The 57,671-nt window shown below is 65.8% G+C and carries 51 protein-coding genes and 2 pseudogenes (2 of these 53 running past the window's edge); 22 read left to right on the top strand and 31 right to left on the bottom strand.

Annotated elements, in window-relative coordinates; translation table 11 throughout:
• On the top strand, nt 1-611 hold the 3' portion of the coding sequence (locus H8R02_RS00520; protein ID WP_187079396.1) for an acetyl-CoA C-acyltransferase. It extends 571 nt beyond the left edge of the window; the window shows 611 of its 1,182 coding nt (coding positions 572-1,182); its start codon lies off the left edge, out of view; its stop codon occupies nt 609-611.
• A gap of 218 nt (nt 612-829) precedes the next feature.
• On the opposite strand, the gene H8R02_RS00515 is transcribed toward H8R02_RS00520, so the two are convergent.
• The gene (locus tag H8R02_RS00515) at nt 830-1,669 is read right to left on the bottom strand and encodes a Bug family tripartite tricarboxylate transporter substrate binding protein (RefSeq protein WP_187079395.1); all 840 of its coding nucleotides are present in this window, start codon (nt 1,667-1,669) and stop codon (nt 830-832) included.
• A gap of 401 nt (nt 1,670-2,070) precedes the next feature.
• Here H8R02_RS00515 and H8R02_RS00510 point away from each other — a divergent pair, with 401 nt between their 5' ends.
• Genes H8R02_RS00510 through H8R02_RS30730 form a run of 4 tightly spaced genes read left to right on the top strand, consistent with a single transcriptional unit; the run spans nt 2,071 to nt 7,328 of the window.
• On the top strand, nt 2,071-3,267 hold the full coding sequence (locus tag H8R02_RS00510) for an acyl-CoA dehydrogenase family protein (RefSeq protein ID WP_187079394.1): 1,197 nt from the start codon (nt 2,071-2,073) through the stop codon (nt 3,265-3,267).
• 10 nt (nt 3,268-3,277) lie between these two features.
• Nucleotides 3,278-4,402, top strand: a complete 1,125-nt coding sequence (locus H8R02_RS00505) for an acyl-CoA dehydrogenase family protein (protein WP_187079393.1) — start codon at nt 3,278-3,280, stop codon at nt 4,400-4,402.
• Nucleotides 4,399-6,507 (top strand): acetate--CoA ligase family protein, encoded by a 2,109-nt coding sequence (locus tag H8R02_RS00500; RefSeq protein WP_187079392.1) that lies wholly within the window; start codon nt 4,399-4,401, stop codon nt 6,505-6,507. The genes H8R02_RS00505 and H8R02_RS00500 overlap by 4 nt, the downstream gene beginning before the upstream one ends.
• Nucleotides 6,507-7,328 (top strand): TIGR03084 family metal-binding protein, encoded by an 822-nt coding sequence (locus H8R02_RS30730; protein WP_187079391.1) that lies wholly within the window; start codon nt 6,507-6,509, stop codon nt 7,326-7,328. Before H8R02_RS00500 ends, H8R02_RS30730 begins: the two co-directional genes overlap by 1 nt.
• Before the next feature lie 129 nt (nt 7,329-7,457).
• On the opposite strand, the gene H8R02_RS00490 is transcribed toward H8R02_RS30730, so the two are convergent.
• The 11 genes and pseudogenes from H8R02_RS00490 to H8R02_RS00440 form a co-directional block, all read right to left on the bottom strand.
• A complete protein-coding gene (locus H8R02_RS00490) occupies nt 7,458-8,807 on the bottom strand; it encodes an MmgE/PrpD family protein (RefSeq protein WP_187079390.1) in 1,350 nt (449 codons plus the stop codon).
• 10 nt (nt 8,808-8,817) lie between these two features.
• Complete coding sequence (locus H8R02_RS00485; RefSeq protein ID WP_187079389.1) at nt 8,818-9,957, bottom strand: acyl-CoA dehydrogenase family protein; 1,140 nt, start codon at nt 9,955-9,957, stop codon at nt 8,818-8,820.
• An 18-nt stretch (nt 9,958-9,975) separates the two neighbouring features.
• Complete coding sequence (locus tag H8R02_RS00480; protein ID WP_187079388.1) at nt 9,976-10,758, bottom strand: SDR family NAD(P)-dependent oxidoreductase; 783 nt, start codon at nt 10,756-10,758, stop codon at nt 9,976-9,978.
• Between the two features lie 13 nt (nt 10,759-10,771).
• Nucleotides 10,772-11,929 (bottom strand): acyl-CoA dehydrogenase family protein, encoded by a 1,158-nt coding sequence (locus tag H8R02_RS00475; RefSeq protein ID WP_187079387.1) that lies wholly within the window; start codon nt 11,927-11,929, stop codon nt 10,772-10,774.
• Between the two features lie 235 nt (nt 11,930-12,164).
• A pseudogene (locus H8R02_RS00470) lies at nt 12,165-13,078 on the bottom strand (acyl-CoA dehydrogenase family protein).
• A 72-nt stretch (nt 13,079-13,150) separates the two neighbouring features.
• Nucleotides 13,151-13,621, bottom strand: coding sequence for a MaoC family dehydratase (locus H8R02_RS00465; RefSeq protein WP_187079386.1), 471 nt, complete (start codon nt 13,619-13,621; stop codon nt 13,151-13,153).
• A 27-nt stretch (nt 13,622-13,648) separates the two neighbouring features.
• On the bottom strand, nt 13,649-14,446 hold the full coding sequence (locus tag H8R02_RS00460) for an NUDIX hydrolase (protein ID WP_187079385.1): 798 nt from the start codon (nt 14,444-14,446) through the stop codon (nt 13,649-13,651).
• Complete coding sequence (locus H8R02_RS00455; RefSeq protein ID WP_187079384.1) at nt 14,446-15,588, bottom strand: acyl-CoA dehydrogenase family protein; 1,143 nt, start codon at nt 15,586-15,588, stop codon at nt 14,446-14,448. The genes H8R02_RS00460 and H8R02_RS00455 overlap by 1 nt, the downstream gene beginning before the upstream one ends.
• A 4-nt stretch (nt 15,589-15,592) precedes the next feature.
• Nucleotides 15,593-17,014, bottom strand: coding sequence for an MmgE/PrpD family protein (locus H8R02_RS00450; protein WP_187079383.1), 1,422 nt, complete (start codon nt 17,012-17,014; stop codon nt 15,593-15,595).
• A 1-nt stretch (nt 17,015) separates the two neighbouring features.
• A complete protein-coding gene (locus H8R02_RS00445) occupies nt 17,016-17,777 on the bottom strand; it encodes an enoyl-CoA hydratase-related protein (protein WP_187079382.1) in 762 nt (253 codons plus the stop codon).
• Nucleotides 17,778-17,802: 25 nt separating this feature from the next.
• Nucleotides 17,803-18,618 (bottom strand): IclR family transcriptional regulator, encoded by an 816-nt coding sequence (locus H8R02_RS00440; RefSeq protein ID WP_187079381.1) that lies wholly within the window; start codon nt 18,616-18,618, stop codon nt 17,803-17,805.
• Nucleotides 18,619-18,761: 143 nt separating this feature from the next.
• Here H8R02_RS00440 and H8R02_RS00435 point away from each other — a divergent pair, with 143 nt between their 5' ends.
• The 4 genes from H8R02_RS00435 (at nt 18,762) to H8R02_RS00420 (ending at nt 24,622) form a co-directional block, all read left to right on the top strand.
• Nucleotides 18,762-19,739, top strand: a complete 978-nt coding sequence (locus tag H8R02_RS00435; RefSeq protein ID WP_255429107.1) for a tripartite tricarboxylate transporter substrate binding protein — start codon at nt 18,762-18,764, stop codon at nt 19,737-19,739.
• Between the two features lie 32 nt (nt 19,740-19,771).
• Nucleotides 19,772-20,554, top strand: coding sequence for an enoyl-CoA hydratase-related protein (locus tag H8R02_RS00430; protein ID WP_187079380.1), 783 nt, complete (start codon nt 19,772-19,774; stop codon nt 20,552-20,554).
• Nucleotides 20,555-20,673: 119 nt separating this feature from the next.
• Nucleotides 20,674-22,659 (top strand): acetoacetate--CoA ligase, encoded by a 1,986-nt coding sequence (locus tag H8R02_RS00425; protein WP_187079379.1) that lies wholly within the window; start codon nt 20,674-20,676, stop codon nt 22,657-22,659.
• Between the two features lie 13 nt (nt 22,660-22,672).
• Nucleotides 22,673-24,622, top strand: coding sequence for a flavin-containing monooxygenase (locus H8R02_RS00420; protein WP_222622293.1), 1,950 nt, complete (start codon nt 22,673-22,675; stop codon nt 24,620-24,622).
• Nucleotides 24,623-24,639: 17 nt separating this feature from the next.
• Here the strand turns inward: H8R02_RS00420 and H8R02_RS00415 are convergent, their stop codons facing one another.
• The 18 genes and pseudogenes from H8R02_RS00415 to panD form a co-directional block, all read right to left on the bottom strand.
• Nucleotides 24,640-25,116 carry a MaoC/PaaZ C-terminal domain-containing protein gene (locus tag H8R02_RS00415; protein ID WP_187079378.1) on the bottom strand — a complete coding sequence of 159 codons (477 nt, stop codon included), beginning with the start codon at nt 25,114-25,116 and terminating at the stop codon, nt 24,640-24,642.
• 4 nt (nt 25,117-25,120) lie between these two features.
• Nucleotides 25,121-26,647 carry a class I adenylate-forming enzyme family protein gene (locus H8R02_RS00410; RefSeq protein WP_187079377.1) on the bottom strand — a complete coding sequence of 509 codons (1,527 nt, stop codon included), beginning with the start codon at nt 26,645-26,647 and terminating at the stop codon, nt 25,121-25,123.
• Between the two features lie 10 nt (nt 26,648-26,657).
• Nucleotides 26,658-27,806 carry an acyl-CoA dehydrogenase family protein gene (locus tag H8R02_RS00405; protein WP_187079376.1) on the bottom strand — a complete coding sequence of 383 codons (1,149 nt, stop codon included), beginning with the start codon at nt 27,804-27,806 and terminating at the stop codon, nt 26,658-26,660.
• 11 nt (nt 27,807-27,817) lie between these two features.
• Nucleotides 27,818-28,570 carry a 3-oxoacyl-ACP reductase FabG gene (gene fabG / locus H8R02_RS00400; RefSeq protein WP_187079375.1) on the bottom strand — a complete coding sequence of 251 codons (753 nt, stop codon included), beginning with the start codon at nt 28,568-28,570 and terminating at the stop codon, nt 27,818-27,820.
• Nucleotides 28,571-28,589: 19 nt separating this feature from the next.
• Complete coding sequence (locus H8R02_RS00395; RefSeq protein WP_187079374.1) at nt 28,590-29,696, bottom strand: CaiB/BaiF CoA transferase family protein; 1,107 nt, start codon at nt 29,694-29,696, stop codon at nt 28,590-28,592.
• Between the two features lie 22 nt (nt 29,697-29,718).
• On the bottom strand, nt 29,719-30,522 hold the full coding sequence (locus H8R02_RS00390) for an ABC transporter ATP-binding protein (protein WP_187079373.1): 804 nt from the start codon (nt 30,520-30,522) through the stop codon (nt 29,719-29,721).
• Nucleotides 30,523-30,529: 7 nt separating this feature from the next.
• Nucleotides 30,530-31,756, bottom strand: a complete 1,227-nt coding sequence (locus H8R02_RS00385) for an ABC transporter substrate-binding protein (protein WP_187079372.1) — start codon at nt 31,754-31,756, stop codon at nt 30,530-30,532.
• A gap of 50 nt (nt 31,757-31,806) precedes the next feature.
• On the bottom strand, nt 31,807-32,859 hold the full coding sequence (locus H8R02_RS00380; RefSeq protein WP_187079371.1) for a branched-chain amino acid ABC transporter permease: 1,053 nt from the start codon (nt 32,857-32,859) through the stop codon (nt 31,807-31,809).
• Nucleotides 32,860-32,873: 14 nt separating this feature from the next.
• Nucleotides 32,874-33,761, bottom strand: a complete 888-nt coding sequence (locus tag H8R02_RS00375; protein WP_187079370.1) for a branched-chain amino acid ABC transporter permease — start codon at nt 33,759-33,761, stop codon at nt 32,874-32,876.
• Nucleotides 33,758-35,776: an AMP-dependent synthetase/ligase gene (locus H8R02_RS00370; RefSeq protein ID WP_255429105.1), complete on the bottom strand. Its 2,019-nt coding sequence runs from the start codon at nt 35,774-35,776 to the stop codon at nt 33,758-33,760. The genes H8R02_RS00375 and H8R02_RS00370 overlap by 4 nt, the downstream gene beginning before the upstream one ends.
• Complete coding sequence (locus H8R02_RS00365) at nt 35,773-36,573, bottom strand: ABC transporter ATP-binding protein (RefSeq protein ID WP_354004848.1); 801 nt, start codon at nt 36,571-36,573, stop codon at nt 35,773-35,775. Before H8R02_RS00365 ends, H8R02_RS00370 begins: the two co-directional genes overlap by 4 nt.
• Before the next feature lies 1 nt (nt 36,574).
• A complete protein-coding gene (locus tag H8R02_RS00360; protein ID WP_187079369.1) occupies nt 36,575-37,735 on the bottom strand; it encodes an acyl-CoA dehydrogenase family protein in 1,161 nt (386 codons plus the stop codon).
• A gap of 44 nt (nt 37,736-37,779) precedes the next feature.
• Nucleotides 37,780-39,021, bottom strand: a complete 1,242-nt coding sequence (locus tag H8R02_RS00355; protein ID WP_354004875.1) for a thiolase family protein — start codon at nt 39,019-39,021, stop codon at nt 37,780-37,782.
• 26 nt (nt 39,022-39,047) lie between these two features.
• Entirely contained in the window at nt 39,048-39,848 is an 801-nt protein-coding gene (locus H8R02_RS00350) for an enoyl-CoA hydratase/isomerase family protein (protein ID WP_435531257.1), read from the bottom strand.
• Between the two features lie 91 nt (nt 39,849-39,939).
• Entirely contained in the window at nt 39,940-40,764 is an 825-nt protein-coding gene (gene panC / locus H8R02_RS00345) for a pantoate--beta-alanine ligase (RefSeq protein ID WP_187079367.1), read from the bottom strand.
• Nucleotides 40,761-41,590, bottom strand: a pseudogene (panB, locus tag H8R02_RS00340) (3-methyl-2-oxobutanoate hydroxymethyltransferase). Before panB ends, panC begins: the two are co-directional and overlap by 4 nt.
• Nucleotides 41,572-42,594, bottom strand: coding sequence for a biotin synthase BioB (gene bioB / locus H8R02_RS00335; protein WP_187079366.1), 1,023 nt, complete (start codon nt 42,592-42,594; stop codon nt 41,572-41,574). Before bioB ends, panB begins: the two are co-directional and overlap by 19 nt.
• Nucleotides 42,591-42,968, bottom strand: coding sequence for an aspartate 1-decarboxylase (panD, locus tag H8R02_RS00330; protein ID WP_187079365.1), 378 nt, complete (start codon nt 42,966-42,968; stop codon nt 42,591-42,593). The genes bioB and panD overlap by 4 nt, the downstream gene beginning before the upstream one ends.
• 140 nt (nt 42,969-43,108) lie before the next feature.
• Between panD and H8R02_RS00325 the strand changes: the two genes are divergently transcribed.
• Genes H8R02_RS00325 through can form a run of 13 tightly spaced genes read left to right on the top strand, consistent with a single transcriptional unit; the run spans nt 43,109 to nt 56,743 of the window.
• Nucleotides 43,109-44,629, top strand: a complete 1,521-nt coding sequence (locus H8R02_RS00325; protein WP_187079364.1) for a class I adenylate-forming enzyme family protein — start codon at nt 43,109-43,111, stop codon at nt 44,627-44,629.
• A gap of 35 nt (nt 44,630-44,664) precedes the next feature.
• Nucleotides 44,665-45,849, top strand: coding sequence for a lipid-transfer protein (locus H8R02_RS00320; protein WP_187079363.1), 1,185 nt, complete (start codon nt 44,665-44,667; stop codon nt 45,847-45,849).
• Nucleotides 45,850-45,867: 18 nt separating this feature from the next.
• Complete coding sequence (locus H8R02_RS00315; RefSeq protein ID WP_187079362.1) at nt 45,868-46,311, top strand: MaoC family dehydratase N-terminal domain-containing protein; 444 nt, start codon at nt 45,868-45,870, stop codon at nt 46,309-46,311.
• A 19-nt stretch (nt 46,312-46,330) separates the two neighbouring features.
• A complete protein-coding gene (locus tag H8R02_RS00310; RefSeq protein WP_187079361.1) occupies nt 46,331-46,747 on the top strand; it encodes a MaoC/PaaZ C-terminal domain-containing protein in 417 nt (138 codons plus the stop codon).
• 33 nt (nt 46,748-46,780) lie between these two features.
• Nucleotides 46,781-47,608, top strand: coding sequence for an SDR family NAD(P)-dependent oxidoreductase (locus tag H8R02_RS00305; RefSeq protein WP_187079360.1), 828 nt, complete (start codon nt 46,781-46,783; stop codon nt 47,606-47,608).
• Nucleotides 47,609-47,618: 10 nt separating this feature from the next.
• Nucleotides 47,619-49,226 (top strand): acyl-CoA carboxylase subunit beta, encoded by a 1,608-nt coding sequence (locus tag H8R02_RS00300; protein ID WP_187079359.1) that lies wholly within the window; start codon nt 47,619-47,621, stop codon nt 49,224-49,226.
• Between the two features lie 5 nt (nt 49,227-49,231).
• The gene (locus H8R02_RS00295) at nt 49,232-50,425 is read left to right on the top strand and encodes a CaiB/BaiF CoA transferase family protein (RefSeq protein ID WP_187079358.1); all 1,194 of its coding nucleotides are present in this window, start codon (nt 49,232-49,234) and stop codon (nt 50,423-50,425) included.
• A gap of 29 nt (nt 50,426-50,454) precedes the next feature.
• Complete coding sequence (locus H8R02_RS00290; RefSeq protein ID WP_187079357.1) at nt 50,455-51,618, top strand: acyl-CoA dehydrogenase family protein; 1,164 nt, start codon at nt 50,455-50,457, stop codon at nt 51,616-51,618.
• A 10-nt stretch (nt 51,619-51,628) separates the two neighbouring features.
• On the top strand, nt 51,629-52,432 hold the full coding sequence (locus tag H8R02_RS00285; RefSeq protein ID WP_187079356.1) for an enoyl-CoA hydratase/isomerase family protein: 804 nt from the start codon (nt 51,629-51,631) through the stop codon (nt 52,430-52,432).
• Nucleotides 52,432-54,438: an acetyl/propionyl/methylcrotonyl-CoA carboxylase subunit alpha gene (locus tag H8R02_RS00280; RefSeq protein ID WP_187079355.1), complete on the top strand. Its 2,007-nt coding sequence runs from the start codon at nt 52,432-52,434 to the stop codon at nt 54,436-54,438. Before H8R02_RS00285 ends, H8R02_RS00280 begins: the two co-directional genes overlap by 1 nt.
• Before the next feature lie 28 nt (nt 54,439-54,466).
• The gene (locus H8R02_RS00275) at nt 54,467-55,261 is read left to right on the top strand and encodes an enoyl-CoA hydratase-related protein (protein ID WP_187079354.1); all 795 of its coding nucleotides are present in this window, start codon (nt 54,467-54,469) and stop codon (nt 55,259-55,261) included.
• A 31-nt stretch (nt 55,262-55,292) separates the two neighbouring features.
• Nucleotides 55,293-56,081: an enoyl-CoA hydratase/isomerase family protein gene (locus H8R02_RS00270; protein WP_187079353.1), complete on the top strand. Its 789-nt coding sequence runs from the start codon at nt 55,293-55,295 to the stop codon at nt 56,079-56,081.
• An 8-nt stretch (nt 56,082-56,089) separates the two neighbouring features.
• Nucleotides 56,090-56,743, top strand: a complete 654-nt coding sequence (gene can / locus H8R02_RS00265) for a carbonate dehydratase (RefSeq protein ID WP_435531256.1) — start codon at nt 56,090-56,092, stop codon at nt 56,741-56,743.
• Nucleotides 56,744-56,833: 90 nt separating this feature from the next.
• Here can and H8R02_RS00260 read toward each other — a convergent pair whose 3' ends face one another.
• Nucleotides 56,834-57,671, bottom strand: the 3' end of a protein-coding gene (locus tag H8R02_RS00260; RefSeq protein WP_187079351.1) for an AMP-binding protein. Its footprint extends 1,130 nt past the window's final position; the window shows 838 of its 1,968 coding nt (coding positions 1,131-1,968); its start codon lies beyond the right edge, outside the window; the stop codon is at nt 56,834-56,836.

Here is a 57,671-nt window from a genome sequence, read left to right as displayed (position 1 = left end):
AGATCGTTCCGCTGGCCAGCCGCAGGCGCATCGAAGGCAAGGACGGGACGCCCGACACCTTCACCGATATCACGCTGGCCGCCGATGAGGGTCTGCGCGCTTCGACCGCAGCCCAACTGGCCACACTCACGCCGGTAATCGATGGCGGCACCATTACCGCAGGCAACGCAAGCCAGCTGAGCGACGGCGCCTCGGCCTGCGTGGTGATGAGCGGCCGCCTCGCGCAGCAGCGTAACCTGGAGCCCTTGGGTGTCTTTCGCGGTTTCGCGGTGGCAGGTTGCGAGCCGGACGAAATGGGCATTGGCCCCGTATATGCCGTGCCACGCCTCCTGCGGCGCTGCGGGGTACGGATGGAGGACGTAGATTTGTGGGAGCTGAATGAGGCGTTCGCGGTCCAGGTTCTTTACTGCCGCGACCGGCTCGGCATTCCCGACGAGCGTCTCAACATCCATGGCGGCGCCATTGCCATGGGACATCCCTTCGGCATGTCAGGCGCGCGCATGGTGGGGCATGCACTGTTGGCCGGCAGGACGGCCGGCGCGCGCTACGTGGTGGTGACGATGTGCGTAGGCGGCGGCATGGGCGCCGCCGGTCTGTTCGAGGTGGCTTGACGCCACCTCGGGGGAGGGCCTGCTGGGGACGTTTGCTTGCCAGCTGCGGCCGGCAGTGACCCGTACCCTTCCGGCGCTCTAGAGCTGCGGCGAGTACGGTGGCAGAAAATGCAAATCTTGTTGATCAGAATGAGGCGCGACCAATTGCTTCACGGCCTTTCATCTGTGGACTGATGCCCGTCCACGACGAGGAAGCAACACGCGTCCCACACGCACAGCTACCGCTGCTGCGCCATTCCTGCATCACGGATGACCTTCCCAAATACCGCTGTGTCCCGGATCTGCAGTTCTGCCAAGTGCTGGGGACCTGCAGGCGCCGGCACATATCCTTTTTCAATGAGGAATTCCCGGCCTTCCTCATCCGCAAGAATTTCCGTCACGTGCTTGGCAATGACATCCGATACCGGCCGCGGTGTCGTGGCCGAGACGCTCCAGATCGCGCCCCACGAAGAAACGTCAAAATCCTGAAATCCAAGCTTGGACAAAGGCGGAACTTGTGGGAGCTTAGGACTCCTTACTTTGGTGGTGATTGCCAAGGCCACCGCCCGCTCAGATTTGATGACAGGCAAAGCAGTGGTGATGTCGCAGAAGTAGTAATCAAGGCGACCGCCAAGGAAGTCGCTCATGGCCTCGCCGCTCTGTTTGTACGGAATGTTCGTAGCTTTCAACGTCGCCACTTGCTTGAAAAGCTCCCCCGCGATCCGGCTGCCTACGCTGGTGCTCGCAAACGAAAGCGGCTCGGCTGCTGACCTAGCGGTCGCAATGAACTCACTAAAGGACCTGGCTTTGCTGCGATCCGGGTTGACGATCAGGACGAATGGGATGTATCCAAATGCCGACAGTGGAGCGAAGTCGGCCGCTGGATCGAATGGGAGCTTCGGGTAGATCGCGGCATTCGCCGCATGCGTCGACGAACCCGCAACGAAGAGGTTATACATGTCAGAAGCGGCGCGAACGGCAGCGACCGCACCGATGTTGCCATCCGCGCCAGGCGCATTCACCACCACAACAGATTGCCCAAGCCGGTTTCCGAGACGTTGGGCGATGTACCGGGTCACCGTATCCAGACCGGTCCCGGCCCCATAGCCCACCACAATCCTTATTGGTCTATCCAGTCTTGACTGAGCGCTCGCTGCGGACCATGTGACCGCGCTAGCTCCCGCAACTTTAAGCAGCAGGCGTCGAGTCGTAAGGATCATTACTTGCTCCTGAAATCTTCCGGATAACATCTCACGGGGTGGCACCGGGCCCAAGCCCGAGAGGACTCACCATTGTCGATCTTCTATGAAGACTTCACTTAAGATTTGCTTAAGCCGTCCTGAAGTTTTTCTTGCTTGTAGGGCGCGACGCTGGGGGCAATCATGGCCAACATGGTCGGACGACACGCCTTTTTTTGTTCCAGCCGCGGTTGGGGAATATGTGTGTCGCACCGTGCGAATAGCGTGATTCCGAACCCGACATGGACTTGACTCTTACCCCAGACGAACTAAGTTTTCGCCAATCGCTTCGGGAGTTCATTGCGGCGCACAGGCACTTGGCGCCACCCGAGTCGGATACCCGGCTCGGGACGGAGGAGCGTCGCCTGTGGCAACAGCTTTTGCTTACCAACGGGTTTCTGGGACGAACAGTTCCTTCGCGTTATGGCGGCTATGGGGCCAAGCCGAACCTGATGGAGCAGCGCGCGATCTCGGAGGAATTTGCTGCGGCTGGCATCACGGACCGGATGCTGGTGGCGAACCGGCAAGGTGTGTCGATGTTGGTGCCGACCCTGCTCGAATACGGTACGGAGGAGCAGAAACAGCGCTGGATCCCCCCCACGCTGCGGGGAGAGTTGATCTGGTGCCAAGGCTATTCGGAACCAGGGGCAGGTAGCGACCTGGCAGCCCTGTCCACGCGGGGACGAGTAGAGGAAGATCACTTCGTCATCACAGGGCAGAAAATCTGGACAAGCGAGGCACATCAGGCCGACATGATGTTCTGCTTGGTCCGGACCGAACCGGAGGCAGAAAAGCACGGTGGTATCAGCTTTATTCTCGTGCCGATGAGTGCAGCCGGCATCGACGTCAGGCCGCTGAAGACGATGACGGGCAGATCCTCTTTCAACGAGGTCTTTCTCACTGACGTATGTGTGCCGCTGGATCATCTCGTGGGTGCCCGTGGGCGTGGTTGGGAGGTCGCCAATGAGGCTCTCAAGCACGAGCGTGGCGCTCTCGGCAATCCAGAGGTCACGCAGACGCGTTTCCAGGAACTGGTCGAGCTGATGACCAGTGAAAAGGTCAACGGCTGCCGCCTCATCGATAACCCGGTCTACACCGACAGGCTGGTGAAGCTGCAGTCATGGCTCATGGCGCTCCGGCTGAACAGCGCCAGAATTCTCACGTGCCGCATGAAGGGTGAAGAGCCGGGCCTCTGTCAGCTCGTTGTGAAGCTTCAGGGTTGCGAGCTGAATTACCAACTGTCCGCTCTGGCAATCGATGTTCTCGGAGAAGTCGGGGTTCTGGACGGGGGTAGTGATTTCGTTCGCGCTGGTGGAGCCTGGCAAAACAACTACATGTTCGACCTGGGGCTGATCATTGGCGGCGGCACCGCTCAGATACAAAAAAACATCATCGCGGAGCGCGGGCTCGGAATGCCGCGCCGCGCTCACGCGGTTTAGAAGGCTGCCAATGGATTTCGGTCTTTCGGATGATCAGCGGGCCTTCCAGGATGCGTTCGCCCAGTGCCTCACGGATTTCAGTTCGACATCGACGGTACGGCGGATCCTGGACGGAGATGCTGCAGCGGCTAGGGCGCTTCAATCGCGCCTAAACGAGGTGGGTGCGACCGGGATCGTCGTGCCACCGGAGCATGGTGGTTTGGGGCTGGGAGTGCTAGACGCCGCAATCGTGTTCGAGATGCTGGGACGCTACGTCGCCCCCGTCGATCTGACCGGGAGTGTGTTGACGTCGATTGCCTTGAGTCGTTCAGGGTCCGAGTCCCAGAAGGCGGTCTGGCTCCGGAAGCTGGTGGAAGGCACTGCCAGTTTCGGGACCGCGCTCACGCACGCGATATCCGACCGGGAGGGCGGCATTGTCTCGTCAGTCGCGGGACGGCTTAACGGCCGTTCGTTCATGGCCGCCTGCCCGCCTGATTCGACGCACCTGCTGGTTCCGGACAGTCTCGGAGCCCTCTGGATCGTGACCCGGGATTCGCCGGGGTTGCGCGAGCGCCAGCTAGTGACTGTCGACCGCACCAGGGGCTTCTGCACATTGGAAATGGAGGACGTTGTCGCTGAGCGACTCGCGCATTCGGGCGGCGGCGAACTGTTGTCCGAACTGATCGCCATCGCACGCGTGCTCATCTCGGCTGACGCACTGGGTGCATCCCAGCGAATGTTGGAGATGGCCGTCGCCTATGCGCATGATCGCAAGCAGTTCGGTGTTCCCATCGGGTCCTTTCAAGCCGTCAAGCACCTGTGTGCGGAAATGGCAGCTGAAATCGAGCCTTGCCACGCCTTGCTGTGGTTCGCAAGCCATTCGCTGGACCAACGTCTGCCAGATGCCGTGGTGTCCGCATGCCATGCAAAAGCCCGGATCGCGGATGTCTCGCAATTCGTTGCCCGGGCCGCAACCGAGGTGCACGGCGGCATTGGTTTTACCGACGAGCTGGGACTTCATTGGTGGTTCAAGCGCATCGCGGTGGATCGGCAACTCGGGGGTGGGCCCGAACTCATCCGGGCCGAAGCAGCATGGAGGCAGGGATGGACCGATGGCCCCCGGCACGCGCTGGCATTGTCCGAAGGCCGCAGATGACAGGTTCCATTCGATCCTTGTTGCACCCACGTACGGTTGCGGTAATCGGCGCATCCAACGATCCGTCGCGCATCGGTGGGAGGCCGATCGAGGCAATGCTCCTGAACTCGTTCATGGGGGAGATTTACCCTGTGAACCCGAAGTACAAGACCGTGCAAGGCCTGAAGACGTATCCGTCGATCAGCGAGGTGCCGGCGCGCGTTGACACAGCAATCATCGCCGTCCCGGCAGCATTGACTGTCGAGGCATTGCGCGATTGTGCAAACGCGGGAGTGCAGTCTGCAATTGTCTTCAGCTCTGGCTTCGCCGAGGTGGGCTCCTCGGGCAGGGAGGCTCAGGACGCCATCAGCGCAATCGCCAGGGAACAAGGTATTCGCGTGCTCGGTCCCAACTGCTTGGGCTCTTTCCATGCTGAGAGTGGTTGGTTCGGGACGTTCGCGAACGCTCCGAGCATGATCCGCTTGCGCAGCGGACCACTCGGGATTGTCAGCCAAAGTGGGGCGTACGGAGCGCACGTCTTCCTCGCATCGCAAATGCGCGGCCTTGGAGCGACCTATTGGGTTAGTACCGGCAATGAGGCCGACGTGTCCGTGGCCGAAATCATCCAGTTCTTCGCCTCGGCCCCCGAGGTGGAGATCATTGTCGCCTACGCCGAGGGAGTCCAGGACGGCCCACGACTGAAGGAGGCATTCAGGATGGCGCGCGTCGCAAGAAAGCCCGTCATCTTCCTGAAGTCAGGACGCAGTGTTGCGGGTGCAGAGGCTGCGGCCACCCATACCGCATCCCTTGCAGGCGCTGACTCGATCTATGACGCGCTCTTCCGGCAATATGGTGTTCATCGAGCACGGACGACGGAAGAAGCTGTGCATGTAGCGTACAGCTGCCAATTCGGACGCTTCCCAAAGGGTCGGCGCATCGGTGTGCAGACGGTCTCCGGTGGTGTTGGCATTCAACTGGCGGACGCCTGTGAGGACTTCGGACTCGATGTTCCGGAGCTGCCCGATGTCGCTCAAAAGCAGCTCAAGGAGCTGGTGCCTTTTGCATCCGCTCGTAACCCGGTGGATTTCACCGCGCAGGTCCTGAACGATCCTGCCGTAATGAAGAACGCTGTTGGAATCGCCATAGAAGCCGGGGGCTGCGATGCCCAGATCGTATATCTGTCAAGTGTGCCTGGCGTCCAATCCGCGAGGGTGAGCACGCTGCAGATTTTCAAGGACATCCGCGACCGCTACCCCGACGAACACATAAGCCTCTGTTTCATCGCATCCGAAGAGGTGACTCGCGAATATGAGGCATTGGGGTACCCGTGCTTCCAGGAACCGCAACATGCGATCCGGTCGTTGGCTGCGCTGGCCCGGTTCCACGATTCTTTTGATCGGCCGGCCGAGAAAACATCCTTTCAAGACACCCGTGCCGCAGCCATTCCGGCACGAGGACCGGTTAGCGAAATGGAAGCCAAACGCATCCTGGCCAATGCAGGAATCCGCGTGGTCCGTGAAGTTCTCGTCAACAGCGCGACCGAGGCAGTCGAAGCCTGGCGCTCTTTCGGATGCCCGGTTGTGCTGAAGATCGCGTCGGCGGACATCCCCCACAAGACAGAGATCGGCGGCGTGGTGCTCGACCTGAACGATGAGGGGCGTGTATTCGCTGCTTATGAGCTGCTGCGTTCACGCGCCTCGGATCTCGTGCCTGGCGCACGTGTAGACGGGGTGGTGGTGGCCGAGATGGTTTTCGGAGGTGTAGAGGCGGTCGCAGGGATTGTTGTCGACCCGGTGTTCGGCCCTGCCGTCATGTTTGGCCTGGGTGGCGTACTGATCGAGGTACTCAAGGACGTGGTTTTCAGACTAGCTCCATTCGACGCCAAGGAGGCGCGCCAAATGATCGATGAGATCCGCGGCAGAGCCGTCCTGGACGGTGTTCGGGGGGGCCAGGCCTGTGATATCGACGCACTTGCTGGTGCCCTCTCGCGGCTGTCCGTGTTTGCACATCGGCATCAGGGTGCGATCGCCAGCGTCGACATCAATCCGTTGATCGTGCTTCCCGACGGCGTGGTAGCAGTGGATGCGCTGATCGTGCTCCGCGAGGACGTTCTACACGAAGCCTGATGAGCGAACATGCAGCCCCCCCGGAGGCGGGCACTTTACTTGGGGAGACGCAACGGATCTACGATCTGCTCCAACCACTTCGGCCCGAAGATTTCCAAGTGCCGACGCAGTTCAAACAGTGGACGTTTGACGACATAGTTGGGCATCTCCACCTCTGGAATGTTGGTGCCAGCCTCTCGTTGCACAGCCGCGAAGCCTTCCATCTGCACGTCCAGGAATTCTGGACCGCGATTCAAGGTGGTCAGTCGCGGGTGGACTACACGAGACATTGGTTGAACGGGCGATGTGGCGCGGAGTTGCTAGACCTGTGGTGCAATTTCAGTGCGTCACTGGCAGAAGACTTCTCTCGCGCAGAACCTAGGGCGCGCGTGCCGTGGATTGGCCCGGAGATGAGCGTACGCTCCTCAGCGACGGCGCGACTGATGGAGACGTGGGCCCATGCGCAGGCGATCTACGACCTCCTTGGAGTCGTACGCATCTCGACTGACGACGTCTTGCACAGCATCAGTGTGCTGGGCATCAACACGCGTTCCTGGACTTTCAGGAACAGAGGCCTGGCTACACCGCCCGATATGCCGTATGTCGAGCTGCATGCCCCGTCAGGAGCGCGCTGGGTTTGGGGAGCGTCAGAGGCGCGGGAGTCAATCCGGGGAAGTGCGGAGGAGTTCTGTCAGGTCATGACGCAGACGCGCAATGTTGCCGACACCGATCTCGATGTGCGGGGAACTGGGGCGAGGCTTTGGATGTCACTCGCGCAATGCTTCGCCGGTGCGCCTGTCGACCCTCCCTTGCCTGGGACGCGCTTCCGAATCCCACGGTAGATGATCGTCCTGTCGACGCCGGGTGAATTTTGATCCACCTGTCCGTGGTTTCCTTCTTTCGAACATGATGGCGCGTGTCTGAATTTCAAGTGCATAGAGGCCGGTTCAATAGGAAGCAGGCGCATCGGTTCAAAGTAGCGCGAGCTGAAGCGACTGCACGTTCGTAACTTCGTCGACACCCCACAGCTGCGCCAGCAGGCTCGCCGCCCGCTCGCTGCCGATCACCGGCGTGGCCAGTTCGATGAACTTCTCGCTGATCTGCGCATCGGACAGCGGCGCCTCGGGATCACCCACGCGGTGCGGCTGGAAATACGCAAACTCGCGGCCATCTTTGAGGCGCACGGCCACATGCGCCGAGCGCATGCGGGGAAAGCGGGCAGTGAGCTCCGAGTCCTCGGTGAGCGTGAGCTTCGCCATGAGCGCACGGACCTCGACGTCCTGCATGCGTTCCTGCTCGAAGGCCGCAAGCCGGACCGAGCCGTACTTCGCCGCATGCGAGACCACATAGGGAGTGCTGAACTTGCACTCGAACGCGGTCCTGGGCTCGCGGATGCCGGCGACCTCCACTCCCGCGCGGTAAGTGCGTACCGCGATCGATTCGATTTGCCCGTGCGTGAATCCTAGGTCGGCCTGCAGCTTCTGGAGGGCGTCGATCGCCGCGAAGGTGTGGCCGCAGCAGCCGTGGTTCTTGACCGTCACGCTCTCGATGTTGAATCGCTCGCCCAGCGCTTCGGTCGCCTTCGCCCAGTCGGGTGCGCGCGCCATCGCCGCGCCGAAGCCGGCGTCGCCTTCGAGGATGTCCAGCACACCGGTGATTCCGTGCGCCGCGCCTTGCGCGGCCGTGACGCCGACCCAGGCCGCGTGGCCGGCGTGCAGCGCTTTGGTCATCGCATCCGAACGGAAAGCCTGCTGCAGCCCCGAAGCGAACGTCGCCGAGGTGGCGAGTGCATGCGCTGTAACCGATGCCTCGGGCGACAGCAACACACCCGCAGCCGCCGCCGCGCCGAAGCAGCCTACAGTGCCGGTGGTGTGCCAGTACCTGTAGTGGGAGGGTTGCACCGCCTCGCCGATGCGCGTGGACACTTCGTAGCCGATGGTGATCGCTTCCAGTAGCCGTTTACCGGAGAGGCCCGCGTGCTCTGCCACGGCGAGCGCACCCGCGATCGTGGGACATCCCGGGTGGTAGACCGCGTCGCGATAGATGTCGTCGAACTCGATTGCGTGCGACACGCTGCCGTTGATCCATGCCGCTGCCGGGGGGAGCGCGGTGGTGCGCAAGCCGGGCAGGCTGCTGCGGCCGATGCCCAGTTCCTCCGCGTGCGCCCGGGTGAGTGCACCCGCGGGTTCGATGCGTGTGCCCGGCAGCAGCGCCGCGACCCAGTCCACTAGCGCGCGCTTGGCTGCATGTGTGACGGCCGGAGTGAGCCCGTGTGCGGACTGGTTGGCGGCGTAGGCAGCCAGGGTTTCGATGAGCGTCATACTCCGGCCATCAGAGAGCGCTGGCGCCGGTGATCTCGCGGCCCGCGATAAGCGTGAGAATTTCATGCGTGCCGTCTGGAATGGTGATCATGCGGATGTCCCGCAGGTTCTGCTCCACGCCGGTTTCAGTGGCCAGGCCCATTGCGCCGCACAGGCGCATCGCAATCCCCGCCGCGTGGTCGGCCGTGGTCAGGGCCTGTCGCTTGGCCATCGCCGAAAGGGCCTGCGTCGCGAGACCGCGGTCCGCTGCGTCGAGCGCGCTGAGGCACAGCAGGCGCGCCGCCGCGATCGAGGCGTCGATGTCCACCAGCGCATTCTGGATCAGCTGCTTGTTGACCAGCGTCTCGCCAAACTGCACGCGATCCTTCAGGTGCGCGAGTGCGATGTCGCGGCTGCGCTGCGCGAGCTGCAGCGCAAGCAGGCCCAGAAGCGGCCGGTTGATCAGCCAGGCCTGCGTCAGCGTCTTCATCGTGCTCGCGCCCTCGGGCAGCGAGTTGCGGCCTGGCACGCGCACGTCCTCGAAGCTCAGCTCGCTAAGGTGTCCCTGCTGCAGTCCGATGCAGGCGATTTCACTCGCATGGAAGGGCGACTCCTCGCGCTTGACGAGGAAGCGTTGCAGCTCGCCGCCGGCCTCTGTCTTTCCCGTGACGAGCGCGACGTCAGCGATGGTGCCATTGGTGATCCACTGCTTGGTACCGGTGAGGAAGGCATCGCCCCCCGCGTGGCGGATGCGCAGCTTGATGCTTTTGGGGTCCGAGCCAGTGGTGGGTTCGGTCGACGCGGTGCATGCGATCTTCGTGCCCAGCAGTAGCGCTTCGATGAGCTGCGGCTCTGCCTGCGCGACGCCGCTGGCACACAGGCGCGAAATCGTGCCTTCATGTGCGATGAGCGCGAGTGCCACCACGCCGGGCAGTTGTTCGAAGACGAGGCCGTAGTCCAGCATACCCAAGCCGCTGCCACCGAACTCCTGCGGAACGCGTGCGCCGGTGAGACCGAACTGGGCGAGGATCCCGAAAATCTCCAACATCGCCGCCTTGGGCAGCGGCTTCGTCGCGGGATGCGCGGCCAGGAGGGGTTGCAGCTTGCCCTGCGATAGTCGCCGCGCAGCGTCCTGCAGCTGGCTCTGGTCGGAAGTGAGTTCGAAATGCATGCAGTTTGCGCCCTTCCGTCAGGCCATAGTAAAGCCGCCGTTCACGCTGACCACCTGTCCGGTAACCCATGAGGAACGGTCGCTGACCAGCAGCGCCACCATGGGCGCGATGTCGCACGGCTCGCCGATTCGGCGCAGCGGGTACATCTTCTGCACGTTTTGCACGCGCCTGGTGTACTTCTCCTCGCCCATCTGCTCGCGCATGGCAGCTTCCCGGCTCATGCGCATTGGCGTGTTGGTCGCGCCAGGCGAGACGATGTTGGCGGTGATGCCGTGCGGCCCCATCTCCTGCGCAATGGATTTCACAAGCGCGGTGACCCCGGCCTTCGCGGCGGCGTAATAGGACAGGCGGGCCTGCCCGATGCGCGCGGAGTCGGAGGAAAAGCACACGATGCGGCCGTACTGCTGGCGCTTCATCAGTGGCAGCACGGCGTGAAGGCAGTGCATGGGGCCCAGCAGGCACACGTCGAGCATGCGCTTCCAGTCCTCCGGCGAAGACTCCTCGAAGGTCTTGTCGTCCAGGATGGCGGCGGAGTTCACGAAGATGTGGACTGCACCGAAGCGTTCCACAGCCGCGTCCATTAGCTGCCTTACCGAGTGCGGATCGGTAAGGTCCACGCGCACGAAGGCGGCTGCCGTGATGCGTGACAGTTCTTCCACGGCTGCGGCACCCGCGCTCTCATTCACGTCGGCCAACACCAGGTTGGCGCCTTCACGCGCTAGTTCGCGCGCCACCTCCAGGCCGATACCCTGCACACCGCCGGTGATCACGGCGGTCTTGGCCTTCATCTGCAGATCCATTTGTCGGTCTCCTTCACGCCACCTTGGGTGGCCGTTGCGGGAACGTGCGCTCGAACACGCCTTCGGCGATGCGGTTACGCAGCATTTCCAGCGAGCCTCCCGCGATCATCCAGCCGCGGATGCGGCGCACGCAATATTCGACCAGCGACTCCTGGCTGAAGCCCAGGCCGCCCATCACCTGCAGCGCCTCGTTGGCTGCGAACCAGCCAGCTTCGTTGCAGGCAAGCTTTGCCATCGCGGTGCTCTGCGCCGAAGGCAGGCCGTGCTCGCCTTCCAATGCCGCCTTGTACAACAGCAGCTGCGCCTGCTCGAGCTTCATCCACATATCCGCGAATTTCCACTGCAGGCCTTGGAACTCGCACAGCTCGCGGCCGAACTGCTTGCGCGTCATCGCGTGCTCGCGTGCGCGGTTGAAGGCGTAGCGGCCGAGCGCTAGGGACCGAGAGGCGTTGCCCAGGCGTTCCACGTTGAAACCGGAGATCTGCTTCTTGAAGCCACCAGGCCCCAGAAGCAGGTTGGCCGCGGGCACGCGCGCATTCTCGAAGTAGAGCGGGCACCACTGCTCGCCATTCATGAATGACGCTTCCTTGCCGATGGTGAAACCGGACGCGCCGCGCTCCACCAACAGCGAGCCGATGTTCTCCAGCCCGGGGCCGAAGCGAACGTATATGAGAAAAAGATCCGCGTCCTGGCTGTTAGTTGAGAAGATCTTGCTACCGTTGATGACATAGTCACCTTTATCCTCCCGCGCGGTCGTGCGAAGCTCGGTCACCGCGGAGCCTGCGTCGGGCTCGGTCATCCCGAGCGCAATCAGCTTCTTCCCTGCCAGGAGGTCGGGCAAGAAGCGGAGCTTCTGCTCCCGCGACGCGTACTCGACGAACGTGCGAATCGGCCCGAAGTTGCCGGCCTGCACGATGTCGGCGCTCTTGGGGCAGGCCAGCGCGACCTGCTGGATCGCCAACACCGCGTGCATGAGTGTGCCGCCCTGTCCGCCATCGTCCGGATCAAGGGCGATGCCCAGCAGGCCCTGCTTCGCCAGCAGCTGCGCGGTCTCCCACGGGTAGGTCTTACTGTGCGCACGCTGGAGGGCGCCGGGCGCGAGCTTGTCCTGCGCGAAGCGGCTGACTGATTCGGCAAAAGCCTGATCGTCGAGGCTAAGGTCGAAGTTCACTTGAATGTTCCGATGAATGAAACGTGTTCCGATATGATACATCGGATGCGCTCGGGATCAAGGGGGGCTTGCTGGCTGGTCTGGCTCCCGGCGCCGCAAGTCGAATTCATCGACGAAGATGGGCGGGCTTGCGCGACGACGGGTCCGATCTGTCAAATGCGTGACGGGCTTTGATTAGCCTTCGCGAGGATTTGGATGGGACCCCCGCGCATGGAGCCGAGATGGGCAATCGCCCTCAGCGCCGGGCTTTCCCGAGGAGGCTGTCGCCGATGATGTTGCGCTGGATCTGGTTGGTGCCTTCGATGATCTGCAGCACCTTCGCGTCGCGGAAATAGCGGTTGATGGGAACGTCGGCGGAAATGCCGGCAGCGCCGAACAATTGCACCGCGTCCGTCGCCACGCGCATGGCGTTGTCAGTGGCGAAGCACTTGGCCATCGCCGCAACGGGCGCCAATGCGGCTGCTGCCAAGCCCGCATCCACCGCTGCGGCGGCGCTGTAGACCAGTTGGCGCGCCGCTTCCGTCTGCATGGCCATGTCGGCCAGCATCCAGCGCACTCCCTGGTATTCGCTCACTGGTCGGCCCCAAGTGACCCGGCTCTTCACGAACTCGATCGCCAGGTCAGTCGCGCCCTGGGCGATGCCCACACCCCTTGCGCCGGTCAGAGGGCGGCTTTTGTTGAAAGCTTCCATCACCGCCTTGAAGCCGCGCCCGTCCTCGCCGATCCGGTTGGCCTCCGGCACAAACACTTCGTCGAGGAAGAGGGGGCAGGACGGCACGCCGCGCGCTCCCACCTTTTCTTCCTTGCGGCCGATAGTGAACCCCTTGCTCCCGCGCGCGATGATGAACAGGTTGATGGCCCCGGCCGTATCGGCGTCGCCGGTCTTCGCGGCGACGAGAACGAAGTCGGCCACGGAGGAGTTCGTGCACCGGATCTTCGAGCCGCTGATACGGTAGCCGCCTTCGCAGCGTCGCCGATGGCCACGGTCGCCGAGAGCATGCTGCCCGTGCCACCGTATTCCGACGGAAAGGGGATCGCGAAGAGGCCCGCGTCGCGCAGCAGCTCGAACACGTCCTGCGGATATTCGGCCGTGCGGTCGATGGCGTCGGCCCGTGGCGCGACCCGCTCGCGGGTGAGACGCCGAACCATCTGCTGGATCTGGCGCTGCTCTTCGCCCAGCGCGAACAGCGGGTGCTGCTCCGCGGCAGCCTGCTGACCGGCTCACGAAACACCTTCCGTGCGGCACTTGATCATGCGAAGCGGCGTGTAGGTGATGGCAAGCCTGCCGTCCTGCTTGACGATCCTGTTGCGCGTGCGCACGAGGCCGCGGCCCGGGCGGCTCTTGCTGCGGCGTGCCTCGATCACCTCGCACTCCACATGCAGCGTGTCGCCGGCGAATACGGGGTGATGGACTTTGAAGTCCATTTCGAGGAAGGCATAGCCGGTGTGCTGCATGGTGGCATGGACCAGCAGGCCCTCGGCGAAGGTATAGGCCAGCGCGCCGGGGGCAACGCGGCCCTTGATGTCCGACTCGGTGCGCAGGAACTCGAGGTCCGTGAAGAGCACTTCCGTCATGCCGGTGCAAGAGCAGAAGTTGACGATGTCCGCCTCGGTGACCGTCCTGCCCACGGTGCGGAATTGCCGCCCGACCGGAAGGTCCTCGAAATGCAGGCCGATTCCCAGTGTTTCCATTCGATTGACCTAGATCCTTGTTTTGTGTCAGCGCGCGACCCGGTCCATGAGGGCCGACGAAAGAGGGGGGTACCCGCAGCCATGCGGCAGGACCGGGATGCGTCGGCCGTCCGCGCGGACCGTGAGCGTGGGCTGGATTCGCCGTACCTCGCGGGCGCCCGCAGCAGCCAACGCAGCCACTGCGCTCGTGCTCGGTCCCAAAAGCGCCAGATTGCAAAGCGTAGGGAACATGGTCGCTCGCCGCCCATCCTCGCAATCGCGCATGGCCTGATGCGGGCTCACCCAGAACGACTCGACCGCTTCACGGCCGTCGTGGGCTGCCATCTGGCCCGGCGGAGCCTTCGCGATGAAGAAGTGGGTGTCGAAACGCTTGGGCGCACCTTCGGGCGTCACCCAATGGGCAAAGGGATGCAGCAGGTCCACGGCCAGCTCCAGGCCTTCGCCCCGCACCATTGCCAGGAAGCCTTCGGTCGATTCCCGCACGCACGCCTGCCAGCGCTCGCGGGTCAGGGCCAGCGCATTTCCGTCGAGCAGATGCCCCTTGCTTCGAGCCAGCAGCAAGCCGCTCTCCTCGAAGGTTTCGCGCACGGCGGCGACGCGCAGAGCCGCTTCTTCCTTGCTGCAGGCGAGGGCGACTGGAAGGTGAGCTTGCAGATCTGGTGAACTGTCGGACGGTGCAACCTTTCCGCCCGGAAAGACAGCGGCACCTTGCGCGAAGGCGACTTCCTGGTGGCGCACGATCATCAGGGTCTGCAGCCCTCCGGGTCCGTCTCGCACCAGCACCAGCGTCGCAGCTGGCACCGGCCGGGAATCCGCCGGCTTCATCAGATGCGCATTTCCTGGGCGATGATCGTGCGCTGGATCTGCGAGGTGCCGCCGCCGATAGTGGCCTGCATGCCCTCGCGAAAGTAGCGCTCCACATCCGCTTCGGGCGTGGTGCCGATGCCGCCGAAGATCTGCATCGCCTGGCGGCTGACGTTCTGCAGCGTTTCCGAGGCGAACAGCTTGGCCATGGCGACCTCCTTGCGGCACGGCATTCCCCGCGCGGCGAGGTCGGCTGCGCGATAGGTGAGCAGCCGCGCGGCGTCTGTCTGGGTCTGCATGTCGGCCAGCATGTGGCGGATGACCTGGAACTCGAAGATGGGCTTGCCGAACTGGACGCGTTGCTTCGCGTACGCGAGCGCATCGTCGACAGCACCCTGTGCGTTGCCGACGTAACTTGCGGCCACGGCGATGCGCTCGAGCGCAAGGTGTTCGCCGGCGATGATCTTGAAGCCCTCGCCCGGCGCGCCCAGCATGTTGGCCGCGGGCACACGCACGCTATCCAGGAAGATTTCCGTGGTGACGACGGATCGGCGCGCAAGTGTCTGCAGGGGCCGGATGGTGAGCCCCGGCAAGTCATTGGGCACGATGAACACGCTCAACCCGTCGCGCTTGTCGGAGGTCTGCGCCGTGCGAACGAGCATCAGGATGACCGCGCCGCGATTGCCGGCGCCGCTGCACCACAGTTTCTGTCCATTGAGGACGTAGTCGTCGCCGTCGCGCTCCGCGCGCGTCTGCACGTTGGCGACGTCCGAGCCCGCGTTCGGCTCGGACATCGAGATCGGGAACCGGATCTCACCGCGCATGAACGGCTGCAGGAAGCGGGTCTTCTGGTCGTCGGTCCCGTGCAAGGAAAAGTTCATCGCCGTGAAGATGCCCCCGGCGATCGCGACCGAGAAGTCAACGCCGTACGCCGACAGCGATTCGCACATGAGCGCGTAAGAGAACACGTCGCCGCCGTCGCCGCCATCGGCTTCCGGGACGAGCAGGCGGTGAAACCCGAGCTTCGCCGCCTTCTCGTACGCTTCGTACGGAAAGGCCCGCTCCATGTCGCACTTGCGCACGTATTCGCGGCCGATCTCGCGATCCACCCACCGCCTGACGGAGTTCTTCCAGGCCTGCCGCTCTTCATCGAGAAAATTCATCGTTTCAATGCCTCGTCGCATCGAGGGGCACGCCCGAAAGCAGGCCCGCCATCGGGGACAGATCGGGGAGTTCGTCCAGCCTCTCGACGATCTCGAGAAGTTGCTCGCACACCTCGGAGGAAATGGCAGGTGCGGCCATCGCGCGGAACTTGCGCACCAGCCGCGCCTTCTGCGCCGCAAGGTCGGTCTCGGGCACGCCCGCATCGTAGCGGTGGCGCAGGGTTGCGCCGTCGCGGGTCTTCACGACTACCTCAGCCTGCGTGATTTCCGAGCATTCGGCGTGCAACTGCACGCGAACGCGTTCACGCACCAGCGCGAGTTCCGGGTCTGCGGCCCTTTCGTCCGAGAAGTTTTCCAAGGCGGCGGTGTCGATTCCGCAAAGCGCCATCGCCACCGCGTGGCGCAGGCTGAACTTGGCTTCCAGGCCATCGCGCGGTTCGGATATGTTGCATACGCCGTCGCTCACCGCCGACACGTGCACGGCGACGCGTTCCACATCCGTGACCTTCAGGCCGTGATGGTCCATCAGGTGCCGCGCAGCCTCGATGGCGGCATGGGTGCCGTAGCATGCGGCGTGATACTTGAAGAGGTTCTGCCGCAAGTAGAGTCCACCGGGTGGGTCGCGCAGCGCGGCATCGGGATCGAGATCGGGCCCATGCGTCGCGGCGAAACCCTGGATAGCTTCGATCGCGTCCGACCTGCTTGTGAACCCGCGAGTTGCCAGTTGAGCCGCCATCAACCCGTCGGCCGCGGCCCTGCCCGCATGCAATGGCTTGCACATCGTGCCGAACATGGACTTCAGGCCGGATGCTTCCGTCGCTGCGATTCCGAGTGCCACCGCCGTGTCGGCCGCTCCCAAACCGAGCAGGTGGGAACATGCTGCTGCCGAGCCGAAGGTGCCGATGGTCGCGGTCGCGTGAAACCCCGCGGCGTAATGGCCGGGAGAGACGGCCGCCCCGATCCTGCACATCGTCTCGTATCCCGCGACGAAAGCGGCGATGAACTCGGCCCCGCTGGCTCCGCGTGCCTCCGCAAGAGCCAGAAGAGCCGGTACCAGCACCACGCTCGGATGCCCGCTGAAGCTCATGTTGACGTCGTCGAAGTCGAGCGCGTGGGCGGCCGCGCCATTGACGAGGGCGGCCTGGCGGCAACTCGTGGCGAAGCCCTGGCCCACCACTGTCGCCTGAGGATGGCCGCCCTGTTCGCGGCACTCTTCCGCAAGCATGCGTGTCAGGGGTTCATGCGCCCCCGCGACGCAGACGGCGACCCAGTCGAGCAGGCACTGGCGTACCAGTTCCCTCGCGTCTTCGGGCAGGGCTTCGTGGCGCCACGCCGCGGCGCGTTCGGCCAGCGCCGCGGTCAATCCGTCCGCGCGCGGCTTGCCGCTGGCGACAAAGCCGGGGGAAGGCGAGATACTGGCCATCATGTCAACGTCCTTTCCATTGAGGTTTGCGCTTCTCGCGGAAGGCGCGCGGGCCTTCGAGAGCGTCTTCGCTGAGGTAGATCGCATCGAACGCGCGCCAGGAAGCGCGCAGAGCCGCCGTACGTCCCATTTCGGTGGCCATCCGAACCATTTCCTTGGCCCCTCGCACGGTCAGGGGGGCGTTGACCAGGATGCGTCCCGCCAGTTCCCTGGCGCCCGCGAGCGCGCCACCCGGTGGCGTGACCTTGTTGACGAACCCCAGCTCGTAGCCGCGCTGCGCTGAAAGCGGTTCGCACGTCATGGCAACTTCCATGACGATGCGTTGCGGCAGCATGTGGATCAGGGGCGCGGCCCACGGCATGCCGCGGCCGAACCGGCCCTCCGTGATGGCGAACCTGGCGGTTTCGTCCGCCACGCACAAGTCGCACATCTGTGCCAGGAGCCACCCTCCCGCGAACGCATAACCCTGCACGGCCGCGATCACCGGCTTGGTCACCTCGATCGTTTCGCCGAGGACCGGCATGAAGTTGCGCGGCGGAATCCGCAGCGCCGTGTCGGCGGCCTCGACCAGGTCCATGCCCGCGCAGAAGGTTTCGCCGGCTCCCGTGAGGATAGCGATTTGTGCGGATTCGTCGGCCTCGAAACGGGGCCAGACCTCGTACATCGCTTCGCGCACGGCGCGGTTGATCGCGTTCTTGCGCTCGGGGCGGTTGATGGTTATGACGGCGATGCCGTCAGCGACTTCGTAAAGGAGTTCGTTGCTCATGCTGTGCGTCGGGGTGCCTGTGGCTCTACGGTTGGCGCGGGATGTAGCCCAGCGCTTCGGACAAGGACGCGGCGGCCTCGCAGGCTGCCGCGGTAAGGCGGTCGGCCGCTGCACGGCCGCGATCGAGCGGTGCGGCGACGATGATGGCGGCGTCGACCCGGCCTTCATGGTCGAAAACGGGCGCCGCGAATCCAGCGACGTCCTTTGTGACTTCGCCGAGCGTCGACGCATGGCCCAGCGCCCGTGCGCGCTCGATGGCCTGGGCCAGCTTCGCGCGGTCCTTCAGCGTCTTCGGGGTGAGTGGGCGCAAATCGACGGTGCTCAGGTACTCGTCCAGCCATGCGGGGTCCTGGTACGCGAGCAGGACTCGTCCCGCGGAAGTGGCGTACAAGGGGCGAGTCGTCCCGACAGGCACGGAATAACGCACGAGTTTTTCGCTTTCCACGACTTCCACGTATGTCAGTTGCTTGGCGTGCCGCTCGATCACTGCCAGGACGACGGTCTCTCCCGATCGCGCCCGCGCATGCTCCAGGAAGGGCAAGGCGATGGCCGCCAGCGAGCGAGCCGAGACGAGCGCGGCGCCAAGCACGAACGATTGCGGACCGAGCCTGTACGTCGCCCCGTCACGCTGCGCGTACCCCTCTTCGACGAGGCCGCGCAGGAGCGCGTGCACGCTGGTCTTGGGTGCCCCCAGTTTCTGGTGCAGGCTTGACAGGGAGACTCCCGCAGGTTCAGCCGCCATCAGCCGCAAGAGTCCAAGCACGCGTGCCAGCGACATCGGCGCCGCATCGAGGCGAAGCGTCTCATGTCCAGCGATCGCGCCGGCGGCGAGTGACTGCAAGCTTGTCTCCTGCTGTTCTGATATCCGAACGGACGTTCGGTATACGGATAACTTAGGTTGATCACCGCCGTTAGGCATTGGGGATAACCCGGATCATTACAACCTAACGTTTGTTAGACTTGGAGACTCGAGGAGCGCAACCGATGAACACTCGTTTCCTGCCGCGATATCTGATTGCCGCATGGGTCGCATTCAGCGCGGCCGCGGGCATGGCACAGCCGCGGTACCCTGAAAGATCGATCCGCATCATCGTTCCGTCCACGCCAGCCGGCGTGCTCGACAACGTGGCGCGTGCGTTATCGCTTCGTCTGGGCGATCGCCTCGGCCAGCAGATCGTGATCGAGAACAAGGGGGGCGCGGGCGGCAATATCGGCGCGGAAGCAGCCGCTCGGTCCGCGCCCGATGGCTACACGCTGTTCATCGGCTTCAACGCCACGCACGGCGCGAACCATGCACTGTTCGGGAAGCTCGCCTACGACCCCGTCGCGGACTTCGCACCCATCACACTGCTCGCGATGGTGCCGAACATCATCTCGGTGCACCCGTCGGTCCAGGCCGGCAACCTTGCCGACCTGGTCGCGCTGGCGAAGGCGCAACCGGGCAAGTTGAGCTACGCCTCGTCCGGCAACGGGACATCCACCCACCTGGCGGCCGAGCTCTTCAAGGCCGCCGCAGGCGTCGATCTCCAGCACATCCCTTACAGGGGCAGCGCGCCAGCTGTCGCGGACGTCATCGGTGGCCAAGTCCCCGTTCTCGTGGACAGCGTGTCTTCATCGACCGCTCATGTCAAAGCCGGAAAGCTGAAAGCCTTGGCAACCACGAGTCCCCGACGCCTTTCGGTCCTGCCGGACCTTCCGACGGTGGCCGAGTCCGGTTATCCCGGGTTCCAGTCGACGGCATGGGTCGGGCTTCTGGCGCCCGCAGGCACCCCGCGGCCGATCATCGAGCGCCTGCACACGGCGGTGATCGAGGTCATGGCGCTGCCCGAGACGCGCGAAAGGATGGCTGCGTTCGGCGCGGAAATCACGACGTCGACGCCCGAGGAATTCGCGGCGCACATCCGTTCCGAGATGGCGCGGCTGGGCAAAGTGGTCCGAGACGCCAACATCAAGGTCAACTGACCCTTCATCTACCGCCAAGGAGATACGCGAGCATGTCCGACAAGGAAGTCTTCCTCGATGTCGAGGATTTCGTTGCCACGCTGACAATCAATCGGCCCAAGCAGCTCAACGCCTTCACGGGCGACAACATCGTGGAGATGGAACGGCTGCTTGCGCAGGCTGCGGCCGACACCAAGGTGGGCGTTATCGTGCTCGCGGGAACGGGGGACCGCGCATTCTGTGTCGGCGGCGACGTCAACTGGGAAAAGGGCAGCGGGGGCAAGAGCGGCCTGCAGGACCTGGATTTCAAGTTCAACCGCCTGATCGTGGAATGCCCCAAGCCGGTCATCGCACGCGTCAGCGGGTACGCCATCGGAGCGGGTCACCACATCGCATACTTCTGCGATTTCACGATCGCGGCGGACCATTCCATCTTCGGGCAGAACGGCCCGCGGGTCGGCTCGCCCGCAGGTGGCTATATCGTTTCGCATGCGGCCAACGTGCTGGGTCACAAGCGGGCGAGGGAGCTGTGGATGCTGTGCCGGCGCTACACGGCCCAGCAGGCGCTGGAGTGGGGGCTCGTCAATTCCGTTGTGCCGAAGGAGAAGCTCGATGAGGAAGTGCGCAAGTATGCCGACGAGCTGCTCGCCCTGAGCCCGACGTGCCTGCGCATCGTCAAGCGCTCCTTCTATCATCACATGCAGCCGATCATGGGGCGCGACATGAACGACCTGATCAAGGAGATGGCGCCCAATTATTTCGAGACCGGCGAGCAGCAGGAGGGCGCGAATGCCTTCCTGGAAAAGCGCAAGCCGGATTTCTCGGCGTTTCGATGACCTGCAAACTCCGCGAATCCAGTCGATCAGCGACAACCCCAATCTTTCCACGGATAACTGCCCGGGGCCGGCCGGGCGCTCGAATCGTGCGCGATCGGAGATTTCGATAGAACACAGCGATGAACACCGATTCTTCAGCAGAAGTCATCTGGCGCCCGGAAGCCGAGCGAATCCGGGGCGCACGCCTGACCGCTTTCATCGCCTGGCTGAACCAGCGCTCCGGCCTTGCGCTGGCTGACTACCACGCGCTGTGGCGCTGGTCGGTCGACGACCCTGAAGGTTTCTGGCTGGCGCTGGTCCAGTACTTCGAATTGCCGCTGGACGGCGAGTGCACCCCGGTGCTGCCCGAGCGGCGCATGCCCGGCGCGCGCTGGTTCCCGAACACGCGCACGAACTACGTGCGCCAGATCTTCCGCAATGCCAGCTCGAAGCGCCCGGCCATCGTGTTCCGCAACGAGGCCGACGAACGCGACGAAGTGTCGTGGGGGCGCTTGCAGGCCGAGGTCGGCGCGCTATCTGCATGGCTGCGGTGCCAGGGCGTGAAGCCGGGGGACCGCGTAGTGGCCTGGCTGCCCAACATCCCGCCGACCGTCACCGCGTTCCTCGCGGCAGCCAGCATCGGAGCCGTGTGGTCGCTGTGCTCGCCGGAGATGGGCGCCGCCGCAGTGGCTGACCGCTTCCGGCAGATCGAGCCGAAGGTCCTCATCGCGGTGGACGGCTACCGCTGGGGCGGCAAGGCGCACGACCGGCGCGCCGTGCTGGCCGAGATGCTCGGTCAACTGCCCAGCGTCGAGCGCGTGGTGCTGGTCCCTTACCTCGACCGCACCGCCCTGCCGGCGGGATTGCCGGGCGGCACACTCTGGAGCGACGTGCTGCGTGAGCCGGCGCCGATCGAGATCGAGGCGCTGCCGTTCGACCACCCGCTGTGGATCGTCTATTCGTCGGGCACCACCGGGCTGCCCAAACCCATCGTGCATGGACACGGCGGCATCCTGATCGAGCATGTCAAGACGTTGGCGTTGCACAACGACGTGCACGAGGGCGACCGCTTTCACTGGTACACGACGACAGGCTGGGTGATGTGGAACCTGAACGTCGCAGCGCTGCTGGTCGGCGCGGTGATGTGCACCTACGACGGCAACCCGGCGTGGCCGGACTACTCCACGCTCTGGAGCTTCTGCGGCCGCATGAACCTCGACTTCTTCGGCGCGGGCGCGGCCTTCTTCTCGCTGTGCGAGAAGAACGGCATCGAGCCGCGCAATGTCGCAGCGCTCGGCAGCCTGCGCACCGTTGGGTCCACCGGCTCGCCGCTGTCGCCCGAAAGTTACCGCTGGGTCTATGACAAGGTGCGCCGCGACGTCTGGCTCGCGCCGATGTCGGGCGGCACCGACTTTGCCGGCGCCTTCGTCGGTGGCGTGCCGACGCTGCCCGTCGTGGTGGGCGAGATGCAGGCGCGCTGCCTGGGCGCCGACGTGCAGGCCTGGGACGATGCCGGCAATGCGCTGGTCGACGAGGTGGGCGAGCTCGTGTGCGTCCAGCCGATCCCGTCGATGCCGCTGTACCTGTGGAACGACCCTGGCGGCAAGCGCCTGCATGACAGCTATTTCGATGTCTATCCCGGTGTCTGGCGGCACGGCGACTGGCTGCGCATCACGCCGCGCGGCGGCGCCGTCATTTACGGCCGTAGCGACGCGACGATCAACCGCCACGGCGTGCGCATGGGCACGAGCGAGCTGTACAGCGTGATCGAGGCGATGCCCGAGGTGTTGGACAGCCTGGTCGTGGACCTCGAATTTCTCGGGCGCGAGAGCTGGATGCCGCTGTTCGTCGTGCTGCGCGCCGGCGCCGAACTCGACGCGGCGCTCGCCGGCCGCATCACGGCGGCCGTCCGCGAATCTCTTTCCGCCCGCCACGTCCCCAATGAGGTGATCGTGGTGCCCGAGATCCCTCGCACGCTCACTGGCAAGAAGCTCGAGATTCCCGTGAAGAAGTTGCTGCTGGGCCAGCCGGCCGAGAAGGTGGCCAACCGCGACGCGATGGCCAACCCGGCGAGCCTGGACTGGTTCATCGACTTCGCGCGGCGGCGCACCGCCGCCACCATCTGAGATTGGGCTTCGCATGACCGAGGCGGGCCTGACCCGGATGGACCGTCACCAACTCACCCAGGCCGTTCGCGCCGCCGACCTGCGCGTCCTGCTCATGGTGCTGGTGCACATGACCGGCGACCTTGCCTGGCTCGAGCCGCCGTTCCGGCCGCGCCGTGACATCAACCTGATCCCCGATCCCGCGGCAGGGCTTTCGCCGGACGTTCAAGCGCAAATACGCGACGCCGCGGTCGACGTCCTGCTGCGCGGCAACCCGCCCGCCATCCACGACCCCGGCGACGAACTGATGCAGCGCATGATGAGCGTCTGCCTGGGCGAGAACGTACCGCCCGAGTACGCGCAGTCGACGCGGGAGGAGATGGCGCTGATCCCGCGGCGAGCGCGCTGGGAGGATGTGGGCGGCCGCCCCGGGGGGCGCGACGACCACGTGCTGATCGTCGGTGCCGGGGTCTGCGGCATCGCGCTGGGCGCGAGTTTGATCGAACTCGGCATCCCGTTCACGATCGTCGAGAAGACGGCCGGGATTGGCGGCACATGGAACGTGAACCGCTATCCCGGCTGCGGCGTCGATACGCCGAACCACGCTTATTCATTCTCGTTCGGTCCGCGCTACCGCTGGCCGCAGTACTTCTCGCGGCGCGAGGACATCCTGGCCTATTTGCACCAGGTGGCCGATTCGATCGGCCTGCGGCCGTACGTGCGCTTATCGACGCGACTCACCTCTTCGCGCTGGGACGATCGGGCCCAGCAATGGGTGTCGGCGCTGCGGGGGCCTGACGGCGAGTCCGAGGTCCGCTCGCGCTTCCTGGTCAGTGCCATCGGCCAGCTGAGCGATCCGGCGCTGCCGCGCATCGAGGGAATGGGCGACTTCACCGGCGTGTGCTTCCATTCGTCGAAGTGGCCCGAGGGCCTGCCCGTGGACGGCCAGCGTGTCGCGGTCATCGGTACGGGCGCGACGGTGATGCAGCTGCTGCCCGAGATCGCTGACCGGGTGAAGTCGTTTGCGGTGTACCAGCGCTCGCCGCAGTGGGTGCGGCCCATCCCTGGTTACTCGGACCCGATCGGACCCGAGGCGCAGTGGCTGCTCGGGCATGCGCCGTACTACGCCGCCTGGTTCCGATTCAGCATGTTCTGGCGCTACGGCGACGGCCTGCTGAAGACGTTGAAGATCGACCCCGACTGGCCACATCCGGAACGTGCGGTGAATGCCGTGAACGACCGCCACCGCCGCGAGATGACGGACTTCATCATGTCGGAGCTCGCCGGCCGGCCCGACCTGGTTTCCAAGTGCCTGCCGGGCTATCCGCCCTACGGCAAGCGCATCCTGCTGGACAACGGCTGGTACCGAACGCTGAAAAAGCCGAATGTCGAACTCGTGACAGAGCCGATCCGCCGCATCGTGGCCAACGGCGTGGAAACCGCCGACGGCCGCCGGCGCGAGGCGGATATCCTGGTGCTTGCCACCGGCTTCAGGCTGGGCCAGATGGCGGCGCGCCTGAACGTCACGGGTCTGGGCGGGCGTACGCTCGCGCAGGCCTGGGCCACCGACGACCCGCAGGCCTACCATGGTTTGACGACGCCGGGCTTTCCGAACCTGTTCGGAATGGTCGGTCCGGGGGCCTCTCTCGGGCACGGCGGCAGCATCACGTTCCAGGCCGAGTGCCAAGCCCGTTACATCACGTCGTGCATCACCCGGCTGGCAGCGCAGGGCGCCGACGCGCTTGACCTGCGCCCCGAAGTGCTCGACGATTTCATGCGGCGGTTCGACGCCGAGCACGAGACGCTGATCTGGTCGCACCCCGGCATGTCGACTTATTACCGCAATTCAAAGGGGCGCGTCTACACGGTGCTGCCCTGGCGGCTGGTCGACTACTGGAAGTCGACGCGCCACGCGGACCTCGGCGACTACAAACTCACAAGCCGGCCACGGACGCCCCGCAACCGCCCGATCGATCCCTCGTGATCGCGGGGAGCGCGCCATCAGTTTTGGCGCCTTCGGACCAGCAGCTTCCAGGTACCCTCCACGACGATTTCGCCTCGCTGATTCACGACGCTTCGCTGGAAGGAGACGACGCCCCTGTCCGCCCTGGAGGTCTCGGCCTTGTCGAGCACCTCCACGTTCACGCGCAGCGTATCGCCGATGAACGTCGGATGCGGAAAGCGGCACTGGATGTCCAGCAGGCCCATCAGGCTGGGTTCGAGGTGCTGGTTGAGCTGCATGCGGGTCACCAGCCCCGACATGATCGCCAGCACGAGGAGGCCGTGCGCGATTCGCTGGCCGTAAGGTGTCGTGGCTGCGTACTCCGCATCAACATGAAGGCGGTTGAAGTCTGCCGAAAGGCAGGCGAAATTCACGATATCGGCTTCGGTCACGGTGCGAGTGGGGCTTTCGAATGCCGCGCCGATCTTGAGATCCTCGAAGTAGTACGGCTCGGCGGGCCGGCAGGAGAATTTCATGCCGTCACTCCTCTAGTCCATCCCGCGTTGCGAGAAGCTTCTCGACCAGTCGCATCTTCATGACGCGCCCAGTGAGGTTCTTCGGAACCTCACTCATGATGATCACGCGGCGCGGCTTCTTGTACGCCGCCAGCCGCGCAGCGGCGAAATCCGCCAGTTCGTCCGCGGACGGCGTGGCGCCGGGCCTTGGGACGATCACGGCGCAGATCATCTCGGTCAGCCGCGCATCCGGAAGCCCCACGCAATGCGCTTCGGCGACGGCGTCGTGCTGCTGCAGCACCTGCTCGATCTCCGAGGCATACACGTTGATGCCGCCGCTCTTGATGATGTCCCGTTTGCGGCCGACGAAATGCAGCAGGCCATCGGCGTCCAGGCGCCCGAGGTCCCCCACGGTGAGGAAGTCGCCGCGGCGGGTGCTCGCGGTCAGGTCCTCGTCCTCGAAATAGCCGTCGTACTGCGATTCGCTGCGGCAGCAGATCTCGCCGACCTCGCCGGGCGCGACTTCGCGGCCTTCGTCGTCCAGCAGTTTCAGCTCGACGCCGAAGAAAGGCCTGCCGACGCAGTTGCCGTCCAGGTGACGGGCGACATCGGCTCTCCTGAGATTCGCGTACGGCCCCACCTCGGTGGAAGCTGCATAGATGTTCAGCACGCCTTCGCCCAGCTTGTCGAGCAGGCAACGCTTCAGGACCACCGACAGGTTGCCGGCGCCCGACTGGATGACCCGCAGGCTCGAAAGGTCGGCCTCCTGCCAGCGGGGGTGGTCGACCATCGCCTGCAGCATCGCCGGCAGAAGCATGGTCGACTGGATGCGCTCCCGCTCGATCACCTCCAACGCCGCGCCGGCGTCGAAGTGCTCGAGCAGCGTGACGCTGGCGCCGAGGTAGAGCGGCAGGAGGGTGTAGACGCAGCCCGCGCTGAGGCAAAGGGGCAGTGCCGCAAGCGTGCGGTCATCGACTGAAAAATCCTGTTCGATCGCGCGTTCTTCGAATCCGAACCTCGATCGCAGCGTGCCTTTCGGGCGGCCGGTGGTCCCGGAGGTGTGCAGCATGATGGTGCTGCCTTCGCGCCCGCCTGGCGGCTCGCGGTGGCTTGCATCCAATAGACTGTCCCAGCACAGCGCGCTGTCAGGCACAGACCGGGCCGCGTCGGCGAACCAGATCTGCCGGCACGCACCATTCGTTGCGGTCGCCGCGCGCGTTTCGAAGCCGGAACCGACGAGTACGAAGCGTGCATGCGCGGCCTCGACCCCGTAGCGCAGGTCGTCATCGGCAAGCCGGTAGTTCAGCGGGGCCGGCACCGCTCCTATGCCGGTGAGCGCGAAGTATGCAACGAGCATGTCGGGATGGTTCACCGACAGCATGGGGACCTTTTCCCCGGGCTCGATGCCCAGCCCCGCCAGCGCGGCCGCTGCCCGCTCGGCGCGATCGAGGAAATCGGCGTAGCTCAAGGCCTGCGTACGGAAGCGCAACGCGGTGCGGTGGGGCACGCGCCGGGCATTGAGGCGCAGGGCGTGGAGCAGCGGCATGCCCATGGTGGTTCCCTCAGTGAAAGGCCGAGATCCCGAGCACTTCGCGACCGATGATGAGCGTCTGGATTTCGGTCGTGCCCTCCGGGATCAGCCCGCCGCGGGTGTCGCGGAAGATCCGCTCGATGGGCAACTCCTCGCTATAGCCCGATCCGCCATGCACCTGCAGGGCCATGCTGGCGACTTCGTGCGCCGCCTCTGCGGCGTACAGCTTGGCGATCGAGCATTCGGTGCGCGCCGTGCCTCCCTGGTCCAGGGCCCACGCGGCCCTGTACCCGAGCGACCGCGCGGCCTCGCACCTCACCATCATGTCGACGATGAGTTTCTGGACGAGCTGGAAGCCAGCAATGGGGCGCCCGAACTGTTTTCGCTGGCGCGCGTAGTCGATCGAGAGATCGAGCGCGCACCTCGCGGCGCCGACTGCCCCCATGGCTACGTTCAGCCGACCGAAGTTCAATCCCGTAAGAATGGCCCTCAGTCCTTCGCCCTCGGTCCCCAGAAGGTTGGCCTTCGGCACGACCGCGTCGCGGAAGTCCAGCTGCGAGGTGCCGGTGGATCGGATGAACATGACGTCGGCCCGGCGGGCCTCGTAGGAGGTTTCTTCGCGATCGACGATGAAGAGGCTGATCCCGCCGTCGCAGCGCTCGCTGTAAGTCCGGGCCACGAGGACGCCGAAATTGCCGTGCACGCCATTGGTGATCCACAGCTTGCTGCCGTTCACGAGCCAGTGATCGCCTTGGTCCACTGCCCGGGTCTCGATCCCTGCGACATTCGAGCCGTGGTTCGGCTCCGTGATCGCCATCCAGTGGCGCAGCCTGCCGGCGAGGAGCGGCTGCAGCCATCTGCGCTTCTGGTCCGGCGACCCTTGCCCGTGCAGTATTTGGGCCAGGATGTTCAGCGAATTCATCATCACGCGCAGCGACAGCCAGCTGTAGCCCGCTTCCTCCATCAGGATGGCCCAATCGACGTAGCTCATGCCGAACCCGCCGTCCGCTTCGGGAAGCAGCCCCCCGAGGTAGCCGAACTGCTGCAGTTGCGGAAGCAGGTCCCACGCGAACTCGCGCTCCCGCTCGCACTGCGCGATGCGTGGCGCGACCCGTTCGCGCATGAAGCGCCGGATGCTGGCGCGCAGGGTGTCCTGTTCTGGAGTGAACCCGAAATCCACTTCGTGCGTTCTCAGGTTGCGTAGCGCCCGCCGGTCACGTGCAGCGTGGCCCCGGTGATGTACCCGGCGGGTTCGCCGGCGAGGAAGCAGACGGCGCTCGCGATGTCGCGCGGAACGCCCAGGCGGCCGATCGGCGTGCGCGCCAGCGCGTTGTCGCGTATTTTCTGGTAGTGGGGCAGGTTGCGGACGCCGCCGGTCTCGATGAAGCCGGGTGCGATCGTGTTGACGGTGATGCCGTCACGCCCAAGTTCGAGCGCCAGCGCCGCCGAAAAGCCCAGGATGCCCGCCTTGGCGGCTGCGTAGTTGGCCTGTCCCGGGTTGCCCAGGTGGGCGCGCGACGAAATGTTGATGACCCGACCCCAGCCGGCATCGGCCATCAGCGGGGCCACCGCGCGCGTGCACAGGAAAGCGCCCTTGAGCACCGTGTCGACGACCGCATCCCAATCGTCTTCCGTGAGACGGGTGATTCGCGCATCGCGCGCGAAACCGGCGTTGTTCACGAGAACGTGCACACTGCCGAACGCATCCACTGCGGCTTGGACCAGGCGTTCGACGTCGGCTGCGCGGGTGACGTCCGCGGCGACGGAGATCGCCGCATGGCCGGCTTCAAGCAATGCGGAGCAATGGCCGGCCGCAGCATCGCTGTCGATGTCCGTAACGACGATGCGGGCGCCTTCTTCGGCGAGCGCGAGCGCCGTTTCCGCGCCGATGCCCCTTGCCGACCCCGTGACGATGGCGACCTTGTCCTTCAATCCGAGATGCATGATGGGTCTCTCCCTCGACTCAGCCCAGGAGCTCGTCGTCGTGTTCGCCGATGAAGGGCGCCGGATTCGGCCGGGCCGCGGGGGTGCGGCTGAAGCGCGGCGCCGGCGAGGGCTGCACCACGCCGTGGCTTTCGAAGAATGTCGCCCGCGCCACGTTGTGCGGATGGGTGGCGGCCTCCGCGGTGCTGAGCACGGGTGCGAAACACACGTCGGTGTTCTCCAGAAGCTTGCACCAATGCGCCGATGGCTTCGACCGGAACACGGCGGCGATCCGCGCCTTGAGCGCGGGCCAGGCGGCAGGATCGCGCTGACGCTCGAATGCGGCGTCCTTGTCCAGGCCGAGTTTCGCGAGCAGCAACGCGTAAAACTGAGGCTCGAGCGAGCCGATCGAGATCCAGCGGCCGTCGGCGCATTCGTAGGTGTCGTAGAAGTGCGAACCTCCGTCAAGGAGGTTGCCCTGACGCTGGTCACGCCAGAGCCCGAGCCCGCGCAGTTCGCAGACGATGGAGGTCAGGAGGGCGGCGCCATCGAGCACGGCGGCATCGACGACCTGCCCCCGGCCGGAACTGCGCGCCTCCAGCAGCGCACACACGATGCCGAACGCCAGCATCATCCCCCCGCCACCGAGATCACCGACCATCGCCGCGGGCGCGACAGGTCCGCCTTCCTTGCGGCCGATGGTCGCGAGCGCGCCCGACAACGCGATGTAGTTGATATCGTGCCCGGCGGATTGCGCAAGCGGCCCATCCTGCCCCCAGCCGGTCATGCGGCCGACGACGAGCCTGGGGTTGCGCTGCAGCAGGGCGTCCGGTGCCAGGCCCAGCCGTTCTAGCACGCCCGGCCGGTAGCCTTCGATCAGCGCGTCCGCACCGTCGATCATGGTCATCGCCTTACCGCGATCGGCCGGGTCCTTGAGGTCCAGGGCCACCGAGCGGCGGCCGCGATGCAGGACGCTGCGACGGCCGGAGGCAAGGAATCCCGGCGCGCCGCGGTCCTTTCCTTTGTCGGCCTTGCGCTCGACGCGCACGACGTCGGCGCCCATGTCCGCGAGCATCATCCCGCAAAACGGCCCGGGGCCGATACCTCCCAGTTCGACGATTTTCAGCCCCGCCAGTGGACCTGCCATGCCTGCTTCTCCGGTGTTTCGATCAACCCAACCAGCGCTTGCGCCGCCGATAGTGCTTCACATCACGAAAACTCTTGCGTCCCCCGTCGCGGTCCAGTCCGAGGTAGAACTCGCGGACATCCTCGTTGGCACCCAGTTCGCCCGCAGCGCCTTCGAGGACGATGCGGCCGCTCTCCATCACATAGCCGTAGTCGGCGAGTTCCAGGGCAACGCGCGTGTTCTGTTCGACGATCAGGAGCGCGAGGCCGTTCCCGCGCAGGCGGTGAAGGACGGCAAACACCTCTTCGATCATTCGAGGCGCCAGGCCGAGGGAAGGCTCGTCGATGAGCATGAGGCTCGGCTCGGCCATGATGGCGCGTCCGATCACCAGCATCTGCTGCTCGCCACCGGACAGGTAACCCGCCGTTCGCGTGCGAAGGTCAGCCAGGCGCGGGATTGCCTCATATACACCGTCGAGCGCGCGGCGCATCCGGGCCGCGTTCGCGAACATGTGCCCGCCGATGACCAGATTCTGCTCCACGGTCATGTGGGGAAGCACGCGCCGCCCTTCCATCACGTGGACCAGGCCGGAGCGCACGACGCTGGCAGTTTCGCGGCCGGCAATGGCCTGCCCGGCGAACGCGATGCTGCCGCCGGAGACGCGGCCGTCGTCCGAGGCGATCACCCCCGAGATGGCCTTGAGCGTTGTGCTCTTGCCCGCCCCGTTCGCGCCGAGCAAGGCCACGCAACCCTTGGGCGCCACCTTGAGCGACACGCCCTTGAGGGCCAGGATCACATTCGAGTAGAGCACCTCGACGTTCATCAACTCCAGCAGCGCATCGGCCATCTTCGCCCTACCACTTCGGAATGGCCGGCACCGGCGCATCCGCCGCGACCCGGACAACCTTTCCGTCCTTCATCGTGGCGATGTTCACTTTGGCGCTGCCGGTCGGGAAGGGGTTCTCGGGCTTGAAGTCGACACCGGGCAGGAGACCCATCAGCTGCGCGCCGGTGAAATCGGTGGAGATAAGCGCCGCGTGCACCGCCTCGCCCGTGACGCCCGTGGCGCCCTTGGCTTTTGCGGCCGCCTCGACCGCACGGACCGCGACGATGGCCTGACCCATGCCCAGCATCGTCATCGAATTCCATCCCGCCTTGGCGCCGTACTTCGACTGCAGCATCGAATAGAACTTGCGGGCAGCGGTGTCGTCCTCGCTGGCGTCGGCGATGGCGCCCACTTCGTAGTCGCCCGCGAACCCGTTGGGATTGCCGAGCGCCTTCGAAGAACCGAGCACGCCGTTGTGCAGCGAAAGCATGATCGGGATGTTCTTGTTCAGCGACTGCAGCGCGCGCTTGGTAGCCACAGCCTGCGCGGTGTTCGTCTGGATCACGATCAGGTCGGTGCCGGCATTGGCCAGGCGACGCACCTGCAGCGTCAGGTCCGCGGGCTGCACCTCCGTCCAGATCGCCTCGACAAACGTCGCTTTGTCGGGATTGGCTTTCGCATACGCCTGCAAGCCCTTGGCCATGTCGGCGTAGGCGGGCGTGGCTTCGGAGGTGATGATCCCCACCTTCACGGGCCGCTTGCCTTCGAGCTTTGCCGTGCGGAACCATTCGATGAAGCCCGCCGCCTCGTGCGAATAGGTCGGGCGCACATTGAGCGCCCACTGGTTCGGCTTCCATCCGAAACCATAGGCCGCTGTTCCGAACAGCATCGGGACCTTGTCCTCCGGCAGGCGCTGCTGCAGGGCCGCAGCGTCCGGGCCGCCCAACCCCAGCACCAGCGCCGGCTTGAGCTCGGCCTTGATGCCGGGCCACAGGCTGGCTGTTTGCGCCACGTCATAACGTGTGTCGTAGGTCTTGAGGGCGATGCGGACATTCATCTTCTCGCCGACCTCCTTGTTCCACCAGTCGATGACCGCCAGCCGGCCACCCTGCATATCATTCATGACGTTGGCGTAGGGGCCCGCGAAGTCGGCGAACGCCGCGAGGTTGACCGTCGTCTGCGCCGAGGCCGCCGAGCCGAGCGCGAGGCCCGTGGCAAGGACGAGGCCGCGGGAGAGAAGTAGGCGTCGAAGCATGGAAATATCCTTTCGAGACGGGCGCCTCATGGCGCGTGTGAGTGGAAAAGTCAGTGGGGGAAGGGCCACAGCCGGTAGTTGGCCTTCAGGATGTTCCAGCGGTGCATCAGCCCCTTGGGTTCGAGAAGCAGGAAGCCGGTGATCACGAGACCGAGAAAAACGTTCATGCTGGCGAACACGAGGTCGGTTCCCAGCCCAGGAAAGCGTTCAATCAGGTTCGGGCCGACGCTCGTGATCGTTTCCTGCACGGCCCGGATGGCGACCGTGCCGACAAGCGCGCCCACGATCGATCCGAGCCCGCCGACGATCATCATCGCGATGAACCATATCGAGTTGAAGAGCGTGAACTGGTCCACGGAAACGAAGCGGATCTGGTAGGCCCACAGGGCTCCGCCGATGCCGGCATAGAACGCGCCGGTCACGAACGCGCGCGCTTTCGTGCCGGCGACGTCGATGCCCATCATGCCGGCGGCCACGTCGTCGTCTCGTACGGCCTCGAAAGCGCGGCCGTGGCGGCTGCGGACGATGCCGAGGGCGCCCGCGACCATGACGGCAGCGGCAATGAGAAAGAGGTAGTAGAGCTTCGCGTCCGAATCGAAAGCGACAGGGCCGAGCCGCGCCGGCTGCAGGCTGAAGCCATTGACCCCGCCGAGCCACGACGACGGTAGGTTCAGTACGACGAAGACGAACAGGAACTGGGCCGCGATGGTGGTGAGCGCGAGATAGAAGCCCTTGATGCGCGCGGCCGTGAGGCCGAACGCCCAGCCCGCCGCGGCCGCGATCACCCCGCCTGCAGGCACGGCCACCCAGAAGGGCAGTCCCAGCTTGACTTCCATCACGCTGGCGCCGTAGGCCCCCACGCCCATGAATGCAGCCTGGCCGAGATTGATCTGGCCGGCATACCCCGTCGTTATCTGCAGGCCGACCACGACGATGGCGGTGATGAACATCAGGTTGGCCACCGCCAGCAGCCGCGGCGACGCGATCCAGGGCAGAGAGAGCAGCAAACCGGCGAACATTGCCAGGGCGAGCCATTGCGCACGCGTGCGAACCAGCGTGCTGTCCCGCTGGTAGCGCGTGAAGAAGACGCCGGACGGATCCATGGTCGTGAAGCCTCTCAGACCCGCTCGATCCGCTTCCAGCCGAACATCCCGTTGGGACGGACCGCGAGCACCACGAGCATGAACACATAGGGCACCACCGAAGCGGCGTTGCCGCCGATCAGCGGATCGATGTAGGCCGAAGTCAGGCCCTGCACGACGCCGACGATCACGCCTGCCAGCAGCAGGCCGCGTATCGATTCCAGCCCGGCGAGGAGCGCCACCGGCAATGCCGCGAAGCCGATCTCCGACGACAGGAACGTGAGCGACTTGCCGCTGAGGTAGACGATCGACGAGATCACGGACAGCACGCCGCCCAGCGCCCAGGCGAAGGCGATGGAACGTCGCACGCTGATGCCCATCGCCAGGGCGATCTGGTGGTCTTCAGCGACCGCGGACATGGCCAGGCCCGTACGGCTGCGGTTGAAGAACCAGTGCAGGCCGAGGGCGAAGACCACCGCGACCACGCCGGCGGCCGCGAGCGGCCGCGGGACGATCATCTCGCCGACAATCAGCGGCTCCAGCCGGATCAACGCAGGGAACGCACGCTCCTGCGGGCCCCAGATGACCAGCACCAGGCCACGGGTGAGGATCAGCAGGCCGATGGTGACCATGATCATCGAGAACACGGATTCGCCGATCAGCCGGCGGAAGAAGAATCGCTCGATCGCCAGCCCCACCAGGACCGCCATGGCCAGGGCGGCCGCGATGCCCACGGCCGGGTGCAGACCGCGCGAGGCCACGGCCCACCAGACGAGAAAGGCGCCCAGCACCAGCATCTCGCCGGTGGCCATGTTGAAGACCTTGCTGGCACGGTAGATCACGACGAAACCCATCGCGACGAGGGCGTACAGCAACCCCAGCAGCGCACCGTTGAGCGTGTAATTCAGGAACTCGATGATCATGCCGCGCCCCCGTTGCCGACGTCCGTGGCGACGACCGTGGCGCGCAGGACGCCCTGCCGGCCGTCCTGGTAGGTCACCGCGATCTCGCAGTCGATTCCGGCCTTGCCGCCGTACAGGCCTTCGATGAGCGTGCGGTAGCGTTGTTCGAGGAACTCGCGGCGCAGCTTGCGGGTACGCGTGAGTTCGCCTTCGTCCGCATCGAGCTCCTTCGGGAAATTCGCGAAGCGGACGACGCGCGAGCCTTCGGGCAGCAGCGTGTTGATGCGGGCGATCTCGCCGCGCACCAAGTCCCGGATTTCGGGTCTCTGGGACAGGTCCGTGAATGTCGAGAAGGCGATGCGGCGCTCTTCCGCCCAGCGAGCGGCGACCCCCATGTCGATGTTGACCAGGGCTGCGACCCAGGGACGCGTCGAATCGCCGAGCACCATCACGTCCTTGATGAACGGCGAGAAGCGCAGCCGGGTCTCGATGAACTGCGGCGGGTAGGCATGGCCGCTCGATAGCCTGACGAGGTGCTCCACGCGATCGAGGAAGATGAACTCGCCGCGCGCCGTGATGCGGACGGCGTCTCCGCTGGCGAACCACCCGTCGCGATCAAGCGCGGCGGTTTTTTCTGGCTTGTTCCAGTAGCCCAGGAACCCTGTGCCGCCGCGCAGCAACAGCTCGCCATCGGCTTCGACCTTCGATTCGAGGGGAGCGCCGAAACCGGGCGCCACGGCAAGCAGGGGCCCCACGGTTTCCAGGTCGTACCGCTGCCCCTTGTGGCCCGCGATCAGGCCGAACTCCGAGCAGCCGTAGATGTTGCGAAGTGGCACGCCCAGGGCATGGAAGAGGCGGAACACGTCGGGCGCCATGGCCGTGCCGCCCGATACCGCTACGCGCGAGCGCAGCAGGCCGAACTGGTCTCGCACGGCATGGAGCGTCAGCACTTCGGCCAACGGCAAGAGCAAGCGCGCGGCAAGCGCCGGCTTGCGCCCTTCGAGCCGGGCCACGCGGACCGCATGCCCGACGCGTACGCTCCAGCGGTACAACCCCCGGGCAAGTGGGCGCGCGTGCAGCATGCGCGCCTCTATCGTGGCGGCAATGCTCTCCCATTGCCGCGGACCGAAAAGGACCATGTGGGGCGACAACTCTCGGATGTTCGGCAGCACCTGGTCGGGGCCCTCGGGAAAGTTGAGCACCAGGGGCAGCATCAAACCCAGCGTCACGCCAAGGAGTTGCTCCGTGATCCACGCGAGCGGCGTGTACGACAGGTATTCCATCCCGGGCTCCAGCGGCAGGGCGCTGAGCATGCGGCTGGCGTTGTCCAGCAGCCAGCGGTGACTGATCATCACCCCTTTGGGCTTGCTGGTGGTACCGGAGGTATAGGTTAGCAGCGCGAGGTCGTCGACGCGGCCTTCTTCCACGGCTAGCCGGAAGCGTTGGGGATGTTGCTGGTGGAGCTTTCGGCCCACCTCGCAGAGCGGTTGGAATCCCTGCAGGAGGTCGTGTCGATACGACCACATTCCAGAATCGTCCCAGTAGGCGATCGCGCACAGGGCGGGCAGCTTGCCCGCGATGGCGAGGGCCTTGTCGACCTGCTCCTGGTCCTGCGCGAAGATGAAGCGGGCCCCCGAGTCCTCGCACAGGTACAGCAACTCATCGGCCGTGGCGTCGGGATAGACCGATACGGTCTTCGCCCCGAGCGACTGGGCGGCGAAGAGGGACCAGAAGTGTTCCGGCTCGTTCTCGCCGATCACCACCGCCGTGTCCCCGCGCTGCAAGCCGAGCGCCGCGGCGCCAAGCGCCAGCGCGCGAACACTTTCCAACACATCCGCCCAGCTATGGCAGCGCCAGATTCCCTTGCGTTTGACGCGTTGCGCCAGCTCACCGGGTCGTGCGTCGGCGTGCGCCAGCAGCATTTGCGGCAGCGTGCCAACGTGCGGCACCGCCGCGACACCTGCGCCGGCAGCGCGGCCGGCCGGGATCGGGGCGGCTCCCGCGATCCGCTGCGAATCAATGTCGCGCGCGTTCAAGCCGGCGCTCCCAGATAGGCCTGGATTACGGCGGGGTCCGCCTGAACCTGCGCCGGCGTGCCATCGGCGATCTTTCTGCCGAAGTCAAGGACGGCCACCCGGTCCGCGAGGTCCATGACCACGCCCATGTCGTGTTCCACCAGCACGACCGGGATGCGCCTGGCCTCCCGGACGTCGATGATGAAGCGCGCGAGGTCTTCCTTTTCTTCGGTGTTCATCCCGGCCATCGGTTCGTCCATGACCAGGACGCGGGGCTCCATTGCAAGCGCGCGGCCGAGGTCCACGCGCTTGCGCAACCCGTAGCCGAGCGCGCCCACCGGCTGGTGGCGGATGTTCTCGATTTCGAGGAACTCGACGATGTTTTCCGCGATTTCGCGATGGCGGGCTTCCTCGTTCCGCGTCCATGGGAAGTACACGAAAGCCTGCGCGAGGCCACCGCGCATGCGCGCGTGGCGACCGATGAGAATGTTGTCGAGCACCGTCATGTGGGGAAACAGGTGCGTGCCTTGGAACGTCCGCACCACGCCATCGCTGGCGATCTGGTGCACCGGGCGCCCGAGGATGTCGAGGCCCTGGTACGTGATGCGGCCCTCTTGAGGCCGGTAGAACCCGCTCAGCACGTTCAGGAGGGAGCTCTTGCCGGCGCCGTTCGGGCCGATGATGGCAAGCATCTCGTCGGCGCGCACCTGGATGCTGACATCGGACAATGCGGTCACGCCGCCGAAACGCAGGGTCACGCCTTCGGCGCTTAGCACCGGCTGCGGGGAATTCGCGGAGAGGCTGGCGGGTTCGCTCACGTCACGAGAATGCGTTGAGGCCCGTGAGCGCCCGGCCGATGATCAGCTTCTGGATTTCCGTCGTGCCGTCTGGAATCGTCATCATGCGGGCATTGCGGAACAGCAGCTCCACGCCGAAATCCTTCGTGATGCCGTTGCCGCCGTGGATCTGCACCGCCTTCGAAGCGACATCAACCGCCATCTCCGTCGCATAGCACTTGGCCATCGCGCTCTCCACTTCGCTGCGCACGCCGTGGTCGATGAGGTTGAATGCGCGATAGATCAGCAGGCGCGCCGCGTCCAGCTCCATGGCCGCGTCGGCCAGCATGCCCTGGATCAGCTGGTGCTGCCCGATCGGCTTGCCGTGCTGCCGCCTCTCCTTCGCGTACGCCACGGCCTTGTCGAGGGCCGCCTGGGCGATGCCCACGGACGTCAGCCCGACCATCGGCCGCGCCTTCTCGAACAGGACCAGGGTGTTTTTCAACCCGGTGCCCGGCTGGATCATCATGTTGGCCGCGGGAACGCGGACGTTGTCGAAGAACAGCTGCGCCGTCGACGTGCTGTTGAGGCCCAGCTTGTCGATGTTGCGGCTCTCGTAGCCATGCTCCTGGCGGTCCACCAGGATCATCGACAGCCCCTTTGCGCCCTCGTCCGAAGTGCGCACGATCACCATGCAGAAGTCGGAATAGTGACCATTGGAGATCCAGGTCTTTTCGCCGTTGACGACGTAGTGGTCGCCATCGGCCTTTGCCCGGCAGGTCACCTCGGCGACGTTGGAGCCCACGCGGGGTTCACTGATGCCGCTGCAGGAGATGATCTCGGCGCGTACCATCCTCGGCAGGTACTTCCGGCGCATCGCCTCGTTGGTGCAGACCTCCAGGGAGTAACCACCGAGCTGCTGGATCAGCAGCGAGATCGCAACGTCCCCGGAGATGCGCGCGAGCCGGTCGTACATCATCGCGTAGGTGAGCCATGGCATGCCCATGCCGCCGTTGGCTTCGGAGATGAGGCCGTTGCCCCCCATGCCGTAGGGCAGCATCATCTGGAAGATCTCCAGCATGCGCTCCTTCTCGATCGGCTTGTCAGGTCGGTACCGCTGCACGATGGGTTCGAGCTTCGAGTCGAGGAAGCGGTTGAAACCCTCGACGGCAAGGCGTTGTTCGTCGGTCGGAAGGAAGTTCATCGTCGATGGGTTGTGGTGTTGGTGGCGGGATGTCGCGCGCGTCGTCAGCGGCCCAGGATCGTGATCGCGCAGACGGCTTCCTCGATGCCGTAGAGCCCCCCGCCGTTTTCGGCGATGGCGAGGCGCGCGCCCTGAACCTGGCGCGCGCCGGCCTCACCGCGCAGTTGCGTGACCAGTTCGTGCAGTTGCCCGATGCCCGTCGCGCCGATGGGGTGGCCCTTGGACTCGAGCCCGCCGGAGGTGTTGATGGGGATCCGGCCCCCTATCGTGGTCGCGCCGCTCTCCGCGAGGGGGCCGCCGGCGCCGAACTCGCAGAAGCCCAGGTTTTCCGACTGGACGATTTCGCCGATCGCGGTCGCGTCATGGACCTCGGCGACCGAGATGTCCTTCGGCCCTACACCGGCGCGTTCGTAGGCCGATTTCGCGGCATTCACGGTGATGTGCCTGTCCACGTCCTGCGGCTGTCGTGGAGAGCCGGTTGCCACCACGGAGGCGAGCACATGGATCGCGCGGCGCCTGTCCTCCAGCCGGGCCAATGCCGATCCGGAGCAAACGATGACGGCCGCCGCGCCGTCGCTGACCGGGGCGCACATCGGCAGCGTCAGCGGGTAGGTGATGGGAGGCGCCGCGAGCACTTCATCGACCGTGTACGTGTTGCGGTACTGGGCAAGCGGGTTGTGCGCGGAATGGCCGTGGTTCTTGGCCGAGACGGCCGCGAACTGCCGCTGCGTGGTCCCGAACTCGCGCATGTGAAAGCGCCCGAAAGCGGCGTAGATGTCCATGAACAGGCTGTACGGCGCCTTCGACGTGCTTCCCTCCGGCGGCTCGACGCCGCGTCCCAGCGAAAGCAACGCCGCCTTGTTGCGCTCGATGTCCTGCACATCCCAGGCGCCGTCGAAAACGCTGAACATCCTGGCCTTGTCGGTGCAGAACATCTTCTCCGCTCCGACGGCGAGGGCCACATCCACCTCGCCGGACCGCACGGCCTGCACCGCGAGATTGAACGCGGAACTCGCGCTCGCGCAGGCATTCTCGAGGTTGTAGACGGGCACGCCCTGGATGCCGAGCGGGCGCAGCGCAATCTGGCCGCGCACCATGGTCTGTCCTTCCAGCACCCCCTGCGTCGCATTCGAGAAAAAGGCGGCCTGGATGTCGGAGGCTTCGAGCCCCGCGTCGGCGAGCGCAGCCGTCACGGCATCGGCGGTGAGTTGCTTGATGCTGCGGTCGAGGAACTTGCCGGTCGGCGTCATGCCGATACCCGCCACGTGGGCGCGAGGGACGGAGATGGAACTCAAGGTTGCTCCATGGATGTTCAGTAGCCCTTGAATTCGGGCTTGCGCTTCTCGACGAACGCTGCGAGACCTTCGCGGATGTCGCGGGAATGCCGGTGCGCGTCCAGCACGAGCCGCTCCAGCCGCAAGGCGGTGGACTGGGACTGGGCCAGGCCGTCGTCGACGGCCTGCTTCATCCTGCGCAGGACGAGCGGACTTTTGGAGGCGATGCGCGAAGCCAGTTGGTCGACCTCGGCGTCCAGAGAAGCGTCGGGAACCACGCGGTTGACGAGCCCCAGCGGAACCAACTCGGAGGCGGGAAGCGTGTCCCCGGTGAAGAGCAGGTACTTCGCTGCGGTGGGGCCGATGCGGCGGGGCAGCACCGCCGCGCCGCCGGCACCCGGGAATACGCCGAAATTCGCGTGCGCGTCCCCGATGCGCGCGCTTTGCGCCGCAACGATCAGGTCACAGGCCATCGCGAGTTCGAGGCCGCCGGCCATCGTGAGCCCATTGAGCGCGGCGATCGTCGGCTTGGGCAGATTGCGCAACCGGTCGATGACGCCGGCCACCTTGTCAAGAAACGCGTTGAGCGGATCTTCCTCGCCGGCCGGCACGGCGCCGCCTTCGAAGACGCCCTTCAGGTCCGCCCCGGCGCAGAAGGCCTTGCCGGTGCCTGTCAGGACGAGCACGCGAACTTCCCGGTCTCCCCCGGCGCGCGTGATCGCATCGTCGAGTTCGGCGCACAGCAGGTCCGACAAGGCGTTCATCGCCTCGGGGCGGTTCAAGGTCAACCACGCCACGCCGGCCCGCCGCTCGAAAGTCAGCGCGCGATAGGAACGCAAGTTTGTCTCCGGGAATTTCTGGAATTCCTCGATAGCGTAGGTGAGAGCCACTCAACTGTCAAGCGTTAGGTAGAACGATCTGCGCGCGCTCTCAAAACTCCACGTTGTCGATCAGACGCTTGGTTCCGAGCCGTGCCGCACCGAGCGCCACCCGGGGCTCGGCCGCGTCCATGGGCGCCCGCAGGTCTGAGCGGCGCCGCACGGTCATGTATTCGGGCTGCCAGCCGCGGCTCCTGAGCGTTTCCATCGCGGCGTTCTCGACATCTGGAATCGATTCGCCAGTACGCACTTGCGCCGCCATGGCGGCGAGGACCCGCGAAAGGTGAACGGCCTCGTCGCGTTCGGTCCCGGAAAGGTAACCGTTGCGCGAGGATAGGGCCAGTCCATCGGCGGCGCGCTGCGTCTCTCCCGCGACGATCTCTATCGGCAGCGCGAACTGCCGCACCATGCCGCGGATCACCATCAGCTGCTGGTAGTCCTTCTTGCCGAACACCGCGACGCGCGGCTGCACGCAGGCGAACAGCTTCATCACCACGGTGCACACGCCCGTGAAGAAGCCGGGCCGGAATTCGCCTTCGAGAATGTCGGCGAGCGCCGTAGGCGGGTAGACCTTGTAGGCTTGCGGCTCGGGATAGAGCGCATTTTCGTTGGGCGCGAAGACGATGTCGCTGCCCGCGGCGCGCAGCTGCTCGCAATCCGCGTCGAAGGTGCGGGGATAACTGTCGAAGTCCTCGTGCGGCAGGAATTGCAGGCGGTTGACGAAGATGCTGGCGACGGTGACGTCGCCGAGTTCGCGCGCGCGTTGCACCAGCGCGAGGTGTCCGTCGTGCAGGTTGCCCATGGTGGGAACGAAGGCGGGCTTGCGTGCGCCCGCGAGCGCGCCGCGCAGGTCGGCGATGGAGTGGACGATCTTCATGCGTGGCAGTGCAAGGCAGGGTCGGGAAAGGTGCCGCCCTTCACCGCGTCGACATAGAGGCGAACCGAGTGCGCGATGCTGGAAGCGTCCCCGCTGAAATCGCGTACGAAGCGCGGCGGTTTCCCGAGGTGCAGGCCGAGCAAGTCGTGCAGCACGAGCACCTGGCCTCCGCATGACGGGCCGGCGCCGATGCCGATGACGGGGATGGTCAAGGCCGCCGCAACTTCGCTCGCGAGAGCAGCCGGCACCAGCTCCAGCACCAGCATTGCAGCGCCGGCGCCTGCGAGCTCCTTCGCTTCCGCGAGCAACTGCGTGGCGGAAGTTTCGTCGCGTCCTTGCACCCGCCATCCCCCCAACGCATGCACGGATTGCGGCGTGAGGCCGAGATGCGCACACACCGGGATGCCCGCTCGACGACGAAGCGCACCGTCGCGGATGTCCAGCCGCCGCCTTCGAGCTTGACCATGTGCGCGCCCGCCTGCATCAGCACCGACGCGCTGCGCAGCGCTTGCCCGGGCGATTCGTGGTAGCTGCCGAAAGGCAGGTCGGCGACAACCCAGGCTGTGCGGTTGCCTTGCGCTACGCAACGCGTGTGGTAAGCCATGTGTTCGAGCGTGACGCGCATCGTGTCGCGCGCGCCTTGCAACGCCATGCCGAGCGAATCCCCTACCAGCAGGCAATCGACGCCGGCTTCGTCGAGCACGCGCGCGAAGGTCGCGTCGTAGCACGTGAGCATGGCGATCTTCTCGCCGGCGGCATGCATTTCGCGCAGGCGGTGCAAGGTCAGCGCCTTGCGGGACGCCGTGCTCACGAGGTTTCCTGCAATGGCTGCGGCTGGCCGGCCTTCAGGCCGAGACGCTCCAGGAGCGCCCGGTCCGCGTCCGTGTCGGGGTTGCCCGTGGTGAGGAGCTTGTCGCCGTAGAAGATCGAGTTCGCCCCAGCCTGGAAGCACAGGGCCTGCACCGCCTCTTCCATCTGCCGCCGGCCCGCCGAAAGGCGCACGCGCGCGCGCGGCATCGTGACGCGCGCGACCGCGATGGTTCGCACGAACTCGAAGGGATCCAGCGGCGGCTCGTCGGCCAGCGGCGTGCCCTTGACGCGCACCAGGTGGTTGATCGGCACCGACTCGGGATAGGGATCGAGGTTGGCCAGTTGCGCAATGAGCGCGGCACGCTGGCGGCGCGACTCGCCCATCCCCACGATGCCGCCGCAGCACACCTTGACACCGGCCGTGCGAACGCGCTCCAGCGTGTCAAGGCGGTCTTGGTACTCGCGTGTGGTGATGATCTCGCCGTAGAACTCCGGCGCACTGTCGAGGTTGTGGTTGTAGTAGTCGAGGCCGGCGCAGCGCAGCGTCTCGGCGTGGCCTTCTTCCAGCATGCCGAGCGTCGCGCAGGCTTCCAGGCCGAGCGACTTCACTTCCTCCACCAACTCGGCCACCTTCTCGATGTCGCGGTCCTTGGGCGAGCGCCATGCGGCGCCCATGCAGAAACGGGTCGCGCCGGCGGCCTTCGCGCGCTGCGCGGCGTCGCGGACCTCATGAGGCTCCATCAGACGCGACGCCTGCACGCCCGTGTCGTAACGCGCGGCCTGCGGGCAATAGGCGCAGTCCTCGGGGCAGCCGCCGGTCTTCACCGACAGCAGCGTCGCCAGTTCGACCAGGCGTGGGTCGAAGTTCTCGCGGTGCACGGCTTGCGCGCGGTGCAGCAGCTCAGCGAAGGGCAGCTCGTAGAGCGCCTCCACCTGCGCGACGGTCCAGCGGCTCACTGGACCAGCCCCCGTGCTGCGCACTGCGGGGCTACGAGCCTCCGGAGCGGCGGAGCGGCTCATGCCTGCACCGGGACGAAGTCGCGCTGCGCCACCGGGCGGTTCGCGCCGTCCACGAAGACCAGCTTCGGCTTGAAGGCCGCGACGCGTTCATGCGGGACCTGCGCGAACGCAGCAATGATCAGCAGGTCGCCGACGGCCGCGCGGCGCGCCGCCGAGCCGTTGACCGAGACCATGCCGCTGCCGCGCCGGCCCTTGATCGCATAGGTGACGAAGCGCTCGCCGTTGTCGACGTTCCACAGGTGCACCTGCTCATTCTCGGCGATGCCCGCGGCATCCAGCAGGTCCTCGTCGATGGCGCAGGAGCCTTCGTAGTGCAGCTCGCACTGCGTCACGCGGACGAGGTGGATCTTGGATTGGAGCAGCGTGCGGTACAAGGATCGGGTCTCGTGGCTTTTGACGAAGGCGGCGGCGGACGGTGGGAAAGCTGGGGTGCCCGTCGAAACTCTGGATCGCCTGGGCAGCTTAGCCAGGGGTTGCCAAACTGTCAAGCGTTAGGTAGACTTCCTGATTCCTTATGACGATGTCGAGCGGAGCTTCGCCTTTGACCGTGGCCGACCTGTTGCGCAAGCAGGCGGTCGTGCGACCCGGCGCGCCTGCGATCGAGGACGGAAAGGGTGTCCTGAGCTATGGGGAACTCGATCGCTGGTCCTGCCGGATCGCGCAGGCACTGACAGCTTGGGGTTTGCAGGCGGGAGACCGGATCGCCGTCCTCGCCGAGAACCGGCGCGAGTATCTCGGCCTGCAGTTGGCAGCCGCGAAAGTTGGCGTGATCGTTGCCTGCCTGAACTGGAGGCTGGCCGATGCCGAGGCCCTGCATTGCCTTGAGCTGGTCTCCCCGCGGCTCGTGTTCGCGTCCGGTCGCCATGGCGAAGTGTTGCGGCGCGTTCGGTGGGCCGGTCCTGTGGTCGATCTCGAATCGGCTTTCGATGAGTTTCTCTCCGCAGCGTCGGTCCAGGATCCCGCCTGCGAGGTCGATGCAGAGCACGGTTTGGTGATCCTCTACACCAGTGGCACCACGGGCCTGCCGAAAGGAGCCGTGATCAGCCAGCGGGCGATGGTGGCGCGTGCGATGTGCTTCGCGTCGGAATACGGGCTCAACGCTGACCACGCGTACGTGGCGTGGAGCCCTCTGTTCCACATGGCCGCGACCGACTTCAGCCTCGCGACCCTGATGATCGGAGGCAAGGTGGTGCTGCACGACGGCCTCGATATCGACCGGCTGTGTGCGGCCATCGCGCGCGAAAAGATCGGCTGGCTCGTGGCGATGCCGGGCATGATCGATCTCCTGATTGCAGGCCTGAAGCGCAACGGGACCCGGCCGCGCGGCTTGAGGATTGTCGGCGCGATGGCCGATCTCGTGCCTTTGCAGCAGATCGCAGAACTCACGGCGTTGCTCGGCGCACCGTATCTGAACAGCTTCGGCGCGACGGAAACCGGCCTGGCGCCCGCATCAGGCTCGCTCATCGCGCCCGGCGTCGTGCCTGCCAGCCTTGCAAAGCGGGAGTCGGGGTTCTGCCGCGTCAGGCTCGTGGATGCAGATGGCAACGATGTTCCGGAAGGCACGCCGGGCGAAGCGGCGCTGCGCGGGCCAACGCTCTTTTCCGGCTACTGGAATGCGCCGGAGACGAACGCGCACGACTTCCGCGGCGGCTGGTTCCACATGGGCGACCTGTTCGTCCGCCGCGGCGACGGATCGCTGGACTTCGTCGATCGCGCCAAGTACCTCATCAAGACCGGCGGCGAAAACGTTTATCCGGCCGAGGTTGAGCGTGCACTGCTAGCGCAGCCCGGTGTTGCGGACGCCGTGGTGGTGCGCCGCCGCGACGAACGATGGGGCGAGGTGCCCGTCGCATTCGTCGCGATGCAGCCGAACGCCAGGGCGGATCCCGATGCCCTGATGCGCGGCTGTCGGGAGCAGCTTGCCGGCTACAAGATGCCGAAGGAGATCCGGTTCGTCGATGCGTCTTCGTTCCCGCGCAGCAGCACCGGGAAGATCCAGCGCCATGAGGTCGAGCGTCGATGGCTGTCCGCTTGAACCCATCCTTCCAAACACAACCCCAGGAGCCAGTCATGAGTCAAACAGTCATCGTCGCAGGCGTCGGCATGATTCCGTTCGCCAAGCCAGGTGCAAGCGAGCCTTACCACGTGATGGGCGAGAAGGCCGCCCGGGCGGCGCTGCAGGACGCCGGAGTGGACTACAAGGCAGTCGAACAGGCGTTCGTCGGATATGTCTACGGCGATTCCACTTGCGGCCAGCGGGCACTCTACCCGCTGGGCATGACCGGCATCCCGGTGCTCAACGTCAATAACAACTGCTCCACCGGCTCGTCGGCGCTGTTCCTCGCGCGGCAGGCGGTCCAGTCCGGCGCGGCCGAATGCGTGCTGGCGCTCGGGTTCGAACAGATGCAGCCGGGCGCCATCAAGGCTGCGTTTCCCGACCGGCCGACGCCCTTCGACGAGTTCGACCATGTCACCGACGAACTGGTGGGCCACCCTGAAATTCCATTGGCCTTGCGCTATTTCGGCGGCGCCGGCAAGGCTCACATGGACAAGTACGGCACCAGGCTGGAGACCTTCGCAGCCATCCGCGCCAAGGCGAGCCGCCACGCGGTGAACAACCCGCTGGCGCTGTTCCGCAAGGAAGTCTCCGTCGACGACGTGATGGCGTCGCCCACGGTCTGGGAAGGCGTGATGACGCGGCTGATGGCGTGCCCGCCGACCTGCGGCGCAGCCGCCGCAGTGATCTGCTCCGACGCCTATGCAAGGAAGCACGGACTGAACCGGCAGGTTCGCATCGCCGCCCAGGCGATGACCACCGACTTCCCCAGCACGTTCGAGTCGCAGGACATGATGCGCGTCGTCGGCTACGACATGGCCCGCGAGGCGGCGCGCAAGGTCTACGAGGCGGCGGGTGTCGGCCCCGGCGAGCTGGACGTCGTCGAGTTGCACGACTGCTTTGCGCACAACGAGCTGATCACATACGAGAGCCTGGGCCTTTGCCCCGAAGGCGGCGCGGAGAAGTTCGTGCGCGACGGCGACAACACCTACGGCGGCAAGGTCGTGACCAACCCGTCGGGCGGCCTGCTCTCCAAAGGGCACCCGCTTGGCGCCACGGGCCTGGCGCAGTGCTACGAGCTGACGCACCAGCTGCGAGGCACCGCCGACCGGAGACAGGTGAAGGAAGCCCGCAACGCGCTCCAGCACAACCTGGGTCTCGGCGGCGCATGCGTCGTGACCCTCTACCAGGCAACCTGACCGCGGGGGGGCGAAGCAATGATCGACAGGAAGCACATCGGATATGCGCCGCCGGCGACGGTCTGGACACTCGAGAAAGGGCGCATCGCCTTCTTCGCCAAGGTGATCGGCCTCACGGATCCAATCCACACCGACGAAGCCGCGGCCAAGGCCGCGGGTTACCGAGGCGTCGTCGCGCCGCCCACCTTCATCTTCGGCGCAGAGAGCGATGCGGGGGTGTCCATGAAGATGATCCAGGACTTCGGCATCGACCTCGGCAAGGTCCTCCATGGCGAACAGCGCTTCGAGTTTCACGCGCCGGCGTGTGCGGGCGATACCTTGCGAATCGAGACGCGGGTCACCGACATCTACGAGAAGAAGGGCGGGCTGCTCGAATTCGTTGTGCGAGAAGCGAAGGTCACAAACCAGCTGGGCGAACACGTCGCCGACATGCGGGGCGTCATCGTCGTGCGCCATGGCTGAAACGCGAAAGGAACCCGCGATGAGTTTCGACCCCAGGAACGTGAACGTCGGCGATGCGATGCCCATGCTCGAGCTGCCCGCCATCTCGCGCACCACGCTGGCGCTTTTCGCCGGAGCCTCTGGCGACCATAACCCGATCCACATCGACATCGACTTCGCCCGCCAGGCGGGCATGAAGGACGTGTTCGCGCACGGGATGCTGTCGATGGCCTACCTTGCGCGCGCACTGACGCAGTGGGTCCCGCAGGACCGCCTCCTGAGCTACGGTGTGCGCTTCGCCACCATCACGCACGTCGCCGACCGCGTGCAATGCAGCGGCAAGGTGGTCGAAAAGCTCGAATGCCGCGGACGGCCGAGCGCGCGCATCGAACTGACGGCTTCGCGCAACGGAGAGCAGGTGACGCTCAGCGGCGATGCCATTGTCGCCCTCGACTGACGTTCGGAATTTCCCGACAGGAGTGATTGACCCATGAAGAAGCTCGAAGGCAAAGTGGCCATCGTCTCCGGTTCCGGCCGGGGGATCGGCCGGGCTATCGCCATGAAGCTCGCGTCCGAAGGCGCGAAGGTCGTCGTCAACGATCTCGACGCCGGCCCTGCGCAGGAGACCGTCGGTGCCATCAAGGCTGCGGGCGGGCAGGCATTGGCGTGTGCCGGCAGCGTCACGGCCGATGGATTCGCGGATGAGTTCGTCAAGGCCGCCGTCGAAGGGTTCGGCGGCCTGGACATCATCGTCAACAACGCCGGCTACACCTGGGACAACGTGGTCCAGAAGATGACCGACGAACAGTGGAGCGCCATCCTCGACGTGCACCTCACGGCACCGTTCAGGATCTTGCGTGCGGCGGCCGACTTCATCCGCCACCAGTCCAAGCTGGATTCCGAAGCGGGCCGGGAAGTTTTCCGCAAGGTGGTCAACATCTCATCGATCGCTGGCACCGGCGGCAATGCGGGGCAGGCCAACTACTCGGCGGGGAAAGCCGGAATCATCGGCTTGACCAAGGCGCTTTCCAAGGAATGGGGACGCTACAAGGTCAACGTCAATGCGGTGGCCTTTGGCCTCATCAAGACGCGCCTGACCGAAGCGACGGCCGGCGGAAACGCATCGATCGACGTGGGGGGACGGCAGATCAAGGTGGGTGTGAACCCGGACCTCATGGCCATGATGGAGCGCAGCATCCCGATCGGCCGCGCCGGCACGCCCGAGGAGGCGGCCGGGTCGGTGTACCTGTTGTGCACGCCGGAGTCCGACTACATCAGCGGGCAGGTGCTGATCTGCGGCGGCGGCGTTTCCATCTGAACACTCCGTCATGACGGTGATGCCTTCCAGCCTGCCGGCCGCGGGCAACGCATACGCGCGCAATCGCGAGGCATACCTTGCGCGCATCGCCGACCTGCACGAACGCCGCGCCCGCGCGCTGGCGGGCGGCCCGGAAAAGGCACGCCGGCTGCACAAGGAGCGCGGGCAGCTGTTGCCGCGCGAACGCCTGGCCGCCGTGCTCGATCCCGGCTCGCCGTTCCTGGAATTCGGGCAACTGGCCGGCGAAGGCCTGTACGAAGGCGTGCCTGCCGGCGGCAGCATCATCACGGGGGTGGGGCTGGTCAGTGGCCGCCCGTGCATGCTGATGATCCACGATGCCACGGTGAAAGGCGCCACTTACTATGGGATCACGGCCAAGAAGCACGTACGCGCGCAGATGTTCGCGTGGCAACACCGTCTGCCGTGCATCACGATGGTCCAGTCGGGCGGCGCGAACCTTCCCGAGCAGGCGCACATCTTTCCGGACGACGGCCAGTTCGGGTCGATCTTCTACAACCAGGTCCGGATGTCGGCCGAGGGAATCACGCAGATCGCCACCGTCCACGGACCGTCCACCGCGGGGGGAGCCTACCTGCCCGCACTGTGCGACATCGCGGTGATCGTCCGCAAGCAGGGCGCGATGTTTCTGGGTGGCCCCGAGCTCGTGTTCGCGGCGACGCGCGAGGAGGTCGATGCGGAAACGCTCGGCGGGGGCGAAATGCATAGCCGCGTGAGCGGCGTGACCGACCATCTGGCCGAGAACGACGGCCATGCGATCGCGATCGTGCGCGACATCGTCGCCCAACTCGGGACGCCGCCGAAGCAGCGGTGGGAAGTGGCCGCGGCGCGGCCGCCCCTGCACGATCCACGGGAGATCTACGGGATCGTCAGCGCTGACACACGGCATCCCACCGACAACCGCGAAGTCATTGCGCGCTTGGTCGACGGCAGTGAACTGCAGGAGTTCAAGCCGCTGTACGGCGACACGCTGATCTGCGGGTTCGCGCGCATCAAGGGCTTCCAGGTCGGCATCCTCGCGAACAACGGCGTGATCTTCTCCGAGGCAGCCGTCAAGGGCGCGCACTTCATCGAACTGGCCTGCCAGCGAGACATCCCGCTGCTCTTCGTCGCTGACGTCTCCGGGTTCATGGTCGGCCAGGCGGTGGAGCGCGAGGGCATCGCGAAGCACGGCGCGAAATTCATCACCGCAATGGCTTCGGCCAACGTTCCGCGCTACACGCTCATCACCGGCGGATCGTACGCGGCGGCCTACCTCGCGATGTGCGGACGGCCCTTCAAGCCGCACGCGATGTTGATGTGGCCGAGCGGGCGCGCCGCCCTCATGGGGCCGGAGCAGGCCGCCACCACGCTGACGATGGTGCGAGACCGCATTCACGAACGCGAAGGCACGAGCTGGAGCGACGCGGAACGCGAAAGCTTCAAGCAGCCGATCCGCGACCAGTTCGAAGCGTTCGCGAGCCCGTACAACTTCGCATCGCACCTCTGGTGCGACATGGTCATCGACCCGATCGAGACACGCGACACGCTGGCGCTCCTGTTCGAGCTCGCGGGCCGCCAGCCTCGGCTCGAGACGCGCTTCGGCGTCTTCAGGATGTGACGGCGATGCTCGGTACCATTCTGCAGGGCCTGCGCGTGGTCGACCTCACGCAGAACGTCGCAGGGCCGTATTGCACGCAGATTCTCGCCGACCTCGGGGCCGAAGTGGTCAAGATCGAGCGGCCCGGCAGCGGCGACGACGCGCGCGCATGGCGGCCACCCGAAGTCGGAGGAATGTCGACGGGGTTTGCGGCGTTGAACCGCAGCAAGAAGAGCGTCGCGGTGGACCTCGACCGCCCGGAAGGCCAGCGGCTGGTGGCGCAGATGGCGGGAGGCGCTGACGTGCTGGTGCATTCCCTCAAACCGGGCAGCGCGGAGTCGCGAGGGCTCGGAGACGACGCACTGCGAGAAAGCAACCCGGGACTCGTCTATTGCGCGATCAGCGCTTTCGGCGAGGTCGGTCCCATGGCCGGCCTGCCGGGCTACGACCCGCTGATGCAGGCATTCACGGGCATCATGAGCGTCACCGGGCACGAGGGCGATGAGCCGGCCCGAGTTGGCGTATCGCTGGTGGACATGGGCACGGGAATGTGGGCCACCATGGCGATTCTCGCTGCGCTTCTGCAGCGCGCAGCGACAGGGCGCGGGATGCGCGTTGGCGCGAGCCTGCTCGAGACGGGCATGGCCTGGATGGCGGTTCCGATTGCCAATTACCTGGCCACCGGAAAGCTGCCCCGAAAGATGGGCTCCGGCATGGCAATGATGGTCCCCTACGAGCTGTACGACACAGTCGACGGAAAGATATTCATAGCGGCGGCGAACGACCGCCTCTTCGCGCGCATCTGCACGGCGCTCGGATGTCCCGGTCTCGCGATCGACCCGCGCTTCGCGGACAACCCTGCGCGCGTCGGGCATCGCGAGGCGCTGCACGCGGCGCTGGAAGCGCACACCCGCTCGCGCACGACAGCCGAATGCGTTGAGCGGCTACGCGCGGCCGGCGCGCCATGCAGCGAACTGCACAACGTCGGACAGTTGCTGGAGCAGGAACAGGTTCGAGCGCTCGAGGTGCTGATGCCGGTGCCGCTGCCGGAAGCGCCGTCGCACCGGACCGTCGGCCTGCCCTTCAACAGCGGCGGGCTGCGCGGCCGCCTGCCGTCGGCGCCGCCCCGATTGGGCGCCGACACGGACGCGGTGCTCGGCGAGATGGGACTCGATCCGGCCCAGCTCGATGCGCTACGCAAGCGCGGCGTGATCGGCTGAGACTGCCCGGAAGCGCCCAGGAAAGTGCCATGAACTTCGACTACTCGGAAACCCAGGCGCAGATTCGTTCGGCCGTGCGCGACCTGTGCGGGAGATTCGGGCCGGAGTATTGGCGCCAACTCGCCCAGGAATGCGAGTATCCCGAGGCATTCGTCGACGCGATGGCCGAGGCCGGCTGGCTGGCCGCCTTGATCCCGGAGGAATACGGCGGCGCGGGCCTGCCCCTGCTGGACGCCTGTCTCGTGCTCCAGGAGATCAACCAGAACGGCGCCAGCGCGGTGCACTGCCACGCGCAGATGTACACGATGGCGTCGATCATGCGGCACGGCAGCGAAGCGCAGAAGCGGCGCACGCTGCCGCGCATAGCCGACGGCAGCCTGCGGCTGCAGGCGTTCGGAGTGACCGAGCCGGACGCCGGCTCCAACACACTGGCCATCAGGACCTTCGCGCGCCGCGTCGAAGGCGGCTACGTGGTGAACGGGCAGAAGATCTGGACGTCACGGTACCGCCATTCGCACATGTACCTGCTCATCGCGCGCACCACGCCGATCGAGGAGGTGAAGAAGAAGAAGACCGAAGGGCTCAGCCTCTTCCTGGTCGATATCGCGAAGGCCGGCAAGGCCCTCGACGCGCGGCCGATCCGCACGATGATCAACCACCACACCTTTCAGGTGTTCATCGACAACCTCGAGCTGACCGACGACGACCGCATCGGCGAGGAAGGAAAAGGGTTCCACTACTTGCTCGACTCGCTGCATTCGGAACGCCTGCTGGTGGCGAGCGAAGCCATTGGCGACGGCCACTGGTTCATCGGCAAGGCTGCTGCCTACGGCCGCGAACGCATCGTTTTCGACCGGCCCATCGGTTCCAACCAGGGCGTGCAGTTTCCCATTGCGCGCGCACACATGAACGTCGAAGCCGCCGAGCTGATGCGCAACAAGGCGGCGACGTTGTTCGACGCGGGGCAGCCCTGCGGCCGTGAGGCCACCATGGTCAAGTACCTCGCCAGCGAAGCCGCGTGGGAGGCCGCGGAGGCGGCGATGACGACGTTCGGCGGCTACGGCGTGGCGTGCGAATACGACATCGAGCGCAAGTGGAAGGAAAGCCGCCTGTTCCGCACCGCGCCGATTTCCAACAACCTGGTGCTCGCGCAGGTCGCCGAACACCTGCTGGGCATGCCCCGTTCCTACTGATTGCCGCAAGATGGGACCCTACGAAACACTTCGCGTCGAACCTGCCGCCGGCACCTCGCCCGAGGATGGGCTCCGGTGCCTCGTCCTTGATCGCCCGGAGGTGATGAACGCGATGAATACGCAAATGTTCGTCGAACTACGAGCGGCGCTCCACGCGCTCGCATACGACGACAGCCTGCGCGTCCTGATCGTCACGGGAGCAGGCGATCGGGCATTCAGCGCAGGCGGCGACCTCAAGCAGCGCCACGGCATGACCGACCACCAGTGGCGGCGCCAGCACCAGCTCGCAGAGGAAGTTCTGCTTGCAGTGAAGGATTTCCCGGTGCCCGTGATCGCGGCCGTCGAAGGCCACGCGCACGGCGGCGGCTGCGAACTGGCGCTGATGTGCGACTGGATCGTCGCGTCGCGGTCGGCGCAGTTCTCGCTTCCCGAGGTGCGCCGAGGCATCATGCCGGGCGGCGGCGGCATCCAGAATCTGGTGCGTGCTGCCGGGCACCGTCGCGCCAAGCAACTGCTACTCACGGCTCGGCGCTTTTCCGCTGAAGAAGCTGCGCTGTGGGGTATCGTCACCACGCTCGCCGAGCCCGGCGATGCATTGGCCGCGGCGCTGCTCGAAGCACGCGAGGTGGCGCTCGCGGCGCCACTGGCCGCGCACTATGCCAAGGTGGCGGCCACGCGCGGGGGCGAGGTCGACTTCCATACCGGTTATACGCTCGACATCGCCGCCTACAACGTCCTGGTGTCGTCGCTGGACCGCCAGGAGGGCGTGCGCGCGTTCAACGAAAAGCGGCGCCCCCGCTGGAGCGGCACCTGATGTTCCGCAAAGTCCTCGTCGCCAACCGTGGGGAGATCGCGTGCCGGATCGCCCGCACCTGCCGCCGTCTGGGCGTCACGCCCATCGGCGTGCACTCGAGTGCCGACCGCGATTCGCTGCACACCGCGATGATGGAGCGTTCGATAGCAATCGGCGGAGCCACCGCGGCCGAGAGCTACCTTCGCATCGACGCTGTCGTGGAGGCGGCGCTTCGCACCGGCGCGCAAGCGATCCACCCCGGCTACGGGTTTCTCGCGGAGAACCCCGCGTTTGCCGAGGCCGTTGAAGCGGCGGGGCTCGTATTCATCGGTCCGGCCGCGGACACGCTTCGGCGCCTGGGCCACAAGGGACAGGCCAAGGCCGAAGCGCGTGCGGCATCGATTCCGGTCCTTGCAGGAGGGGAAGCAGCCAGCGACCGGGCCGAGGAGGTGGCGCTGCGCGCGCGGGAGCTGGGGCTGCCGGTCTTGCTCAAGCCAGCGGCGGGCGGGGGCGGAAAGGGCATGCATGTGGTTCGGCAGGAGCGAGAACTTGCCCCTTCGATTGCCACGGCCATGCGGGAAGCGCGAAGCGCCTTCGGCGACGCCGCCCTGATCGTCGAGCCCTACGTCGAGCGCGGGCGGCACGTCGAAGTGCAGGTCGCGGGTGACGGCCGCGGCGAGGTGATCCATCTGTTCGAGCGTGAGTGCACGCTGCAGCGGCGCCACCAGAAGCTGGTCGAGGAGGCGCCTGCCGCTCCTCTGCCGGATGGGCTTCGCGATCGCCTGCTCGAGGACGCCGTGCGCCTCGCACGCCGCATGGACTACCGCTGTGTCGGGACGGTGGAGTTCCTCGTTGCCGGGGACAGCTACTGGTTCCTCGAGGTCAACCCCCGCTTGCAGGTGGAGCATCCCGTCACCGAAGAGGTGACCGGCCTCGACATCGTGGAGCTGATGCTGCGCGTGTGCAGCGGCGAAGGGCTGCCGGTGCGTCAGGACGATGTGCGAGTTCGGGGCCATGCCATCGAAGCGAGACTGTGCGCCGAAGACGCGGAACACGACTTCCTGCCCGCGACCGGGACGATCGAGCAGCTGTGGTTGCCGGGGGGAGCGGTCCGGGTCGAAACAGGGGTGCGCGCGGGATCCGTTGTGACTTCTCACTACGACTCCTTGCTTGCGAAGCTGATCATCCATGCGGACGGGCGGGGCGAAGCACTCGACTGCGCAAGCGCGGCGCTCGAAGCCACCCGCGTCCTTGGCGTCACGACGAACGCCGACTTCCTGCGGCGCCTGCTGGCGCAGCCGGAGGTCCGCGACGCGACCTTTCACACGCGCAGCATCGATGAGTGGCTTGCGCAACCCGCTGGATCGTCTGCGGTTCCGCTCGAGCTCGTGGCAGCAGCCGGCCTGTGGTGGATGCTGGACGAGCGCACGCGCGCGCCCGACTGGGGAGCCTGGTCCGCCCCCGACGTCATCTGCTGGCAGATGCACGCCGGGGGTGACCCGATCGCCCTTGTGCCAGCCGTGCTGCTGGTGGACGGCCCGCGGCGGCACGAGGTCTTCCTGGGCATTCCCGCGGCAGATGGCTTCACGACGGTGCGCGTCGGTGATGCGCAATTCCGCATCGCCTTGCGGCCGCTCGGCAACGGCCTGTGGCAATGGGAGTGCGGCGGAGAGGTCCGGACGCTCGCCGCTTCGCGCCGGGATTCCAGCCTCTTCCTGCAGGCTGGCGGTGCCAGCCATGAATTGCAGGTGTCCGCGTACCTGGCGCGCGCGGCGGCGGGCAGCGCGGGCTCCGGCGAGCTGCGCACGCCAATGATGGGCACCATCCTTGCGACACATGCCGTCGTGGGCCAGCGTGTCCGCGCGGGTGACGCCGTGGTGACCATGGAGTCCATGAAGATGGAAATGAGGATCTGTGCCGAGCACGACAGCGTGGTGGCGAGCCTGTCGGTGGTTGCCGGCGACACGGTGGAGCGAGGCCGCGTGGTGGCCGTGATGTCCGCGGACGCCACCGCCTCGCCAGCATGACACACAGACAAACTTCGCAGGAGAGACCTTGAACTATCAAACCATCCGCCTCACGCGCGACAGCGCGCACGTGGCGCGCCTGACGCTCGCGCGCCCCGAAATACAGAACGCGCTGAGCCTGGAGGTGACCCGCGAGCTTCGCCACGCGCTGGCCGCAGTCGCGGCCGATGCGCAGGTTCGTGCCCTGGTCCTGACCGGCGAAGGCAAGAGCTTTTGCGCCGGCGGCGACTTGAAATGGATGCAGACCGTCCTGTCGCAGGGCAGGGATCAGCGCATCGCCGATTCGCTCCCGCTTGCCGACCTTTTCTACGAGTTCGATCATCTCCCCAAAGTGGTGATCGGCCGCATCAACGGACCCGCGACTGGCGGGGGCTTCGGCCTGACCTGCATCTGCGACGTGGTGGTCGCTTCCAGCACCGCGCGCTTTTCGCTCACCGAGGCGAAGCTGGGGCTCGTTCCCGCCAACATCGGGCCCTACGTGGCGCGCCGGCTTGGACTGGCCAGGGCCCGCAGGTACGGATTGACCGCGCGGTTCATCGACGCCGAGCAGGCGGAGCGCATCGGACTGGTGGACCGGGTGGCGACCCCCGACGAGCTGGATTCGGCAGTGGCCGAGGAGATCGACCTGGTGCTGTCCCTGCCGGTCAGCTCGATCGCCGCCACCAAGAAACTATTCAACGATGTCACGGGACGCCCGCCGCGGGAATGCCGGACGTATACCGCCGAGGCGTTGGCCGATGCATGGGAAACGCCCGAGGCCGCGGAGGGTATTGCGGCATTCCTAGGCAAGCGCCCTGCCGCCTGGAAAGTCGCAGCGGCGTGACGGCGTGGGCAACAACTGAAGGAGACGCAGCATGAACGACGCGGACACGGTCACCTACGAAGTGCGTGACGGCATTGCCACGGTGAAGATCGACCGGCCCGAAGTGCGCAACGCGCTGTCGCCCGCGGCCGCCAATCGGCTCCACGACTGCTGGAGCCAAGTCGATGCGGACCCGGCCGTGCGAGTCGCGATCCTGACCTCCGCCGACTGCGGCACCTTCTGCGCAGGCCTGGACCTGCGCGAGGCCTCGCGCGTGAAGCAGGAGGAAGGCGTGGACATCCTGAGCAAGATGAAAGACCCGTTCCATGCCCGCCAGCGCCGCGTCGTCAAGCCGGTCATCGCGGCCATGACCGGGCACCTCATCGCAGGCGGCATGATGTTGTCGCTCAACTCCGACCTGCGCGTGGGGCTCAAGGGCACGAAGGTGGGAATCACCGAAACACGCATCGCGGGGCGGGGCAGCCCCTGGGCGATCCCGCTGCTGTGGATGTTGCCCCAGCCGCTACTGATGGAAATGGTTCTCACGGGCGAGCTCTATCCGATCGAGACCTTTCACGATCTCCGATTCATCAATTACTTGGAGGACACGCCTGACGAAGTCCGCGCGCGCGCGCAAGCACTCGCCGAGCAGATCCGGGACAACGCCCCACTGTCGGTGGTGGCGGGGAAGGAATCGATCCTCACCGCGATGAGCGCTGGCTGCGAGGCGGGCATCGCGTTGGCGCACAACATCTATCGCGCGGCGTACGCGAGCGAGGATGCGCAGGAAGGCCCCCGTGCATTCGCCGAAAGGCGCAAGCCGGTGTGGAAGGGCCGCTAAGGAGTCCCCTGATGTGTGGCATCGATACCCTGATCGGCAACAACCGTGCGTGGTCGGCCCGCTGCCGCGCGGAAGACCCGCAATTCTTCACGCGGCTGGCGGGCCAGCAGTCCCCGCGATACCTCTGGATCGGTTGCTCCGACAGCCGTGTGCCCGCCAATGAAATTGTCGGCTTGCGTCCCGGCGAGATCTTCGTTCACCGGAACGTGGGCAATCTCGTCGTGCACTCCGACCTGAACTGCCTGACTGTCCTGCAGTACGCTGTTGAAGTGCTGAAGGTTGAGCACGTCCTGGTGGTCGGCCACTACGGCTGCGGAGGTGTCCAGGCGGTCATCGACCGCCGCCGCACTGGCCTGGCGGACAACTGGTTGCGCCATATCGAGGACGTCGCGCTCAAGCATGAAGCCCGGCTTGACGCAGCGGGCTCTCCGGACAGCCAGGGTGCGCGGCTGTGCGAACTCAACGTCATCGAACAGGTGAGCAACGTCTGCCGAACCACCATCCTGCGCCGCGCATGGGAACGGGGACAGTCCGTCCAGGTCCACGGCTTCGTCTACGGTCTCGAGGACGGGTTGTTGCACCGTGTCAGCGACGCGGTCGCAGGCAACGACGCGCGGGAGTCGGGCTATGTGGAGGCCTTGGCAGCGTTGGGCGTACCTTGACCGGGTCGATCCTGCGGCCAAGGCATCGACGGGATCGTCTGGTGCGGGATGGCGCGCGAAGCCCGCATCATCAGGACGCCGGCACCGGATTCAATGCGCGAGTTTCGCCTGCAGCTGCTCGACGGCTTCCGGGTTGACCAGTGACGAAAGGTCTCCGGGGCTGTCCCCTCTGTAGACGGCGCGCACTACGCGGCGCATGATCTTCATGTTGCGAGTCTTCGGAAGGTCGGTCACCAGCAGCACCTGGCGCGGGCGGTAGGACGCTCCCATGCCTTGAACGACCGCTGCAGAGAGCTCGCTTTCCAGGGCCGTGTCGGCAGGCACACCCGGCATCGGCACGCAGACGCAGACGATCGCCGAACCCTTCACTTCGTCGGGCACTCCGATGACCGCGGCTTCGGAGACCTTGCCGGTCCCGGTCAGCAGGGTTTCGATTTCGGATGGTCCCGTGCGCTTTCCGGACACTTTGATCGTGTCGTCGCTGCGGCCGAGGATGTAGGCGAGCCCGTCCTCGTCGCGCATCGCGAAGTCGCCGTGCACCCACAATCCCGGAAGCGTACGCCAGTAGCTGTCGAGATAGCGCTCGTCGTCGCGCCACAGGCTCTTTGTGAACCCGATGTTCGGGTTTCGCAGCACCAGCTCTCCTACCTGCCCGGGGCCCACCGGCCGGCCCGTGTCATCGACGATGTCCACGCCCACGCCGAGGCCCCCCATGCCGAACGAGCCGGGGCGAAGCGGATGGTGCACGGTGCCGATGAAATTGCAGCCGCCCACCTCTGTACCACCCACGATGTTGAGAAAGGGCAGGCGCTTCTTGCAGACGTGTTCAAAAAACCATCGCCACGGCGCTTCGGTCCAGGCCTCGCCCCCTGAGACCGTGATGCGCAGCGCGGAGAGGTCGTAACGCGCAACCTCCTCATCGCCATAG

The sequence above is a fragment of the Ramlibacter albus genome (assembly GCF_014297445.1).
Lineage (GTDB): Bacteria > Pseudomonadota > Gammaproteobacteria > Burkholderiales > Burkholderiaceae_C > Ramlibacter > Ramlibacter albus.
This window is presented reverse-complemented; position numbering and strand designations above follow the sequence as displayed.

Coding starts and splice junctions, on each gene's coding strand:
- H8R02_RS00510 (WP_187079394.1), top strand. CDS start 2,071: ATGGACTTGACTCTTACCCCAGACGAACTAAGTTTTCGCCAATCGCTT.
- H8R02_RS00505 (WP_187079393.1), top strand. CDS start 3,278: ATGGATTTCGGTCTTTCGGATGATCAGCGGGCCTTCCAGGATGCGTTC.
- H8R02_RS00500 (WP_187079392.1), top strand. CDS start 4,399: ATGACAGGTTCCATTCGATCCTTGTTGCACCCACGTACGGTTGCGGTA.
- H8R02_RS30730 (WP_187079391.1), top strand. CDS start 6,507: ATGAGCGAACATGCAGCCCCCCCGGAGGCGGGCACTTTACTTGGGGAG.
- H8R02_RS00490 (WP_187079390.1), bottom strand. CDS start 8,807: ATGACGCTCATCGAAACCCTGGCTGCCTACGCCGCCAACCAGTCCGCA.
- H8R02_RS00485 (WP_187079389.1), bottom strand. CDS start 9,957: ATGCATTTCGAACTCACTTCCGACCAGAGCCAGCTGCAGGACGCTGCG.
- H8R02_RS00480 (WP_187079388.1), bottom strand. CDS start 10,758: ATGGATCTGCAGATGAAGGCCAAGACCGCCGTGATCACCGGCGGTGTG.
- H8R02_RS00465 (WP_187079386.1), bottom strand. CDS start 13,621: ATGGAAACACTGGGAATCGGCCTGCATTTCGAGGACCTTCCGGTCGGG.
- H8R02_RS00460 (WP_187079385.1), bottom strand. CDS start 14,446: ATGAAGCCGGCGGATTCCCGGCCGGTGCCAGCTGCGACGCTGGTGCTG.
- H8R02_RS00455 (WP_187079384.1), bottom strand. CDS start 15,588: ATGAATTTTCTCGATGAAGAGCGGCAGGCCTGGAAGAACTCCGTCAGG.
- H8R02_RS00450 (WP_187079383.1), bottom strand. CDS start 17,014: ATGATGGCCAGTATCTCGCCTTCCCCCGGCTTTGTCGCCAGCGGCAAG.
- H8R02_RS00445 (WP_187079382.1), bottom strand. CDS start 17,777: ATGAGCAACGAACTCCTTTACGAAGTCGCTGACGGCATCGCCGTCATA.
- H8R02_RS00435 (WP_255429107.1), top strand. CDS start 18,762: ATGAACACTCGTTTCCTGCCGCGATATCTGATTGCCGCATGGGTCGCA.
- H8R02_RS00430 (WP_187079380.1), top strand. CDS start 19,772: ATGTCCGACAAGGAAGTCTTCCTCGATGTCGAGGATTTCGTTGCCACG.
- H8R02_RS00425 (WP_187079379.1), top strand. CDS start 20,674: ATGAACACCGATTCTTCAGCAGAAGTCATCTGGCGCCCGGAAGCCGAG.
- H8R02_RS00420 (WP_222622293.1), top strand. CDS start 22,673: ATGACCGAGGCGGGCCTGACCCGGATGGACCGTCACCAACTCACCCAG.
- H8R02_RS00415 (WP_187079378.1), bottom strand. CDS start 25,116: ATGAAATTCTCCTGCCGGCCCGCCGAGCCGTACTACTTCGAGGATCTC.
- H8R02_RS00410 (WP_187079377.1), bottom strand. CDS start 26,647: ATGGGCATGCCGCTGCTCCACGCCCTGCGCCTCAATGCCCGGCGCGTG.
- fabG (WP_187079375.1), bottom strand. CDS start 28,570: ATGCATCTCGGATTGAAGGACAAGGTCGCCATCGTCACGGGGTCGGCA.
- H8R02_RS00395 (WP_187079374.1), bottom strand. CDS start 29,696: ATGGCAGGTCCACTGGCGGGGCTGAAAATCGTCGAACTGGGAGGTATC.
- H8R02_RS00390 (WP_187079373.1), bottom strand. CDS start 30,522: ATGGCCGATGCGCTGCTGGAGTTGATGAACGTCGAGGTGCTCTACTCG.
- H8R02_RS00385 (WP_187079372.1), bottom strand. CDS start 31,756: ATGCTTCGACGCCTACTTCTCTCCCGCGGCCTCGTCCTTGCCACGGGC.
- H8R02_RS00380 (WP_187079371.1), bottom strand. CDS start 32,859: ATGGATCCGTCCGGCGTCTTCTTCACGCGCTACCAGCGGGACAGCACG.
- H8R02_RS00375 (WP_187079370.1), bottom strand. CDS start 33,761: ATGATCATCGAGTTCCTGAATTACACGCTCAACGGTGCGCTGCTGGGG.
- H8R02_RS00360 (WP_187079369.1), bottom strand. CDS start 37,735: ATGAACTTCCTTCCGACCGACGAACAACGCCTTGCCGTCGAGGGTTTC.
- panC (WP_187079367.1), bottom strand. CDS start 40,764: ATGAAGATCGTCCACTCCATCGCCGACCTGCGCGGCGCGCTCGCGGGC.
- bioB (WP_187079366.1), bottom strand. CDS start 42,594: ATGAGCCGCTCCGCCGCTCCGGAGGCTCGTAGCCCCGCAGTGCGCAGC.
- H8R02_RS00325 (WP_187079364.1), top strand. CDS start 43,109: ATGACGATGTCGAGCGGAGCTTCGCCTTTGACCGTGGCCGACCTGTTG.
- H8R02_RS00320 (WP_187079363.1), top strand. CDS start 44,665: ATGAGTCAAACAGTCATCGTCGCAGGCGTCGGCATGATTCCGTTCGCC.
- H8R02_RS00315 (WP_187079362.1), top strand. CDS start 45,868: ATGATCGACAGGAAGCACATCGGATATGCGCCGCCGGCGACGGTCTGG.
- H8R02_RS00310 (WP_187079361.1), top strand. CDS start 46,331: ATGAGTTTCGACCCCAGGAACGTGAACGTCGGCGATGCGATGCCCATG.
- H8R02_RS00305 (WP_187079360.1), top strand. CDS start 46,781: ATGAAGAAGCTCGAAGGCAAAGTGGCCATCGTCTCCGGTTCCGGCCGG.
- H8R02_RS00300 (WP_187079359.1), top strand. CDS start 47,619: ATGACGGTGATGCCTTCCAGCCTGCCGGCCGCGGGCAACGCATACGCG.
- H8R02_RS00295 (WP_187079358.1), top strand. CDS start 49,232: ATGCTCGGTACCATTCTGCAGGGCCTGCGCGTGGTCGACCTCACGCAG.
- H8R02_RS00290 (WP_187079357.1), top strand. CDS start 50,455: ATGAACTTCGACTACTCGGAAACCCAGGCGCAGATTCGTTCGGCCGTG.
- H8R02_RS00285 (WP_187079356.1), top strand. CDS start 51,629: ATGGGACCCTACGAAACACTTCGCGTCGAACCTGCCGCCGGCACCTCG.
- H8R02_RS00280 (WP_187079355.1), top strand. CDS start 52,432: ATGTTCCGCAAAGTCCTCGTCGCCAACCGTGGGGAGATCGCGTGCCGG.
- H8R02_RS00270 (WP_187079353.1), top strand. CDS start 55,293: ATGAACGACGCGGACACGGTCACCTACGAAGTGCGTGACGGCATTGCC.